We start from the raw sequence: 57,671 nt of genomic DNA, 5'->3' as shown, positions 1-57,671 counted from the left end.
GTCGACGTCCCGGAGCCCGTGCAGCTTCTTCGCCAGCCAGGTGGCGGGGAGCAGCCACAGCAATCTGACCCCGACGACCACGCCGACCACGGCGGCGCCCCAGCCGAGCATCTGCCGGCCGCGCCCCTCGGCCACCCCGAAGACCTGGACGAGTTCCAAACCGATGAGGCCGAAGGCGATGCCGGTGACGAGGGTGTCGACGATCTGCCAGAAGGTCTGTCCCGCGAGGCGCCCCATGACGTCGTCGGCGTCGGCCGCGTGCTCGGCCAGGAAGAGCGCGGTGACCAGGACGGCAAGCACTCCGGAGCCGTGCAGTTCCTCGGCGAGGACGTAGCTCACGAAGGGGACGAGGAGCGTCAGGCCGGTCTGCAGGGTGGCGTCACCGAGGAGGCCGATCAGCTTGTGGGACAGCCAGCCGAGCGCCAGCCCCACGATCACGGCGACCACGGCGGAGAGCACGAACTCGCCGAGCGCCTCGGGCCAGGAGAAGGCACCGCTGACGGCGGCGGCGACCGCCACGTGGTAGAGCACGATCGCGGTCACGTCGTTGAAGAGGCCCTCGCCCTCCAGGATCGACACGAGCCGGCGGGGCAGTCCGAGCGAGCCCGCGACGGCGGTCGCGGCGACCGGGTCCGGAGGTGCGACGAGGGCGCCGAGCACGAACGCCGCGGCCAGTGGGAGGCCGGGCACCAGCGCGTGCGCCACCGTGCCGACGGCGGCCGTGGTGACGAAGACCAGGGCCACCGCGAGCAGGAAGATGGGCCGCTTGTTGGCTGCGAACTGTCGCCAGGAGGTCCGCTGCACCGAGGCGTACAACAGGGGCGGCAGCACCAGCGGGAGGATGAGCTCGGGCGGGATCTCGACGTTCGGCACGAACGGCAGGAAGGCCAGCACGATCCCGACGAGGGTCATCAGGACGGGCGCGGGAAGCCCCAGCCGGTCGCCGAGGGGCACGGTGAGCAGGGCACCGAGGAGCAGCAGGAAGAGCAGGGCCAATTGATCCACGGCCCCACCCTGCCACGTACGTCCGTTTTGGGACTGAAGGCCCCGTTTTTAAAGCTTTCTGCGCATCGCCCGGTGCGGCATGCCCGCGTCGGGGAACTCGGGGCCGTACGCCTCGTAGCCGAGGCGCTCGTAGAAGCCCGTCGCCTGTGTCTGTGCGTGCAGGTCGACCGCGGCCAGGCCCCGGTCGCGCGCCGCGTCCTCGATCGCCCGGACCACGGCGGCGCCCACCCCGAGGCCTCGTGCCGCCTTGGTGACCGCGAGCCGGCCGAGGGAGCCGACCGAGGCGTCGGCGCCGGTCTTGCCGACCGCGTCCGCCCCGTACAGCAGGCGCCCGGTGCCGAGCGGAAGCCCGTCCGTGCGGACGGCGAGGACGTGCACCGCCGTGGCGTCGTACGGGTCGTACTCCAGCTCCTGTGGAACCCCCTGCTCGATGACGAACACCTCCCGGCGGACCGCGAAGCAGTCCTCCCGATCGGCGTCGCCCACGGCCTCCCGCACGACGTACGCGACGGTCACCGGCTCTCCGCCTCGATCCGGTCCAGGGCCTTCTGCAGGTCCTCGGGGTAGGTGCTGGCGAACTCGACCCAGGAACCGTCACCGGGGTGCTCGAAGCCGAGCCGGACGGCGTGCAGCCACTGCCGGGTCAGACCGAGGCGCTTGGCCATGGTCGGGTCGGCCCCGTAGGTGAGGTCGCCGACGCAGGGGTGGCGGTGCGCAGACATGTGCACCCGGATCTGGTGGGTGCGCCCCGTCTCCAGCTTGATGTCGAGCAGCGAGGCCGCCCGGTACGCCTCGATGAGGTCGTAGTGCGTCACGGAGGGCTTGCCGTCCGCGGTGACCGCCCACTTGTAGTCGTGGTTCGGGTGCCGGCCGATCGGAGCGTCGATGGTGCCGCTCATCGGGTCGGGGTGCCCCTGGACGAGCGCGTGGTAGCGCTTGTCGACCGTGCGCTCCTTGAACTGGCGCTTGAGCGAGGTGTACGCGTACTCCGACTTCGCGACCACCATCAGGCCGGAGGTGCCGACGTCGAGGCGGTGCACGATGCCCTGGCGCTCCGCGGCGCCGGAGGTGGAGATGCGGTAGCCGGCGGCGGCGAGACCGCCGATGACGGTGGTGCCGGTCCAGCCGGGGCTGGGGTGGGCGGCGACGCCGATCGGCTTCGTGATCACGACGATGTCGTCGTCGTCGTGGACGATCTCCATGCCCTCGACGGGCTCGGCGACGATCTGTACCGGCGCCGGCGCGCCCGGCATCTCGACCTCGAGCCATGCGCCACCGCTGACCCGCTCGGACTTGCCGACGACCGAACCGTCGACCTGGACCTTCCCTGCGGCGGCCAGTTCGGCCGCCTTCGTACGGGAGAACCCGAACATGCGGGCGATGGCGGCGTCGACGCGCTCGCCCTCCAGGCCATCGGGAACGGGCAGCGTGCGGATCTCGGGACTCGTGCTCACCCGTCGAGTATGCCTTGTGTCGGAAGCGGTCAGTCCTTGTGGACGGTGCCGTCCGGGTCCAGGCCCCGGAACGAGAGGAGGACGATCAGGATGCCTCCGCAGACGATCGCCGAGTCGGCCAGGTTGAAGACCGCGAAGTGCGCGGGGGCGATGAAGTCCACGACCGCGCCCTCGAAGATCCCCGGCGAACGGAAGATCCGGTCCGTCAGGTTCCCGAGCGCACCACCGAGCAGCAGGCCGAGCGCGATCGCCCAGGGCAGGCTGTAGAGCTTTCGCGCCAGACGGATGATGACCACGATCACGGCGACCGCGATGCAGGTGAAGATGATCGTGAAGGCCTCGCCCATGCCGAAGGCGGCACCCGGGTTCCGGATGGCGTCGAGCCGCAGCAGGTCACCGACCAGCTGGATCGGCTCGCGGCCCTCCAGCTCGGCGACGACCAGCATCTTGCTGCCGAGGTCGAGCAGGTAGGCCAGCACGGCCACGACGAACAGCGCGACGATCCTCCGCCTGCCCCGGGGCCGCTCCTCGGGAGCGGCCGTGTCGTCGGGGGCCGGCGTGCCGTCGTGGGCCTGCGTCTCGTCGGCGGGGGCCGTCCCGTCGGCCCCTGCTGAATCCGGCGTACCGATGATGCGCTCCGCCTCTGCCACGTGAGTGAGTCCCTAGACCTCGATGTCCGACCGTGCACCGAGGGTACGGCACGGGCGTGCGGGACCGGCAGCGGAGACCGTCAGCCGCGCCGCTCCTGCCGTTGCTTGTCCTGCACGCAGAGCGTGGCCCGCGGGAAGGCCTGCATCCGCGCCTTCCCGATCGGCTTGCCGCACACCTCGCACAGGCCGTACGTGCCCGCGTCGAGCCGCTCCAGGGCGTGCTCGGTCTGCTCCAGCATCTCGCGGGCGTTCGCCGCGAGGGCCAGCTCGTGCTCGCGGGTGATGTTCTTGGTCCCCGTGTCGGCCTGGTCGTCCCCGGCTCCGTCGCCGGAGTCCCACATCAGGCCGGTCAGCTCCTCCTCGGAGTGGGCGAGCTCGCTGCGGAGCCTCAGCACCTCCGCCTGGAGTTCGTTGCGGGCCTCCGCCACCTCCTCCGGCGTCCAGGGTTCCTCTCCGGGACGCACCGCGAGTTCGTCGGCGCCCGCCGGGGCCGCCGCTTCGTCCTCGACGGTCGTGACGCCCCCCGCGGTCTTCTTCGCTGCCACCGACCTGGCTCCTGTCTGCTTCTTCGCGGCGGGCGCCTTCTTGGCGGCCGCCGCCTTCGCCGTCGGCTTCTTCGCCGTGGTCCTCTTCGCCGTGGTCCTCTTCGCCGTGGACGTCCCCGCGGGGGCCTCCGCGCCGGTCTTCCGCGTGTCGCCGTCGCCGTCGCCGGAAGCGCCGCCCGCAGCCTTCCCCGCCGGCTCCCCGGCCGTCTGCGTGGCCTTCTTCCCGACCGCCTTCGTGGCCTTCTTCCTGCCGGCCGCCGGCTTCTTCGCCACCGCCGACTTCTTCCCGGCCACGTCCTTGGCTCCTTCGGCGGCACCGGTGGGGCCGGTGGCCGATGACTTCTTCGCAGCGGTCTTCTTCGCCACCATGTCGCGGCCCCTTCACATTTTGTGATCTTGCTCGCGCACCGTGCTGGGACGATAAATCGGCCCCGGGCCCTCGGCAACGGGGCACGCCGCCGTTCCCGCCCGCCCCGCTCCCCGCGGGACGGGCCCGTCCCGTTCGTACCCGGCTCCCCGGCAGGTCACCCGTCCCGCCGCTCCCCCGGATGGCCGCATCAGAAGTCCGACCGGGTCGGTGTGGCCATTCGGGTCACGGAAAAACCGGTCCGCCGTCCGCCCCGGCGCCCCGTACACTGGGGCCAGCGAAAGGCGTGGACGGGGACGAGTAGCGTCGCAAGCAGCCATGAGCGACCCGGGGACGGTGAGAGCCCGGGGGCGAGCCCGATGTGAAGCATCACCCCGGAGCCGTCGGAAGAAAGCCGCGGTGACAAGCGGTGACTAGAACCGGCTTCGCGACCCCAATGAGGGGGCTCGGGACGATCACGTCCGGGGCCAAGGAGGGTGGTACCGCGGGAGCAGCGCTCTCGTCCCTCCGACGGAAGAGAATCGTCCGCCGGAGGAAGATCGATGTCGCAGTACCGTCAGGTGCCAGCCCAGGTCGACCTGCCCGCGCTTGAGCACGCCGTGCTCGATTTCTGGCGCGAGAGCAAGGTCTTCGCGAAGACCCTGGAACAGTCCGAGGGACGCCCCGAGTGGGTGTTCTACGAGGGCCCGCCCACCGCCAACGGCATGCCCGGTGCCCATCACATCGAGGCCCGGGTCTTCAAGGACGTCTTCCCCCGCTTCCGGACCATGCGCGGCTACCACGTGGCCCGCAAGGCCGGCTGGGACTGCCACGGCCTGCCGGTCGAGCTCGCCGTCGAGAAGGAGCTCGGCTTCTCCGGCAAGAAGGACATCGAGGCCTACGGAATCGCCGAGTTCAACGCCAAGTGCCGCGAGTCCGTGACCCGGCACACCGATGCCTTCGCCGAGCTGACGACCCGGATGGGCTACTGGGTCGACCTCGACGACGCGTACCGGACCATGAACCCCTCGTACATCGAGTCGGTCTGGTGGTCGCTCAAGCAGATCTTCGACAAGGACCTGCTGGTCCAGGACCACCGCGTCGCCCCCTGGTGCCCCCGTTGCGGCACCGGCCTCTCGGACCACGAGCTGGCCCAGGGGTACGAGACGGTCGTCGACCCCTCCGTGTACGTGCGCTTCCCGCTCACCTCCGGCCCGCTCGCCGGCAAGGCGGCCCTGCTGGTCTGGACGACGACCCCCTGGACCCTGGTGTCCAACACGGCGGTGGCCGCCCACCCCGAGGTCACCTACGTGGTCGCCACCGACGGCGACGAGAGGCTGGTCGTCGCCGAACCCCTGCTGGAGAAGGCGCTCGGCGAGGGCTGGGTGACCACCGGCGAGTCCTTCACGGGCAAGGACATGGAGCGCTGGACCTACCGGCGCCCCTTCGAGCTGGTCGACTTCCCCGCGCCGGCGCACTACGTCGTCAACGCCGAGTACGTGACGACCGAGGACGGTACGGGCCTGGTCCACCAGTCCCCCGCCTTCGGCGAGGACGACCTCAAGGTCTGCAAGGCGTACGACCTCCCGGTCGTGAACCCGGTCCGCGCCGACGGCACCTTCGAGGAGGACGTGCCGCTCGTCGGCGGCGTCTTCTTCAAGAAGGCGGACGAGGCGCTCACCGCCGACCTGGACGCGCGCGGGCTGCTCTTCCGGCACATCGCGTACGAGCACAGCTACCCGCACTGCTGGCGCTGCCACACGGCCCTGCTCTACTACGCGCAGCCGTCCTGGTACATCCGCACGACCGCGGTCAAGGAGCGCATGCTCCAGGAGAACGAGAAGACCAACTGGTTCCCCGAGTCGGTCAAGCACGGCCGCTTCGGCGACTGGTTGACGAACAACGTCGACTGGGCGCTCTCCCGGAACCGCTACTGGGGCACTCCGCTGCCGATCTGGCGCTGCGAGGACGACCACCTGACGTGCGTGGGCTCGCGCGCGGAGCTGACCGAACTGACGGGCACGGACCAGTCCGAGCTCGACCCGCACCGCCCCTACATCGACGCGGTCACCTTCCCCTGCCCCACCTGCTCGAAGACCGCCACGCGCGTGCCGGAGGTCATCGACGCCTGGTACGACTCGGGTTCGATGCCGTTCGCGCAGTACGGCTACCCGTACCAGAACAAGGAACTCTTCGAGTCCCGCTACCCGGCGCAGTTCATCTCCGAGGCGATCGACCAGACCCGCGGCTGGTTCTACACGCTGATGGCGGTCGGCACGCTGGTCTTCGACAAGTCCGCGTACGAGAACGTGGTCTGCCTGGGCCACATCCTCGCCGAGGACGGCCGGAAGATGTCCAAGCACCTGGGCAACATCCTCCAGCCGATCCCGCTCATGGACCAGCACGGCGCCGACGCGGTCCGCTGGTTCATGGCGGCCGGCGGCTCGCCGTGGGCGGCCCGCCGGGTGGGTCACGGCACGATCCAGGAGGTCGTCCGCAAGACGCTGCTGACGTACTGGAACACGGTGGCCTTCCAGGCCCTGTACGCCCGCACGTCGGCCTGGTCCCCCTCCGCCGCCGACCCGACCCCCGCCGAGCGCACGGTCCTCGACCGTTGGCTCCTCTCCGAACTCCACACCCTGGTGGCCGAGGTCACCGAGGCGATGGAGTCGTACGACACCCAGCGGGCCGGCAAGCTCCTCTCGTCCTTCGTCGACGACCTGTCGAACTGGTACGTGCGCCGGTCGCGCCGCCGCTTCTGGCAGGGCGACAAGGCCGCCCTGCGGACCCTCCACGACGTCATCGAGACGGTGACCCGTCTGATGGCCCCGCTGACCCCGTTCATCACGGAGCGGGTCTGGCAGGACCTCGTGGCGCCGGTGACGCCGGACGCCCCGGAGTCCGTGCACCTCGCCACCTGGCCGGAGGCCGACACCGGCCAGATCGACAAGACGCTCTCGGAGCAGATGCTGCTGGTCCGCCGCCTGGTGGAGCTGGGGCGGGCGACGCGGGCGGAGTCCGGCGTGAAGACGCGTCAGCCGCTGTCCCGCGCCCTCGTGGCGGCGACGGGCTTCTCCGCCCTCTCCCCCGAGCTCCGGGCCCAGATCACCGAGGAGCTGAACGTCTCCTCGGTGGCGTCCCTGTCGGAGGTCGGCGGGTCGCTCGTCGACACGACGGCGAAGGCGAACTTCCGCGCCCTCGGCAAGCGCTTCGGCAAGGGCGTCCAGGACGTGGCCAAGGCGGTCGCGGCGGCGGACGCGGCGGCACTGTCGCTGGCTCTGCGGGACGGAGAGGCACTCCTCTCGGTGAACGGCGAGGAGATCACCGTCACCCCGGAGGAGATCATCATCACGGAGACCCCCCGCGAGGGCTGGTCGGTGGCCTCCGACGCGGGCGCGACGGTCGCGCTCGACCTGGAGATCACTCCGGAGCTGCGGCGCGCGGGGCTCGCCCGTGACGCGATCCGGCTGATCCAGGAGGCCCGCAAGAACAGCGGCCTGGACGTCGCCGACCGCATCGCCCTGCGCTGGCAGGCGGACTCCCCGGAGACGGTGGAGGCCCTGACGGCCCACGCGGGCCTGATCGCGGACGAGGTCTTGGCGACGGACTACGCCCCGGGCGAGGCCGACGCCACCTACGGCTCCCCCTTCACGGACGAGTCCCTGACCCTCACGTTCCGCCTCCGCAAGGCCTGAGCACTGCGTCGAAGGGCCCGGCTCCCCCGAGGAAGGGGGCCGGGCCCTTCGGCGTTCGCCCTCCCGGTTTCCCGGAGCTTGCCGCGAGCGGCTGCTCCGCAGGACCGGGGCGGACGGGTCCGCCGGCGGGGCGCTTCCCCCGGGGGGAGGGAACCGCGGGCCGGGCAGGCCGAAGGGCCGGCCCCCCGGGGAGGGGGACCGGCCCTTCAGACTGCCGTCGGCTACGCGCTCAGCACGCGTGCGAGCCGCGTCAGTTGTCGTCCTCGTCGATCAGGAAGCCCCGCATCGGCGCCGGCGCCTGCTGCATCGGCTGGGGCGCCTGGGGACGGACCGGAGCCATCGGCTGGGTCATCGCCGGGGACATCTGCTGCTGGCCACCGTAGGAGGGTGCACCGCCCATCGACGGCGCGCCGCCCATGCCGCTGCTGCCGCCGTAGGACGGGGCGCTCGCACTCGCCGAGGCCATCGACGGGGCCGGCGGCAGCGAAGCCGTGGCCGGGGTGCGCGGCGGGGCCAGCGAGTCGTCCGCCTGGGTCTCCAGCTGACGCAGCTGCGACTCCAGGTAGGACTTCAGACGCGTGCGGTACTCGCGCTCGAAGCCGCGCAGGTCCTCGACCTTGCGCTCCAGCGTCGCGCGGGCGGACTCGAGGGAGCCCATGGCGACGCGGTGCTTCTCCTGGGCGTCCCGCTCAAGGGCGTCCGCCTTGGCGCGGGCGTCCCGCTCCAAGCCCTCGGCACGGGAGCGCGCCTCGCCGACGATCTTGTTGGCCTCGGAACGCGCCTCGGCGATCGCCTGGTCGGCGGTCTGCTGGGCGAGCGAGAGGACACGCGCGGCGCTGTCGCCGCCGGGGCCCTGGGCGGGCTGCTGCATCTGCTGCTGCGGGTGCCCCATCGGGCCACCCTGCATCGGACCGCCCTGCATGGGGCCACCCTGCATCGGACCGCCCTGCATGGGGCCACCCTGCATCGGGCCACCCTGCATCGGGCCACCCTGCATGGGGCCGCCCTGCATCGGACCGCCCTGCATCGGACCGCCCTGCATCGGACCGCCCTGCATGGGGCCACCCTGCATCGGACCGCCCTGCATGGGGCCACCCTGCATGGGGCCGGCCGGAAGCTGCGGGGCGCCGGAGGGCAGCTGCGGCGGGCCCATCTGCGGCGGCTGCTGCTGGACCGGCGGTCCGGATATGGCCGCGGGCACGGGTGCGCCGGGACCCCCGGGCCCCCCAGGACCCGCCTGGCCCCCTGGGCCTCCCGGTCCGCCGGGACGGTCCTGCGGCTCCGGAGGCTTGCGCATGCCCTGCTGCTGATTCTGCGCGGCGGCACGCGTCGCAGCGGCCAGCTTGGCGCGCAGGTCCTCGTTCTCGCGGAGCAGGCGGGTCAGCTCGGCCTCGACCTCATCGAGGAAGGCATCAACCTCGTCCTCGTCATAACCTTCTCGGAGGCGGACCGTCGTGAACTGCTTGTTCCGCACGTCCTCGGGGGTCAGCGGCATCTCTTCTTCACCTCTACGTAGTCGTCGGCAGTCGGCAAGACCGTATCGTCCACATTCACCTCGTGAAGTTGCTCACGATAGAGATCAAGATGTAGACGATGATCATCAGAACGAAGAAGGACAGGTCGAGTGCCACGCCCCCGAGACGCAACGGCGGGATGAGCCGCCGTAGAAGCTTGAGCGGTGGATCGGTGACAGTGTAGGTGGCCTCAAGGACGACCACCATCGCCTTACCGGGTTGCCATGAACGGGCGAACTGGAAGACGTAGTCCATGACAAGCCGGACGACGAGGAGGACCAGGAAGCACATCAGCACGATGTAGACCACTTGTAGTGCGACGCCCATCCCGCGCTTCCCTCTCCCCTGGCTTCTGTGCTCTCGCTTGTCCGGCCGCCTCGCGACCGGTCCGTCCGGTTCTTGTGTTCTCAGCTCTGGTTGAAGAATCCGCCCTCTGCGATCCGGGCCTTGTCCTCCGCCGTGACATCGACGTTAGCAGGCGACAACAGGAACACCTTCTGCGTCACTCGCTCAATGCTGCCATGGAGCCCGAAGACGAGTCCGGCGGCAAAGTCGACAAGTCGCTTCGCGTCCGTGTCGTCCATCTCCGTGAGGTTCATGATCACCGGAGTGCCCTCGCGGAAGTGTTCCCCGATGGTACGGGCCTCGTTGTAGGTCCGGGGATGCAGCGTGGTGATGCGGTAGGGCTCCCGCTCGGACACGACCTTGGGCATGATCACCGGTGCGCTCTTCTCCAGGCTCGGGCGTTCGGGTGTGATGGACGCCACGGGGGCAATTCGGGCCGGACGACCGCTTTCGGCGAGTACGGGGACGGAATGGGCGACCGGCTCACGAGGGGCCGGCGGTTGCGCCACCCGCACCGGCTCCTCCCGCTCCACCTGGCGCGGGGGGGTGTGACGTCGGTCGCGCTCGGGCTCCGGCTCCAGCTCGGGTTCGAAGTCGTCGTCGGGGTCGAAGCCCCGGCCGTCGTACCCATCGTCCTCCACGAGGCCGAGGTAGACCGCCATCTTGCGCATCGCGCCGGCCATTCTCTGAGTCCTCCGCTCTGTGGTGGATCGGCCTTGTCACCAAGTGCCGGCGATCCACGGGGCACTCCGCCGTTCTGCGGAATGACCATATTTTCTGCTGTGGTCCGACTTGCTTCGCGACGTTACCCGAGCTTCGGGCGGACGCCGAGCACCGCCGTACCGACGCGTACGTGTGTCGCCCCGGCCGCGACGGCCTCTTCGAGGTCCGCGCTCATCCCTGCTGACACCATGTTCGCAGCCGGACGGGTCGCGCGCAGGGCAGTCGACAAATCCATCAGGCGGTCGAAGGCTGCCCGTTGCCGGCCGGCGTACCGCCCCGCCAGCGGGGCGACGGTCATCAGCCCGGCCAGCCGGAGACCGGGGGCCTGGTCCACGGCGTGCGCCAACTCCTCGACCCCGTCCGGCGCGATGCCTCCGCGGTCGCCCCGCTCGCCGGACTCGGCGTCGAGCGCGACCTGGATCAGACAGCCGAGCTCGCGCCCCGCCCTCTCCGCAGCCCCAGAGAGGGCGGAGACGAGCTTCAAGCGGTCGACAGACTGCACCACATCGGCATAACCCACCACGGATCTGACCTTGTTGGTCTGCAGCTGGCCGACGAAGTGCCAGGTCAGGTCGAGGTCGGCGCAGGCCGCCGCCTTGGGGGCGGCGTCCTGGTCCCGGTTCTCCGCGACGTGGCGCACCCCGAGCTCGTGCAGGAGTCTGACGTCGCTCGCAGGGTAGGTCTTGGTGACCACGATCAGGGTCACCTCGTCACGGCCGCGACCGGCAGCGGCGCACGCGGCAGCGATGCGCTCTTCCACCCGGGCGAGGTTCGCGGCGAGTTCCGACTTGCGGTCCGTCATGTCTCTTCTCAGTCCAACCAGACATATCCCGCGAGTCGCCCCGTGGTGCGATCGCGGCGGTACGAGTAGTGGTCGCGCGATTCCAGGGTGCAGACACCGGCGTCCTCGACGTCCCGGACACCGAGCCGCTCCAACTGTGCACGCACTCCGGCACCGACGTCGACGGCGGGAGTGCCCCACGAGGTCTCGGCGCGGGCCGCCGGTTCCACGGCGGCGACCTCGGCGCGCATCGCCTCCGGCACCTCGTAGCACCGGCCGCACACGGACGGGCCGGTGCGGGCGACGATCCGGGCGGGTTCGGCACCGAGCCGCACCATCGCCCCGACCGCGGCGGGGACGACTCCGGCGACCATTCCGGGGCGCCCGGCGTGGGCCGCGGCGGCGACCCCGGCGACGGGATCGGCCAGCAGGACGGGGACGCAGTCGGCAGTGAGGACGGCGAGACCGAGGCCGCTCCGGGCGGTGACGACCGCGTCGACCGACGGGACCGCCGCATCTCCCCACGGTCCGTCGACCACGGCGACACCTGCACCGTGCACCTGGTTCATCCAGACCACCCGCGCCGGGTCGAGCCCGAGGGCTCCGGCCGCAGCCGCCCGGTTGGCGAGCACGGCCGCGGGCGCGTCCCCGACCGCTCCACCCAGGTTGAGCTCCTCGTACGGAACGGCGCTCACCCCGCCCCACCGGTCGGTGAAGGCGAAGTGGGCGCCGTTCGCGTCGAAGCGCTGCCCTATCACTTCAGGAAATCCGGAACGTCCAGTTCCTCAGCCTGGCTGTCCGCGTACGGACGGGCCGGCGGAACCGCCGGCGGGGTCGGCGGCAGCGGGGCCTCGTTGACCACCGGGGTGGGCTCGACCGGCGCCGGGGCCGGCTCCTCGCGCGGGGCGACGGTGCCGAGACCGCCCAGCGGGCGGGGGGTCTCGGTGACGCGGGGTGCCGGGGCCGGCTCCTCGCGCTTGGCGGAGACCGAGCCGATGATGTTGTCGCGGCGGGCCGGCGGCTGGCCGCCGTCGAAACCGGCCGCGATGACCGTGACCCGCACCTCGTCACCGAGCGCGTCGTCGATGACCGCGCCGAAGATGATGTTGGCCTCGGGGTGGGCGGCCTCGCTGACCAGTTGCGCGGCCTCGTTGATCTCGAAGAGTCCGAGGTCGCTGCCGCCGGAGATGGAGAGCAGGACGCCGCGGGCGCCGTCGATGGACGCCTCCAGGAGCGGCGAGGAGATCGCCATCTCGGCGGCGGCCACCGCACGGTCGTCGCCGCGGGCGGAGCCGATGCCCATGAGCGCGGAACCGGCCTCGGACATGACCGACTTGACGTCGGCGAAGTCGAGGTTGATGAGGCCCGGGGTGGTGATCAGGTCGGTGATGCCCTGGACACCGCTGAGGAGCACCTGGTCGGCCGACTTGAAGGCGTCGAGCACGGAGACCTGGCGGTCCGAGATCGAGAGCAGTCGGTCGTTGGGGATGACGATGAGGGTGTCGACCTCTTCACGGAGCTCGGCGATGCCGTCCTCCGCCTGGTTGGCGCGACGGCGGCCCTCGAAGGTGAACGGTCGGGTGACCACACCGATCGTCAGGGCGCCGAGCGAGCGCGCGATGTTGGCGACGACGGGGGCTCCGCCGGTGCCGGTGCCGCCGCCTTCGCCGGCGGTGACGAAGACCATGTCGGCCCCCTTGAGGACCTCCTCGATCTCCTCGCGGTGGTCCTCTGCCGCCTTGCGGCCGACTGCCGGGTTGGCCCCGGCCCCGAGGCCACGGGTCAGTTCACGGCCGACGTCAAGCTTGACGTCGGCATCGCTCATCAACAGCGCCTGCGCGTCGGTGTTGATGGCGATGAACTCGACGCCCTTGAGACCGACCTCGATCATTCGGTTGATGGCATTGACACCACCGCCGCCGACACCGATGACCTTGATGACTGCGAGGTAGTTCTGCGGTGCTGCCACGTCGAAGGCCTCTCGCCTCGAGTTACGTGTCGTCGCCGCGCGGTTGGCCGCGCGACTCCGACGGATGCCGATTGGGACGGTCCAAAACGCCGACCCGAACCCTAACGTTGAAGTTTAGGGTTACTAGTGTCGCTGTTCGCTGGACTCTTCCGAACAGGACACTAAGTCGACAAGCGGCGCGCGTTCAACGAACACGCCGAACCTCCCGTTTTTCTTTTCACCCTATGTGATCACCCGTAGCGCTGGCCAACCAGGGTGCTGGCCAGCGACGATGCCCGTCAACCCTCGGAGGAGGCAGGGGCCGTGGGGGCACTTACATCGAAGTGTCCCGCTTTGGGGGTCGCCTTCATGAGGGCGACCAGCACCCGGGCCTTGGTCTGACCGTGCTCGCCACTGCCCCAGAAGACCGTTCGCCCTCCGGCCAGTTCCAGCGTGACGGAGTCGTACGAAGTGACGCGCACGACACGGGTGTCCCGGACGATCTCCGTCGGAATCTCCCCCCGGACGCGGACCGCCTCCCGGAGCAGCCGGTCCGCGTCGAAGCGGCGCAGGCTCGGCGAAGAGGCACCGTCGAGGGCGAGGCGGGGAACCCCACGGGGAGCGGTGTCGACCGTGGCGAACTGCATGCCGGTCGCGTCCACTTCGATGAACTTTCCGCCCTTTTCCACTAGGAGGACGGGCTTCCGTTCCGTCACCTTCAGACCGATTCCGTGCGGCCATGAGCGGATCACCTCAATCGTCTCGATCCGCGGCATTTCCTTCCGGAGCCGGGCCTCGATCGCATCGGTGTCGACGGAGACGAGCGGGGCGCCCATCGGAACGGCGGCGACGGTTTCGACCTCGGCCGGAGCGAGGACCCGCGTGCCAGAAGTCTTCACACGTTCCACACGAAACCAGGTCGATCCGTAGAGCGCCCAGACCCCACCGGCCACGAGCACGACGAGGCCGAACAGCAGGAGGAGCAGGCGTGGAGCGGGCACTCGGAATTGTGAATTCCGGGTGCCCGTGCCGGACGACCGGCCCGACGTTCCCTTCGACTTGCTGGTGCCGCGCTTCTCCGCGGTCGTCGGTCCGGCTGCCACCCGCCGCCTCCTGCCCTCAGTGCCCCGCTACGCCTGCCGGCGGGCGGCGATCGCCTCGTACACCATGCCGACGAGCAGCTCGTCGGCATCCCGGCGGCCGAACTCGGCGGCGGCGCGGGACATTTCGTACAAACGGTGCGGATCGGCCAGTACGGGCAGGACGTTGCCCTGCACCCACTGCGGCGTCAGCTCCGCGTCGTCGACGAGGAGTCCACCACCGGCCTTCACCACCGGCTGGGCGTTCAGCCGCTGTTCGCCGTTGCCGATGGGCAGCGGAACGTACGCGGCGGGCAGTCCGACGGCGGAGAGCTCCGCAACGGTCATCGCGCCCGCACGACAGAGCATCATGTCGGCCGCGGCGTACGCGAGGTCCATCCGGTCCACGTACGGTACCGGTACGTACGGCGGCATACCGGGCATGTTGTCGACGCGGGGCACTTCGTTCTTCGGGCCGACCGCGTGCAGGATCTGGATGCCGGAGCGCTGGAGCACCGGGGCGACCTGCTGGACGACCTCGTTGAGCCGCCGGGCGCCCTGCGACCCGCCGGAGACCAGCAGCGTCGGCAGGTTCGGGTCGAGGCCGAAGGCGGCGCGCGCCTCGGGGCGGACCCGCGCCCGGTCGAGGGTCGCGATGGTGTGCCGCAGCGGGATGCCGATGTAGCGGGCGTTCCGGAGCTTGCTGTCCGGGGTGGCGACGGCGACCCCGGCCGCGTACCGCGAACCGATCTTGTTGGCCAGGCCGGGGCGGGCATTGGCCTCGTGGACCACGATCGGCACCCCGAGGCGCTTGGCCGCCAGATAGCCGGGCAGGGCCACGTAACCGCCGAAGCCGACCACGCAATCCGCCTTGGTGCGCTCCAGGACCTGCTCGGCCGCCTTGATCGTGCCGCGCAGCCGTCCGGGGACGGTGATCAGCTCGGGCGTGGGCTTGCGCGGCAGCGGCACGGCGGGGATGAGCGCCAGCTCATAGCCCCGCTCGGGCACGAGTCGGGTCTCCAGGCCCTTCTCCGTGCCGAGCGCCGTGATCCCCACGCTGGGGTCCTGCCTGCGCAGGGCGTCCGCGAGGGCGAGCGCGGGCTCGATGTGGCCGGCGGTCCCCCCACCGGCGAGTACGACATGCACCGAAATTCACCGCTCTCCGGACGGGCGCTTCTTGACGCGCCGTCGCATCGACTTCCATCTCTTCCCGGTCCGCTTGCCCCAGCCGGGACCGCGCATCGCCAGGGCCGCTTTCGCGGCGGGCTCCTGTCGCGCGAAGGCGATGAGGAGCCCGACGGCGAACATGGTCGGCAGCAGGGCCGACCCTCCGTAGGAGAACAGCGGCAGGGGGACACCGGCGATCGGCAGCAGACCGAGCACCGCACCGATGTTGATCACGGCCTGCGCCGTGATCCAGGTGGTCACCCCTCCCGCGGCGAACCTCACGAAGGGGTCCTCCGTGCCTCCGGCCACGCGGATACCCGCATAGCCTAGAGCCGCGAACAGGGCGAGTACCGACAGTGTCCCCGCGAGGCCCAGTTCCTCACCGGTGACCGCGAAGATGAAGTCGGTGTGCGCTTCGGGCAGTTGACCCCATTTCTCCACGCTCGCACCGAGTCCGGAACCGAACCATCCGCCCGAGGCCAGAGCATAGATTCCGTGCGCGGCCTGGAGACAGGGAGCCCCCTCGCCACCGGGATCGGTGGCGCCGATGCATTCGAAGCGCCTCATCCGGTTCGCGCTCGTCTTGATCAGCAGCGCACCGATCGCACCGGCCACCGCGAGCACGCCGACGAAGAGCCGGGTGGGCGCCCCGGCCGTCCACAACAGGCCGAAGAGGATGGCCGCAAGGATGATCGAGGTGCCCATGTCACCCCCGAGCATGATGAGACCGAGCAGCATGAAGGCTCCCGGGACCAGGGGCACCAGCATGTGCTTCCACTGGGTCAGGAGCCGCATGTCCTGCTTGCGGGCGAGCAGGTCGGCCCCCCACAGGATCAGCGCCAGTTTGCCGAACTCGCTGGGCTGGAGCTGGAAGGGGCCGCCGAGCGAGATCCAGTTCTGGTTGCCGTTGACCGAGTGCCCTATCCCGGGGATCTGCACCAGCACCATGAGGAAGACCGCGCCCACCAGGATCGGATAGGCGAGCGCCCGGTGCAGCTTCACCGGCATGCGCGAGGCGGCCAGCAGCAGCCCGGTGCCGAGCAGGGCCGCGAAGAACTGCTTCCGGAAGAAGTAGGAGGGCACCAACTCGTAGCGGAGGGCCGTGATCATCGAGGCGGAGTAGACCATCACCAGACCGAGCGTGGTGATGAGCAGCCCCGCGCCGATGATCACGTAGTACGCCGTGAGCGGTCGGTCCCAGGCCTTGCGGGCCCGCTCGTGCAGCTGCCGCACACCACTGCCCAGGGGACGCCTCGGCGGCGCGGGAGCGCGCCCTCCGCCGCGTACGGCGGAAGGCCGGCGTGTCCCGGCGGTCTTGCTCGGCATGGTCGCTGTCCCCTCCAGTCGTGCCCGGTCCGGCCGGACCCCCGCTGGTCGGGTCAGGCGTCCCCGGTGGCGGCGAGGGCGCGGACGGCGTCCGCGAAGGCCTCGCCCCTCTTGTTGTAGTTGGTGAACATGTCCATCGAGGCGCAGGCGGGGGCGAGCAGGACCGTGTCCCCGGGGCGGGCGAGCCGGGCCGCCTCGCGGACCGCATCGGACATCGCCCCAGTGTCGGTCCGGTCGAGGTCCACCACCGGGACCTCCGGGGCGTGTCGCGCCAGGGCTTCGCGGATCAGCGCACGGTCCGCCCCGATCAGGACGGCCCCGCGCAAGTGCTTCGCCGACTTCTGGACGAGCTCGTCGAAGGTCGCCCCCTTGGCGAGGCCGCCGGCGATCCAGACGATCGGCTCATAGGCGGCCAACGAGGCTTCGGCGGCGTGGGTGTTGGTGGCCTTGGAGTCGTCGACGTACGTGACGCCCTCGACCTCCTCGACGAGTTCGATGCGGTGCGGGTCGGGCCGGAAGGCCTTGAGCCCGTCCCGCACCGCCGTGGCCTCGACGCCGAAGGCACGTGCGAGGGCGGCCGCGGCGAGGGCATTGGCGATGTTGTGCGGGGCCGGGGGCTGGACGTCGGCGACTTCGGCCAGCTCCTGGGCGTTCTTCTGCCGGTTTTCCACGAAGGCCCGGTCGACGAGGATGCCCTCGACGACGCCGAGCTGGGAGGGGCCGGGGGTGCCGAGGGTGAAGCCGATGGCCCGGCACCCCTCCTCGACGTCGGCCTCGCGCACCAGGTCCTCGGTCACCGCGTCGGCGACGTTGTAGACGCAGGCGATCCGGTTGCCCTCGTAGACACGGCCCTTGTCGGCGGCGTACGCCTCCATGGAGCCGTGCCAGTCGAGGTGGTCGGGCGCCAGGTTGAGCACGGCGGCCGAGTGGGCGCGGACGGACGGGGCCCAGTGCAGCTGGTAGCTGGAGAGCTCCACGGCGAGCACGTCGTACGCGTCCCCGCCGAGGACGGCGTCGAGCAGCGAGACGCCGATGTTCCCGACGGCGGCGGTCCGCAGACCGGCAGCCTCCAGGATCGACGCGAGCATCCGCACGGTCGTGGTCTTGCCGTTGGTGCCGGTGACCGCGAGCCAGGGGGCCGCCCCGGGGCCGCGGAGGCGCCAGGCGAGCTCGACGTCGCCCCAGATCTCCACGCCCGCCTCGGCGGCGGCTGCGAAGAGGGGCTTGTCGGGCCGCCAGCCGGGCGTGGTGACGATCAGCTCGGTACCGGTCGGCAGGGTCGCACCGTCGCCGAGGCGGACGGTGATGCCCGCCCGTCGCCCGCCCTCGCCCCCGCCGGAGGCGCTGCGCGCGGCGGCCCACTCCTCCAGCTCGGCGGCCTGCGCCCGGGAGCGCTCGTCGTCGCCGTCGTTGACGACGGTCACGAGTGCGCCGAGGTCGTACAGGACCCGGGCGGCCGGGATGCCGGACACCCCGAGCCCCGCGACGGTGACCTTCTTGCCGTTCCAGTCGAGCTGTTCTGTCACTTCTCCGATGCCCATCCCGCGTAGAAGAGGCCCAGGCCCACGATCACGCACATGCCCTGGATGATCCAGAACCGGACGACGACCAGGACCTCGGACCACCCCTTGAGTTCGAAGTGGTGCTGGAGGGGGGCCATCCGGAAGACGCGCTTGCCGGTCATCTTGAACGAGCCGACCTGGATGATCACGGACATCGTGATCAGGACGAACAGGCCGCCGAGCAGGGCCAGCAGGAGCTCCGTGCGGGAGCAGATGGCGAGGCCGGCGAGGGCGCCGCCGAGGGCGAGCGAGCCGGTGTCGCCCATGAAGATCTTGGCGGGCGAGGTGTTCCACCAGAGGAAGCCGAAGCAGGCGCCCATCAGCGCGGAGGCGACGACCGCGAGGTCGAGCGGGTCGCGGACCTCGAAGCAGGCGTTGGGGTTGGTCAGGGTCAACGCGTTGGCGCAGGACTCCTGGAACTGCCAGAGCCCGATGAAGGTGTACGCGCCGAAGACCATCACCGAGGCCCCGGTGGCCAGACCGTCCAGGCCGTCCGTCAGGTTCACGCCGTTGGACATGGCCAGGATCATGAAGAGCGCCCAGACCACGAAGAGCACCGGGCCGATGGCCCAGCCGAAGTCCGTGATGAAGGAGAGCTTCGTGGAGGCCGGGGTGAGGCCGCGCGCGTCTGCGAACTGCAGGGAGAGCACGGCGAAGGCGATGCCGACGATCAGCTGACCGGCCATCTTCGCCTTGGCCCGCAGACCGAGCGACCGCTGCTTGACGATCTTGATGTAGTCGTCGAGGAAGCCGACCAGTCCCATGCCCGCCATGAGGAACAGCACCAGGACGCCCGAGTAGGTCGGGTCCTCGCCGGTGATGACCTTGGCCAGGGCGTACGCGATGAGCGTGGCCAGGATGAAGGAGATGCCACCCATGGTGGGCGTGCCCTTCTTCCCGGCGTGGCCGCGCGGGCCGTCGTCCCGGATGAACTGCCCGTACCCCTTGCGAGCAAGGAGCTTGATCAGCAGCGGCGTGCCGATCAGGGTCAGGAAGAGCCCGATGGCCCCCGCGAAGAGGATCTGCCTCATCGGCCGGTGACCTCGCCCTCGGTGTCGAGGAGCGCCAGCGCGACCTGTTCGAGACCGACCGACCTGGAAGCCTTCACAAGGACGACGTCCCCCGGGCGCAGCTCACTGCGCAACAGGTCGACAGCCGCCTGCGCGTCGGACACGTGCACCGACTCCTCACCCCACGAACCCTCGTTATATGCGCCCAGTTGCAGCCAGGACGCTTCCCTGCCCCCGACCGCGACGAGCTTGCTGACGTTGAGTCGGACGGCAAGCCGCCCGACCGCGTCGTGCTCGACGAGCGATGCGTCACCGAGCTCGGCCATCTTGCCGAGCACCGCCCACGTACGAGCCCCCCGGGCCCGTGCGGCCCGCCCCATGGCCGCGAGCGCGCGCAGGGCGGCCCGCATGGACTCGGGATTCGCGTTGTAGGCGTCGTTGACGATCGTCACGCCGTCCGAACGCTCGGTGACCTCCATGCGCCAGCGCGACAGGGTACCTGCCTCGGAGAGCGCGGTGGCGATCTCTTCGACGGGCATGCCCAACTCGTGCGCGACGGCGGCCGCTGCGAGCGCGTTCGACACGTGGTGCTCACCGTACAGGCGCAAGGTCACGTCACTGCACCCGGTGGGTGTGTGAAGCCTGAAAGAAGGCTGTCCGTTCTCTGTGAGGTGGACGTTCTCGGCACGTACGGCCGCTTCGTCCGCTTCGCCGAACAGGGTCACGCGGGCCTTGGTGCGGCTCGCCATCGCGCGGACGAGCGGATCGTCGGCGTTGAGGACCGCGACGCCCCCCTCCTCGGCGGACGGCAGGGCCTCGACGAGCTCGCCCTTCGCCTCGGCGATCTGCTCCCGGCCGCCGAACTCGCCGATGTGGGCGCTGCCCACGTTGAGGACGAGGCCGATGCGCGGCGGGGTGAGGCCGGTGAGGTAGCGGATGTGCCCGATGCCGCGGGCGCCCATCTCCAGGACCAGGTGCCGGGTCTCGTCGCTCGCGCGGAGCGCCGTGAGCGGCAGACCGATCTCGTTGTTGAGCGAGCCGGGGGTCCACACCGTGGGTGCGTGCCGTTCGAGGACCTGGGCGATCAGGTCCTTGGTGGAGGTCTTGCCGGCCGAACCGGTGAGGGCGACGACATCGGTGCCGAGCCGTTCGACGACCGCGCGGGCGAGGGCGCCCAACGCGGCCTGGACGTCGTCCACGACGACCGCGGGAACGCCGACGGGGCGGGTGGCCAGCACGGCCGCCGCACCCGCCGCGACGGCGCGTTCCGCGTAGTCGTGGCCGTCGACGTGCTCACCGGCGAAGGCCGCGAAGAGGCTGCCGGCCCGCACTTCGCGGGAGTCGATGACGACGGGCCCGGTGATCCGGGTGGCCGGATCCGGTATGTCGTGTGCCTGCCCGCCGACGATTTCGGCGATCTCGGCGAGGGAGAGGGCGATCACTGCTTCATCCCTGACTGTTCTCGTGGCTGTCTTCGCCCTGGTTGTCCCGGGCGTTCTGTTCGAGGATCGCTGTGCGCAGGACCTCGCGGTCGTCGAAGGGACGGACGACCCCGGCGGTTTCCTGCCCCTGCTCGTGGCCCTTGCCCGCGACCAGGACGGTGTCGCCGGGCCTGGCCCGGGCGACGGCCGCGGCGACGGCCGCGGCCCGGTCCGGTTCGACCAGGACGTCGCCGCGCTCTCCCGCGGGCACCTCGGCGGCACCGGCGAGCATGGTGCTGAGGATCGCGAGGGGGTCCTCGGAGCGGGGGTTGTCGGAGGTCAGGACGGCGGTGTCGGCGAGCCGGGCCGCGGCGGCGCCCATCGGCCCGCGCTTGGTGGTGTCCCGGTCGCCGCCGCAGCCGATGACGACGTGGAGACGCCCCTCGGTGACCTCGCGCAGGGAACGCAGGACCGATTCGACGGCATCGGTCTTGTGGGCGTAGTCGACGACCGCGAGGTACGGCTGTCCGGCGTCGACGCGCTCCAGACGGCCCGGCACGCCGGGAACGGCGGCAATGCCCTCGGCGGCGGCCTTCGGGTCCAGGCCCGCGGCGGCGAGGGCGGCGATCGCGGCGAGGGTGTTGGCGACGTTGAAGGGGCCGGGCAGCGGAGCGGTCGCGGGAAGCCGCTCGCCCTCCGGTCCGACGGCGGTGAACGTCGAGTCGTGGGAGCCGAGGACGAGGTCCTCGGCGCGCCAGTCGGCTTCCGTGCGGCCCTCGGCCGAGAAGGTGACGACCGGGACGGTCGCCTCCGCGACGAGCCTGCGGCCGTACGCGTCGTCGAGGTTGACCACTCCCAGGCGGCTGCGCTCGGGCGTGAAGAGCGAGGCCTTGGCCCGGAAGTAGTCCTCCATGTCGGAGTGGAACTCCATGTGCTCCGGGCTGAGGTTGTTGAAGACCGCGACGTCGAAGACGCAGCCGTCGACCCGGCCCAGCACCAGGGCGTGGCTGGAGACCTCCATGGCGACGGCCCGGACGCCCCGCTCGCGCATGACCGCGAAGAGGGCCTGGAGGTCGGTCGCTTCGGGGGTGGTGCGCTCGGACTTGATCCGCTCGTCACCGATCCGCATCTCGACGGTGCCGATGAGGCCGGTCCCGTGGCGGGAGCCACCCAGGCCCTCCCGTCGCCCGCCACCACCCTCGCTCGACAGCGCTGCGCGCAGGCCCTCCCGTCGCCCGCCACCACCCTCGCTCGACAGCGCTGCGCGCAGGCCCCCTTCTACGAGGTACGCGGTGGTGGTCTTGCCGGAGGTGCCGGTGATGCCGATCTGGAGGAGGTCCTCGCCGGGGCGTCCGTAGACCTCGGCGGCGAGTTCGCCCATCCGGCCCCGCGGGTCCTCCACGACGAGGACCGGCAGACCGGTCGCGGCGGCGCGGTCGGCGCCCGTCGGATCGGTGAGGATCGCGACGGCACCGAGGCCGGCGGCCTGGGCGACGAAGTCGGCACCGTGGGTGCGGGCGCCGGGCAGGGCCGCGTACACGTCCCCGGGGCGCACGGCGCGCGAGTCGTGCGTGATGCCGGAGACCTCGGCGGTCCCGGGGGCGTCGATCCCGAGCTGCGCGGCCAGGTCGCCCAGGGGTGTCGGGCGTCCCTGCTCCGGCCGGGGCGGGGTGGTTCGGTACTGATCAGCGTGTGGCACGGCGGTGAGCGTACCGGGCGCAACGGGTGCGGGGCTAAATGAGCCGGGGGCGTCGCCGGAGTTCGATTTCCGGTTTCCGGAACGGGGGGTGATCGTCGTCACTGTGGTGCTCCCGGGGTGTCACGGGGTGGAGGCGGAGAAGACCGGCAGCCGGGCCGGCTGCTTGCCGGTCGGTGCCACGTGCAGGGTCTTGAGGGCGAATTCCATGACCTTCTTGTAGATGGGGCCGCAGATCTGACCCCCGAAGTAGCTGCCCTTGGTGGGGTTCTGGATGGCGCAGTAGACGGTGATGCGGGGGTCGTCGGCGGGGGCGAAGCCCGCGAAGGAGGCGGTGTACCCCTTGTAGCGGCCGAGTTCGGGGTCGACGCGGTTGGCGGTGCCGGTCTTGCCCGCGACGCGGTACCCGGGGATCGCGGCCTTGTTGCCGGTGCCCTCTTCGTCGTCGACGACCGACTCCAGCATCTGCGCGAGGGTCTTGGCCGTCTTCTCGCTGATGACCCGGGACTCCTCGGGCTCGGGCGCGGCGGAAAAGCGACCGTCCGGCCCCTTGGTGCCGCGGATGAGGGTCGGCTCGATCCGTACGCCGCCGTTGGCGATGGTCGAGTACACGGAGGCGGCCTGCATGGCGTTGATGGAGAGGCCCTGGCCGAAGGGGATCGTGTACTGCTGCGAGGTGGACCAGTCCCGGGGTTTGGCGAGGATGCCCTGGGTCTCCCCGGGGTAGCCCAGGCCGGTGGGGCGACCGATGCCGAACTTGCGCAGGTAGGAGTAGAGGACCTCGTTGGACTCGGGCTGGTCGGCGCCGAGTCGGCCGGTGGCGAGGATGGTGCCGATGTTGCTGGACTTGGCGAGGACGCCGTTGAGGGTCAGCTGCCAGGTGCGGTGGTCGACGTCGTCCTTGAAGAGCCGGTCACCGCGGTGGAGCCGGTTGGGGACGGTGACGTGGGTGTCCGGGGCGGCCTTGCCCTCCTCCAGGACGGCGGCCATGGACATGACCTTGCTGGTGGAGCCGGGCTCGTAGGCGTCCTGGAGGGCGGCGTTGCCCATGGCGGCGGCGTTGGCGGCGGAGAGGTCGTTGGGGTCGAAGCCGGGGGCGTTGGCCATGGCGAGGACCTCGCCGGTCCTGGTGTCCTGGACGATGACGTAGCCGCGGTCGGCCTTGGACTTCTTGACCTGCTCGGTGATGGCCTGCTGGGCGGCCCACTGGATGTCCCGGTCGATGGTCAGCTCGATGTCGGAGCCGGGGACCGCGGGGGTGCCCTGGGAACCCGCGGTGGGCACCTGGCGGCCGCCGGACTGGGTGAAGCGGATCTTGCCGTCCTTGCCGGCGAGCTCTGCGTCGAGCATGGATTCGAGACCGCCGGCGCCGCGCTCCTCGGCGTTGACGTAACCCAGTATTCCGGCGGCGAGCTCGCCGTTGGGGTAGACGCGCTTGGTGCTGGGCTCGCTGAGGACGCCGCCGAGGAGGTTGACCCCGTTGCCGTCGGCGCCCGCGGCCTTCTGCCCGTAGACCCTCTTGAGGTCCTTGATCTGGTTCCAGACCTGCGGGGTCTGCTTGCGGGCGAGGAGGGTGTAGCGGGACTTCGGGGTGCGGAGCTTCTTCGCGAGCTCGGCGGGCTGCTTGCCGAGGATCGGGGCGAGGAGCGCGGCCGCCTGCTCGGGCGCGTCGGCGACCTTGGCCTCCTCAACGGTGAAGAGCTTGGGGTCGGCGGTGATGTCGTAGGCGTCGACGCTGGAGGCGAGCGCGATGCCGTTGCGGTCGGTGATCTCACCGCGCTCGGCGGAGAGCGTGTACTCCTGGAAGCGGTACCTGTCCGCCTTGGCGGCGTACGCACTGGCGTCGACGGCCTGGACCTGGAGCAGCCGGACCACGAAGACCAGCATGACGAGGGTCAGCCCGAAGGAGATCAGCCGCAGCCGGGGCCGGGGGCTACCGAGCCGGAGGGGCCGGGGCTGGCGGGCGGGGGGCCGGGGGGCCGGGCGCTTCGCGGCCGGGCGGCGCGCCGGGCGGGCCCCGGGCGTGCGCGCCCCGGCCGCGGGGCGGGGCCGCGCGGGCCGGGCGGGGCCGGGGACGCGACGGCGGGGTGGCTCCTTGGAGGGCACGGGTCGGTCACCTGCCGGAAGTCGTCGGGTCGGTCGCGGGCGGGTTCGCGGACGGCGTCGCGGGGGTGGGCCCGGAGTCCGGCGGGGCCGTGCCGGTGGCTGCGGACCCGTTGCCCGCGGTCGGCGTCGAGGGGTCGGCGGGGTCGGACGGCTGGGCCTTCGGGTCCGCCGTGGGGGTCGGGCTCGGCTTGGGGGCGACCGCGACGGAGGGCTCGCCGAGCACCTTGCCGTCCGGCCCCAGGAAGGCGGGGCTGCCGCCGGGGACCATGCCGAGCTCGCGGGCCCGGCGCTCCAGGGCGTCGGGGGCCGAGCGGTCGTCCACGTCCCGTTGGAGCGCCTGCTGCTCGTCGGTGAGCTCGGTGGTCTCGTGCTTGAGCTCGTTCAGCTTGAAGGAGCCCTGGTTGAGGGCCGAGTTCAGCAGGAGCAGGGTGATCAGGCCACCGCCGAGCAGCACCACGACGAGCAGGACGAAGGGGGTGCGGGCGGCTGAGCTGGGCCCGGACGGCATGAGCCGTCCGAGCCGCGCGGCCCTCCCTTTGAGGGGCCCCTTCGCCGTGCTCACCGAAGGTCTTCCCGGATGCGTTCGGCCCCCCGGAGCCGGGCCGGGGCGGCACGTCGGTTCTCGGCGACCTCTTCCTCGGTGGGCAGCTCGGCGCCCCGGGTGAGGAGCTTCAGGCGGGGCTGGTACTTCTCCGGGACGACCGGCAGGCCGGGCGGTGCGGTGGTCGCCGCACCGGCTGCGAAGACCTGCTTGACGATGCGGTCCTCCAGGGACTGGTACGAGAGGACGACGACCCGCCCGCCGACGTTGATCGCCTTCACGGCTGCCGGGATCGCCTTCTCGACGCTGTCCAGCTCGCGGTTGACCTCGATGCGCAGGGCCTGGAAGGTGCGCTTGGCCGGGTTGCCGCCGGTGCGCTTGGCGGCCTGCGGGAGGGCGTCGCGGATGAGTTCGACGAGTCGGGCGCTGTTGGTGAAGGGCTCCTTCTCGCGCTCGCGCACGATCGCCGAGACGATCCGCTTCGCCTGCTTCTCCTCGCCGTACGCGCGCAGGATCCGGACCAGTTCGCCCGCCGGGTAGGTGTTGAGGACCTCGGCGGCGCTGATGCCGGCCGTCTGGTCCATCCGCATGTCGAGCGGGGCGTCCTGGGCGTAGGCGAAGCCGCGGTCGGCCTCGTCCAGTTGCATGGAGGAGACGCCCAGGTCGAACAGGACGCCGTCCACCGAGGGAATGCCGAGCCGGTCGAGGACCTCGGGCAGCTCGTCGTACACCGCGTGGACGAGGGTGGCCCGGTCTCCGTACGGGGCGAGCCGCTCGCCGGAGAGCCGCAGGGCCTCCTTGTCGCGGTCGAGGGCGACGAGCCGCACCCCGGGGAACCGTTGGAGCAGGGCCTCGCTGTGCCCGCCCAGGCCCAGGGTGCAGTCGACCACGACCGCGCCGGGGCGCTCGACGGCGGGGGCCAACATGTCCAGGCACCGCTGGAGCATCACCGGGACGTGTCGGTCGTTGCTCAATGCGCCCTCTCAGATCCGGCGCGGAGGCACGTACCGCGCGAGGAGGCCGAGCCGTAGGTACCGCCGCACACACGGGGGGAGAAACCGCGGGAAATCGCTCGTTGTCTCCGTGAACTCCGCGTCACTTTAGTCCACGGGACCCGCCGGTCAATCAACTGACTGGCGCGTCGCCCGGCCGTGACGAGCCGGTCGGACGTTACGGACGGCTCACCCGTTCGGGGGCGGGATCGCCCGCCCTGTGGGGTGGCTCACACCGCGGTCCGTTGACGTCCTTATGTCCCGTCTCACGGCGGGCCCGCACGGGGTGTGCCCCTTAACGTCGGAACCATGTCGACCTCCGCGCACCCCTCCAGCGACGCCCCGAGCACCGGCTCCACGGTCACCGACCGTCTCGTCGGGGCCAACGCACGCTACGCGTCCGACTTCGCCGATCCCGGAATGGACGCGCGGCCCGTCCTGCGCGTCGCCGTGGTCGCGTGCATGGACGCCCGTCTCGACCTGCACGCGGCCCTCGGCCTCGAACTGGGCGACTGTCACACCATCCGCAACGCGGGCGGCGTCGTCACCGACGACGTGATCCGCTCCCTCACCATCAGTCAGCGGGCCCTCGGCACGCGCAGCGTGATGCTGGTGCACCACACGAACTGCGGCCTCGAATCGCTCACCGAGGACTTCCGGCACGAACTGGAGGACGAGGTCGGCCAGCGACCGGCCTGGGCGGTCGAGGCCTTCCGCGACGTCGACCAGGACGTCCGGCAGTCCATGCAACGGGTGCGGACCTCGCCCTTCCTGCTGCACACCGACGACGTCCGGGGCTTCGTCTTCGACGTGACGACGGGCCTCCTGCGCGAGATCGACCCGACGTAAACCTCCAAAGCATCGTTTTTCCCTCCCGATTGTCCATGGGCGAGTGACACGACCCGGCCACGGCAACAAGAATGCTTCGGACGACAGTTCCGAAAGGCCGAGGAGGGCCGGGGTGACGACCTATGACGATCGAGCGAGCCTTGCAGATCTGACCACCACTGTGGAGCGTGTCCGCAGGGCGGTGGAGGGTGTGATCGAGGGCAAGCCCGAGGTCGTACGGCTTTCGCTGACCGTGCTGCTCGCCGAGGGGCACCTCCTCATCGAGGACGTCCCCGGCGTCGGCAAGACCATGCTGGCCAAGACCCTGGCCCGGTCCATCGACTGCTCGGTGCGCCGCATCCAGTTCACCCCCGACCTGCTGCCCTCGGACGTCACCGGCGTGTCGATCTTCGACCAGCAGCAGCGGGACTTCGAGTTCAAGCCGGGCGCGATCTTCGCCCAGATCGTGATCGGCGACGAGATCAACCGCGCCTCGCCGAAGACCCAGTCGGCGCTGCTGGAGTCGATGGAGGAGCGTCAGGTCACGGTCGACGGCCAGACGTACGAGCTGCCCAGCCCGTTCATGGTCGTCGCCACCCAGAACCCGGTCGAGATGGAGGGCACCTACCCGCTGCCCGAAGCCCAGCGCGACCGCTTCATGGCCCGGGTCTCCATCGGCTACCCGAGCCCCGAGGCCGAACTCCAGATGCTCGACGTGCACGGCTCGGTCTCCCCGCTGGGCGACCTCCAGCCGGTCGCGCACGCCCATGACGTCCTGAAGCTGATCGAGGCGGTGCGCGGGATCCACGTCGCCGACTCCGTCCGCCGGTACGCGGTCGACATCGTCGCCGCCACCCGCACCCATGCCGACCTGCGGCTCGGCGCCTCCCCCCGGGCCACGCTCCACCTGTTGCGGGCCGCCAAGGCATCCGCGGCGCTCAGCGGTCGCGAGTACGTGCTGCCCGACGACCTCCAAGCACTCGCCGCGCCCGTCCTGGCCCACCGGCTGTTGCCGACCGCCCAGGCGCAGCTGAACCGCCGCACCGTCGAGCAGGTCGTCCAGGACATCCTGCAGCGCACCCCCGTACCGTCGACGGCCCCGCCCGCCGCCCCGCTCTACGGCCAGCAGCCCGGCGCCCGGCAGCTGTGATGACCACCGCCACCGCGCCGGACGACCAGCGGGGCGCCGACGAGGGCCGGGGCGGTGTGCGGGCCGCCCTGGGCGGCCTCACCACCCGCGGCCGTTCCTTCCTCGCGGCCGGGGTGGCCGCCGCCGTCTGCGCGTACGTCCTCGGTCAGGCCGACCTGCTGCGCGTCGGCCTGCTGCTCGCGTCCCTCCCGCTGATCTGCGTCCTGGTGCTGCACCGGACCCGGTACCGGGTCGCGGCCTCCCGCCGGCTCACCCCCCAGCGGGTGAAGGCCGGGACCGAGGCGCGGGTCCAGCTCCGGGTGGAGAACGTCTCCAAACTCCCCACCGGCCTGCTGATGCTCCAGGACCACGTGCCGTACATGTTGGGGCCCCGCCCCCGCTTCGTCCTCGACCGGGTCGAGGCCGGCGGGAAGCGCGAGGTGTCCTACCGGGTCCGGTCCGATCTGCGCGGACGGTTCCCCCTCGGTCCCCTCCAACTGCGTCTCAGCGACCCCTTCGGGATGTGCGAGCTGACCCGCTCCTTCAGCGCGTACGACACCCTCACCGTCGTGCCCCGGACCGAGGCCCTGCCGCCGGTGAAGCTCTTCGGCGAGGCCTCCGGGTACGGCGACGGGCAGCAGCGCTCCCTCGCGCTCGCCGGCGACGACGACGTCATCCCCCGCGCCTATCGCCACGGCGACGACCTGCGCCGGGTCCACTGGCGCTCCACCGCCCGCTACGGCGAGCTGATGGTCCGCCGCGAGGAGTTCCCCCAGCGGGCCCGTTGCACCGTCCTGCTCGACACCCGCCGGATCGGCTTCGAGGGCGCGGGGCCCGACTCCGCCTTCGAGTGGGCGGTCTCCGGTGCCGCCTCCGTCCTCCTCCACATGCTGGAGCGGGGCTTCGCGGTGCGGCTGCTCACCGACACCGGCAGTGCCGTCCCGGGCGAGGGCTCCGACGGGTTCGCCGGATCGCTGCAGGACTCGGCCGACACCGCCGGTCTGATCATGGACACCCTCGCGGTGGTCGAGCACTCCGAGGGGGCCGGGCTCTCCCGCGCCTCCGACGTGCTGCGCGGCGGCGCCGACCAACTCCTCATCGCCTTCCTCGGGGACCTCGACGAGGAACAGACGGCCCTCGCCGCCCGGATGCGCGGACGGGCCGGCGCGGCCGTCGCCTTCGTCCTGGACTCCGGTGCCTGGCTCACCGCCGGCTCGGTCACCGGCTCGGTGGAGGAGCGGGTGCGGGACCTGCAGGAGGCCGGCTGGACGGCAGTGGCCGTGCCCCCCGGGGCCCGGCTCACGGACCTGTGGCAGCAGGCGGCCGGGCTCCGGCCCGGTTCCGTCGCCGCCGAGACGCACGGAGGACGGTCATGAGCGGCCCCGCACGGTTGACGCTTGCTTCGTGGGGCGCCACCCTGATGGCCGCCGGGGCGCTGCTCCCGCTCGTGAAACCGGCGACCTGGATCTTCACCGCGGCCCTGGTGCTCGCCCTGGTGAGCGGGGTGGGCACGCTGGCCCGGCGGGTGCCGTTGGCCCGGCCGTTGACCCTGCTCGCCCAGATCGCCGTGGCGCTCCTCTCGCTGACCGTGTTCTTCGCACGGGAACAGGCGGTCCTCTGGTTCCTCCCGGGCCCCCGGGTCCTCGACCACGCGGCCGAACTGTTCCGGGCGGGTGCCGAGGACGTCGGCCGGTACGCGATCCCCGCGCCCGACACCGAGGGCATCCGGCTGATGCTGATCGGCGGCGTCGTCGCGATCGGCCTCCTGGTGGACGCCCTCGCGGTGACCTTCCGCAAGGCGGCCCCGGCCGGACTGCCGCTGCTGGCCCTGTACTCGGTGGCCGCCGGCCTCTCCGGCGGCGGGGCCGGCTGGCTCTGGTTCCTCCTCGCGGCCTCCGGCTATCTGCTGCTGCTCCTCGCCGAAGGACGGGAAAGGCTCTCCCAGTGGGGGCGGGTCTTCGGCGCCGCACACCGCTCCGGCCGGCCGGGCTCCGGCATCGCCGAGGGCCCCGCCCTCGCACCGGCCCGCACCGGTCGGCGGATCGGCGCGGTCGCCATGGGCATCGCCCTGGTGGTGCCGCTGGCGCTGCCCGGTCTCTCCGGCGGCCTCTTCGGCGGCAACGGCGGAGGGGGCGGAGGCCTCGGCAAGGGGGGCACGATCTCCGCGGTGAACCCGCTGGTCTCCCTGCAGAACAACCTGCGCCAGCCGGAGGACCGGGAGGTCCTGCGCTACCGGACCAACGCCCGGGACACCGGCAACCTGTATCTGCGGCTGGTCGCCCTCGACCAGTTCGACGGCATCTCGTGGAAGTCCTCGGTGCGCCCGATCGAGGACCTGCCCGAGCAGCTGCCCTGGCCGGACGGGCTCGCCCAGGACGTCCAGGTCACCGAAGTGACCAGCAACTTCGTCGCCTCGGAGGCGTACGAGCAGAAGTGGCTGCCCATGCCGTACCCGGCCGGCCGGGTCGACATCGACGGACGCTGGCGGTACGAGCCGGCCGGCCGGATGCTCGTCGGCGACGACAGGCAGACCACCAAGGGCGCCCGCTACCAGGTCACCAGCCTGGACGTGCAGCCGACGGCGGAGCAGCTGGCCGGTGCCGGGGCCGCTCCGGAGAAGCTGCGCCGCGAGTACACCAGGGTTCCCCCCTCGCTCCCGTCCGACGTGAAGCAGACGGCCCTGACGGTCACCGAAGGGGCCCGCAACGACTACGAGCGGGCGGTGAGGCTCCAGGACTGGTTCGCCCGGGAGGGGGGCTTCCGCTACGACGTCGAAGTGGTGTCCGGCACCGGCGTGCAGGCGATCTCCCGGTTCCTGAAGGACAAGGAGGGCTTCTGCGTCCACTTCTCCTTCTCCATGGCGGCGATGGCCCGCTCGCTCGGCATCCCCGCCCGGGTGGCCGTGGGCTTCATGCCGGGCACGACGCAGACGGACGGCTCGGTGTCCGTCGGCATCCGGGACGCCCACGCCTGGCCCGAGCTCTACTTCGAGGGGGCCGGGTGGACCCGGTTCGAGCCGACCCCCTCACGGGGTTCCACCCCCACGTACGCCCGGGAGAACACCCCCTCCGGAACGGCCACCGGTCCCGCCCAACCGCAGCAGAGCGCTTCGGCGCAGCCGGCCGCCGCGCCCAGTGCCTCGGACGGCTGCACTCCGCAGTTGCGCCGGTTGGGGGACTGCGGCCCGGACGAGGCGGTCGCCGAGGCCTCCTCGGACGATGCGGGCCCGGGCCTCGGGACGGTGCTGCTCTCCCTCGCCGTGCTGCTCCTCCTCGTCCTCCCGCTCCTCCCGCTGCTCTGGCGGACCCGGGTGCGGGCCGCCCGGCTCGGCCCGGGCGGGACGCGCGGGGCCGGAGGGACCGCGGCGCGGACGCTCGCGGTGTGGCAGGAGGTGAACGACACCGCCTGGGACCACGGCATCGAACCGGACGAATCCTTGACCCCGAGGAAGGCGGCGGACCGGATCGTCCGGCTCGGTGAGCTGCGGGGCGAGCCCGCCGAAGCGGTGCACCGGGTGGCACGGGCGGTGGAGGAGGTGCTGTACGCGCCCCGACCGCAACCGGTGGCCGGCCTGGCCGAGGAGGCGGGGCGGGTCCGTGCGGGGTTCCGCGCGGGAGCTGACCGGCGCACCCGGCTCCGGGCCCGGTTCGCTCCCCGTTCGGCCGTTCGTGTGCGCTGGGCGGCCTCGTACCGCTGGTCCGCCGCGAAGACCGCGGGGACGGCCCGGCGCGCCGCTCTGGTGGCCCGGTTCCAGCGCCGGCCCCGGGCGGCCGGCTGACGGAACCGTCTCGGGGTCCTCGTCCGGCGAGGACCCCGCAGCCCCGGCCCGTCGTTCCCCGGCTGCTCCGTGGCCCCGGCCCGGCACTCCGCCGGAAGGGCCGTCGAGCGGGCCGCAAGGGTCCGGGGCGGTCCGCCCCGGGGTTCACGTCCGCCGGGCGGAACGCGAGCCGATCGGACGCACCGGAGCGTTCGGGGGCATCGGCCAGGAGGTGCCGGAAGCGACCGAGCCCCGCGGAACAGCACACCGGAGTGTGCCCGTCCGTGGGGCTCGGTCGATGTCCGAGGGGGCGGGGCTGCCGCTCAGGAGGCCGTCAGTGGCCGCCACCCTGCTGCTCGTCGCGGCGGCGCTGCCACCGCTCTTCGATCCGGTTCATCATGGAGCGTCGCTGTCGGGGCTGACGGCCGTCGGCCGCCTTTCCCCCCTTGGTCTGCTGCTCGCCCGGCTTCGGCGCCTTGCGCCATCCGGTGACCGCCAGGACCGCGCAGCCCAGCATGACGAGGAAACCCACCACGCTGATCCAGATCTGCTGTGCGACCATTCCGGCCATGAGGAGCGCGATACCCACCAGGAAGCCGGCGACTGCCTGGTAAACCCGTCGCCGGGTGTACGTACGCAGTCCGCTTCCCTCGAGCGCTGTCGCGAACTTGGGGTCTTCGGCGTACAGCGCTCGCTCCATCTGCTCGAGCATTCGCTGCTCGTGCTCCGAGAGCGGCACGGAGTCCTCCTAGTCGTCGGTCGCGGGGGCGACCGGTTTGCGGCCCTTTCAGGATAGGCAGGGAATCGCCCCCGTGAAACCCGCCCTCACTGCCGAATAGCCAATCCGGGCCGCCATGCGGATCGGTTGCTGAGGCGTTGATTCCCCAGCCCCTTGCCCGTCATGCCGGATGATGTCCTCCGATCATACGGGGCGAAGCGGCTCATCGGGCGGCCTGTGGCCTACTCCATGGAGCGTCGCGGCCCGCACCGCCGAACGGGTGGCGGTTTCGGTCAGCTCCGCTTCTCGCCGAGAACGTGCAGCTGGGTGGCGATGGCGTGGAAGGAAGGCAGCTCGGCCGCAACCGCCTCCAGCTTGAGGAGGGCCTCGGCGGCGCCGGGCTCGGTGTCGACCAGGACGCCGGGAACCAGGTCGGCGAAGACCCGGACGCCGTGCACGGCACCGACGTCCAGTCCGGCCTTCTCGGACAGCTCGGCGAGCTGCTCGGCGGTGAAGCGCCGGGGCACGGGGTCGCCCTCGCCCCAGCGGCCCGCCGGGTCACCGAGGGCGTGCCGGGCCTCGGTGAAGTGACCGGCGAGGGCACGGGCCAGGACGGCGCCGCCGACCCCAGCGGCGAGCAGGCTGAGGCTGCCCGCGGGGCGGAGCGCGGCGACCGCGTTCCGCACGCCCTCGGCGGGGTCGTCGACGTACTCCAGGACCCCGTGGCAGAGGACCGCGTCGTACTCCTCCCGCCCGACGACGTCGAAGAGGCCGCGGATGTCGCCCTGGACGCCGGTGACGAGGTCGGCCACGCCGGCTTCGGCGGCGCGGCGCTCCAGCGCGAAGAGCGCATTGGGGCTGGGGTCGACGACGGTGACCCGATGACCGAGGCGGGCCACCGGCACCGCGAAGTTCCCCGAACCGCCGCCCGTGTCGAGGACGTCGAGGCTGCCCTTCCCGGTGGCCTCGACCCGGCGGTCCAGGGCGTCTTTGAGCACGTCCCAGACGACGGCGGTGCGCAGGGAGGCGCGCGACGGGCGCGACGAGGCCTCTCGACCGAAGACAGGGGAAGGGTCCGGCACGGCTGTTGACTCCTCGGTGACGGGTACGGACGCTCCCCACCCTATGGCCTCGCTCCCGCCTTTCGGATCATCCGTCGCCCCCGTCCCCTCCGGGCCGGCCGGGCAGCACCGCGGGGAGGGCGAGCAGCCGCTCGACCAGGTGCAGGAAGTGTGCGGCGTCCCTGAGCAGGTCGTCGGCCTCGCGCCGGGTGGCCGCACTGCTGACCCCTGCCTCGGCGAGGGCCCTGCGGGGTGCACCGGCCGCGAAGAGGGCACTCCACTCGGCGAGCTCGGGCGCCAGCTCGGCGAGGAGCTCCCATGCGCTCCGTATCCGCTGCCGGCGACGGTGCCGGGTGTCGGGCCTGCCCCGGGCGGCGAGCACGGCGGCTGCGGCGCGGAGGGCGGCGAGGTGGGCCGTGGCGTACCGCTCGTGGGGGCGGTCGAGGGCGGCGGCCTCGGCGAGTCCGGCACGGGACGCGGCGAGCAGGTCGAGGGCGGCGGGCGGGGCGGCGGAGCGGCGCGGGACGGGATGGACGTCGGACGCGGGTCCGGGCTGCGCGGGGGCCATGCCGAGCCTCCTGTTCGTCGTGCGACGGCGTGGTGGCCGTCTGTGCCCATCGTGCAGGCGCCCACTGACACTCCGGCTGACCTGGTGTTTTGGCGGATCGACTACCGAGCGGTAACTTTTAGACTGACCAGTCAGTCTAAAGATGGGGAAGTGGGGGGTGGATCCGTTGGGAGCGGAAGCCGGGAAGCAACCGCACGGTGCCGCCGTCGTCGCGGACGGATTCGGACTGAAGGGACCGCGCGGTTGGGTGTTCCGCGACGTCTCCTTCCGGGCCGGGGCCGGCTCTCTCGTGGCCGTCGAGGGCCCCTCCGGCTCGGGCCGCACCTGCCTGTTGCTCGCGCTCACCGGCCGGATGCGGGCGAAGGAGGGACGCGCCGAGATCGGCGGCTTCCCGCTGCCCCGGAAGATGGCCGCCGTGCGCCGGATCAGCGCGCTGGGCCAGGTGCCGGGCGTCAGCGAGCTCGACCCCGCCCTCACGGTCGGCGAGCACCTGCACGAGCGGGCCCTCCTCCAGCGCCGCTACGACGGTTCCGTGCGGGCGTTCCTGCAGCGCCCCGCCGAACGGGCGGCGGCGGCCCGGGCCCGGATCGAGGAGGCCCTGGAGGCCGCCGGCCTCGACCTCGACGCCCTGCCGAAGGGCACCCGGACCTCCGTGCGGGACCTGGAGCGGCTGGAGGCGCTGCGGCTCACGATCGCCCTCGCCCTGATCGGTCGTCCCCGGCTGCTCGCCGTGGACGACACGGACCTGAAGCTCTCGGACGCGGAGCGCACGGAGGTCTGGGCGCTGCTCCGCTCGGTGGCCGGGGCCGGGACGACGGTCCTCGCCGTGTGTGCCGAGGCTCCCGCCGACGCCCTGCGCGTCACCACCGTGGCCGGGTCCGCGCGGAACACCGCGGAAGCGGAGTCCGCGCAGGAGGTCGCGGAAGCGGAGTCGGCGGGAGGCACCGCCGGGGGCACCCGGACCGCGGGGGGCGCTGCGGACGCCGGGCGCCCCGCGCCGACGGCACCCCCCGCGCCCGCCGAGGAGACCGGTGGCACCCGGCCCGCACGGGGGAACGGCACCGACGGGGCCGCACCCTCGCCGGCCGGCGAGGAACACGACGACGACACCGAGGAGGGGGCGGCCGATGCGCTCGCCGAAACTGGCCGCGCTTGAGCTGAAGCGCTTCGGCAGGGGAAAGCTGCCGAGCGCCGCGCTCATCGCGATCCTGCTGCTGCCGCTGCTCTACGGCGCCCTGTACCTGTGCTCGTTCTGGGATCCGTACAGCAGGCTCGACAAGATCCCCGTCGCCCTCGTCAACGAGGACCGGGGCACCACCGCCGGGGGCAAGGAGCTCCACGCCGGTGACGACATCACCGAGGGGCTCCTGGAGAGCAAGACCTTCGAGTGGCACCGGGTCAGCGACGCCGAGGCGCGGGCCGGCGTGGAGAACGGGACGTACTACCTGTCCCTGACCATGCCCGGTGACTTCAGCAGCCGCATCGCCTCGAGCTCCGGCGACTCCCCCGAGACCGGTGCGCTGCGGGTCCGGACCAACGACGCCAACAACTACATCGTCGGGCAGATCTCCCGGACGGTCTTCTCCGAGGTGCGCACCGCGGCCTCGACGAAGTCCTCCCGCACCTTCCTCGACAAGATCTTCATCTCCTTCTCCGACATCCACGACGCCACGGAGAAGGCCGCCGAGGGCGCGGCCGACCTCAAGCAGGGCGTCGACAAGGCGAAGAAGGGGTCCAAGAGCCTGTCGGACGGCCTCACGGACGCCAAGACCGGCAGCGGCGACCTGGCCGCCGGCCTGAAGAAGCTCGACAAGGGGGCCAAGGACCTGGAGAGCGGTTCCCGCAAGGTCGCGAACGGCACCCAGTCCCTCGCCGACAAGGTGAACGGCAACGCCGACAAGGTCCGCCCCTACCTGGCGAACAACGGCAAGTCGATCCGCGACACGGCCCGGCTCGTCTCCGACTCGGTCACGGCCGCCCAGAACAACCTGGACGACCTGGTCCGGCGCGCCCCGCTCGTCCGCTCCGCCGCCCACAAGGCCGACGACGACCTCGCCGAGCTCTACCGCTCGGCGTGCACGGACGCCTCCGTCCCCGTCAGCGACCCCGGGTTCTGCGAACTGCTCAAGAAGGCCTCGACCAGCGCGGGCGACGTCGCCACGATCGCCGACGACGTGCACGAGCTCACCAAGGACGACGCCGACGACCTGAAGACCCTGGACACACGGCTGACCACGCTGAAGAAGCAGGCCGACGAGCTGGCGGCCCGCGCCCCGCACCTCGACGAGGACGTCGAGGACGCCATCAAGAAGATCAACGAGCTCAACGCGGGCGCGAAGAAGGTCGCGGAGGGAGCCGACCGGCTCCACACCGGCATCACCGAGGCCAGGACCGGTTCGGTCAACCTGGACACCGGCGTCGGCAAGCTCAAGAAGGGCGCGAGCGACCTGGACGGCGGGCTGTTCAAGCTGGCCGACGGCTCCGGCACCCTCGCCACCGGACTGAAGGACGGCGTCGACCAGATCCCGGACTACGACGAGCAGGAGCGCGACCGCCGCACGGAGGTCATGGCCGATCCGGTGCAGCTGGCCTCCCAGTCCCTGCACAAGGCACCGAACTACGGAACCGGCTTCGCCCCGTACTTCATCCCGCTCTCCCTCTGGGTCGGCGCCATGGTCGCGTACATGATCATCCAGCCGCTGAACCGGCGCGCGCTCGCCGCGGGTGGTTCCGCCTGGCGGATCACACTGGCCGGATGGCTCCCGGTGGCGGCGATCGGCGTCCTCCAGGTCGGGGCCCTGATGTCCGTCCTGCACTGGGGCCTCGGGCTCCAGATGACCCGTGCCGCGGGCACGGTCGGCTTCCTCCTCCTGGTCACCTGCTGCTTCGCCGCGATCATCCAGTGGCTCAACGCCCGCTTCGGCGCGGCGGGCCGGATCCTGGTGCTCGCGTTCCTGATGCTCCAGCTGACCTCGGCGGGCGGCACCTATCCCGTCCAGACCAGCCCGGCCTTCTTCAGCGCCGTCCACCCCTTCCTGCCGATGAGCCACGTGGTCGAGGCGCTGCGCCGACTGATCACGGGCGGCGGGCTGGGGCCGGTCTGGCAGGCCTGCGCGGTCCTGATCGCCTTCACCGCCGGCGCGCTGGCCCTGACGGCCGTCTCCGCGCGCCGGAAACAGGTGTGGACGCTCGACCGACTCCACCCCGAACTGTCGCTCTGAACCTGTGAGAATCGACGCCATGGACAGCAGCAGCACCCGACGCCAGGCCACGCGCGCGAAGCTCTACGAAGCGGCCGTCACCCTCATCGCGGAGCAGGGCTTCTCCGCGACGACGGTGGACGAGATCGCCGAGCGGGCGGGCGTGGCCAAGGGCACGGTCTACTACAACTTCAAGAGCAAGACCGAGCTCTTCGAGGAGCTGCTGCGCCACGGGGTGTCGCTGCTCACCGCCTCACTGCGCTCGGCGGCCGAGGAGACCGCCGAGCACGGCGGGAGCCGGATCGACGCGCTGGACGCGATGATCCGGGCGGGCCTCGTCTTCATCGACCGCTACCCGGCCTTCACCCAGCTGTACGTCGCGGAGCTCTGGCGCACCAACCGGGCGTGGAACTCGACGCTCCTCGTCGTGCGCCAAGAGGCCGTCGCGGTCGTCGAGGGGGTGCTGCGCGAAGGGGTCGAGGGCGGTGAGCTGAGCGAGGAGATCGACGTGCAGCTGACGGCGGCGGCGCTGGTCGGCATGGTGCTGGTGGCGGCCCTCGACTGGCAGGCGTTCCAGAGCGAGCGTTCGCTCGACGACGTGCACGCGGCGCTCTCCCGCCTGCTGCACGGCCGGGTCGGCGGGCGCTGACGCGGAACCCCCGCGGGGAAGGTCGACCCGGCAGGAGCAGAAAGGCCGGTGCGGCGCGGCTCGATCCCCCCGAGCCCCGCCGCACCGGCTTCTTTCCTTCACGCACCCCCGTACCGGCGGGCGCACGCCCCCGTGCCGTGCCCTCGCCACCGGCAGGCGCACGCCCCGTTCCGCAGCCCCGTGCCGGCGGTACCGGAGCCGTGCCCCTTCCGTGGACTCCACTCTCTCCTCCGGACCCCGTCGGGCCCATCCGCACAGCTACTCATCTCGACCCCTAGGTACGGATACTCAGTCCTGGTTACGATCACGGGCGTGTCCGTACTCCCCCTGGTGTTCACCAGCGGCTGGGCGAGCGGGATCAACGCGTACGCGGTGGTCCTGCTGTTCGGCGTCTTCGGCGTGACCGGGCTGGCCGACGACGTGCCCGCCTCCCTGCAGCGCACCGACGTCCTCGTCGCGGCGGGCGTGCTCTTCCTGTGCGAGGCGGTGGCGGACAAGATCCCGTACGTCGACTCGATATGGGACTCCGTCCACACGGTGATCCGGCCGATCGCGGGAGCCGTCGTCGGCGCCCTGCTGGCCGGGCAGAGCGGTTCGCTGCCCGAACTGGCGGCGGGCGCGGTCGGCGGCTCGACGGCACTGCTCAGCCACTTCGTCAAGGCGGGGACGAGGATGGCGGTCAACACCTCGCCCGAGCCCTTCTCGAACGTCGCCCTGAGCCTGGCCGAGGACCTCGGGGTGGCGGCGATCGTCACCTTCGCGATCTTCCACCCGGTGGCGGCTGCGGCCATCGCGGCCGTCCTGCTCCTGATGGGCCTGGCCGTCCTGGTCTTCCTCGCCCAACGGATCCGGCGCTTCCGGCGCCGGAGGTCCCAACGGCGGGAGGAGCGGCGGCTCGCCGCCATGGAGCGGAGCCCCCGCGCCCAAGCCCCGCCCGGCGGGTCGGAACACTTCTGACCCCGCTCGGTCCGCCCCGGCCCGCCTCCCGGTCGGGCCGGTCCCGGCCTGGCCCCGATCCGGTCGGAGGGGCCGGCTAGGCTCGCCCGCATGGCACGGATTGTGGTGATCGGCGCGGGTCTCGGCGCCATGGCGGCGGCGGCCCGACTGGCCGTGGCGGGCCACCGGGTGACGGTGTACGAGCGGGCGGGGACGTACGGCGGTGCGGTCGGCAGGTTCGAGCGGGAGGGCTTCGGCTTCGACACCGGTCCGGGGCTGCTCCACCTGCCCGCCGTCTACCGGGACCTCTTCGTGAAGACCGGCAGGAAGCCCCTGGAGGAGTGCGTCACCCTGACGCAGGTCGACCCGGCGGCGCGTCACGTGTTCGCCGACGGCACCCGCGTCGACCTGCCGAACGCCTCCCGGGCCGGCACGGTCGCCGCGCTGGACGCGGCGCTCGGCGCCGGCACCGGGGCGCGCTGGGGCGACTTCCTGAACCGGGCCCGCGAGGCCTGGGACCGGACCCGGCGCCCGCTCCTGGAGGAGCCGCAGCCGGCGGATCCGGCCCCGCTGGCCCGTGAGCCGTACCCGGCCGCGAAGGCGGGGCTGCTGCGCCGTCCGACGACGACGCTCGCCCAGATCGGTGCGCGGGAGCTGCGCGACCCCCGGCTCGCCGCCCTCCTCGACGCGTACGCGTGGTCGTACGGCTTCGACCCGGCCACCGCCCCGGCCGCAGCCGCCGTCCTGCCGTACATGGAGCAGACCTTCGGCAGCTGGTACGTGGGCGGGGGCATGCGGGCGCTCGCCGACGCGGTGCACGGGCGCTGCCGGGAACGACGGGTGGAGTTCGTCTTCGACGCACCGGCGGAGGAGGTGCTGGAGGAGGGCGGTCGGGCGGCCGGCGTCCGGCTGGCCGGTGGCGGGACCGTCGAGGCCGACCACGTCGTGTGGGGCGCTCCCGTGTCGGCGCTGCACCACGAGCGGGTCATCGGTCGGGAACGGGGCGGCCTGCTGCCGCTCCGGCGGACGGACGGCACCGGCCGGGTGACGGTCTGTCTGGCCCTGCGCGGTGCCCGCGAGGAGGGCGCGGCGCACCGGACCGTCGTGCACGGCGGGGACGGGCGACCGACCGTGACGGTGCTGCGGCCGGACGACCCGGTGCTGCGGCCGGACGCGGACCACGAGTCGGTGACCGTGACCTCGACCGTGCGCACCGACCGGGAACGGGACGCGGAGTCCTTCGCCGACCTGATGGTCGAGGCGGCCGAACAGGCGGTTCCGGGGCTCGCGGGGCGGCTGCTCTGGCGGCGGGTCCGCACCCCTGAGGACGTCCGGCGGGACACCGGTGCGGCCGAGGTGCCGGGACCCGCGCTCGCCGGGGCACACGGCCGGTTGCTCCCGGCCGCCAACGCCTCGCCGTTGCCCGGGCTGTACTTCGCGGGCGGTTGGTCGCATCCGGGCGGCGGGCTCGCCCATGCGGGCATGTCGGGCGCGCTGGTGGCCGGACTCGTCGTGGAGGGAGCGGACTTCCGCGGCTCCCGGTAGGGCGTCGGAGGTCCGGGGGACGCTTCAGTAGCGGTACTGCTGCTGCTCGTCCGGGTGCGGCTCGTAGCCGTGGGGCTGCGGGGGCTGCTGGGGCTGCTCGGTGTCGCGCTGTTGCGGGACCCAGACGCCGCCGGGCGGGGTGTCGTACGTGTAGGAGGGGGCGTAGGGATCGCCGTGGTACGGGTCGTACTGCTGGCTGTCCCCGCCCGGTCCGATGTACGGGTCGGAATACGTGGCGTACTGCTGACCGGTGCCGTCGTAGCCGTAGGTCGGCTGCTGCCCGTAGGAGGAGTGGTCGTACCCGGGCTGCGCGTAGCCGGACTGGTCGTACCCGGACTGGTCGTACCCCGGCTGCGCGTACCCGGACGCATAGGAGTCGTACCCCGGCTCGTAGCCGGGGGTGTCCGCGGTGTGGCCGGGGGCCGGGTCGGTGCCGTAGACGGCGTACTGGCCGGTGTCTTCGGGCATGGGCTCGGGCGCGTAGACCGCGGTCGTCTCGACGTCGGTCTCCGGGTGGCCGCCGTGGGGGGAACCGGGATGCCCGGCTCCGTCCTGGCCCGTGCCGTACCCGGCGTCCGCCGGACCGTAGTCGGCGTCCGCGGTGTCGTACGAGAGCCCGGTGACCTCCAGGGTGGGTCCGGCCGCGGCCGGCGGGCCGGCTTTGCGGCGACGGCTCGCACCCGGGGTTCCGCCGATCGCCCAGCCGGTGGAGAAGCCACGGCGGAAGGAGAGCGTCACATAGGTCTGGCCCACGGCGAAGGCGAGCGCCCCGACGACGATGACCGCGACCGAGGGCAGCAGGACGCCCAGGACCACGCCGAGGAAGCCGCTGAAGGCGAGGAGCCGCCAGCGCAGCCGCGCCTTGTACTGGAGGAGGACTTCTCCCAGCAGCCACAGTGCGACCACGCCGAACGCGATGTAGAGGACCGTCCACCCCATGTCCTGCCGCCCCTCTCCACGGTCACCGCCGCGGGTCGGGGCGGGTACGACCGGTCACGACTGCTGGTGCAGTCCGAGATTCTCGTAGATCTCGAGCGTCGCGGTGGAGCTGTTGAGCGTGATGAAGTGCAGTCCGGGGACTCCCTCGGAGAGCAGGCGTGCGCAAAACTCCGTCGCGAACTCGATACCGATGGAGCGTACAGCGGCCGGATCGTCCTTGACGGCGAGGATGCGCTCTTTCACATCCGCGGGGAAGGCGGCATTGCTCAGTTGGGGCAGCCGGTCGAGGGTCTTCACGTTCACGACGGGCATGACCTCGGGGATGATCGGGGTCTCGCAGCCCGCCTTCACGACGCTGTCGCGGAGCCTCAGGTAGTTCTCCGGGTCGAAGAACATCTGGGTGATCGCGTAGTCGGCGCCCGCGCGGCACTTGTTCACGAAGTGCCGCACGTCCGTGTCCCAGTCGGTGGACCGGGGGTGCATCTCCGGGAAGGCGGCGACGCCGACGCAGAAGTCACCCGACTCCTTGATCAGCTGGACGAGCTCGGCGGCGTACTTCACGCCCTCGGGGTGCTCGATCCACTCCCCCAGCGGATCGCCCGGCGGGTCACCGCGGACGGCGAGCATGTTGCGGATGCCTGCGTCCGCGTACTGCCCCAGGATGTTGCGCAGCTCGGCGACCGAGTGGTCGACGGCCGTGAGGTGGGCGACGGGGGTGAGGGTGGTGTCGGAAGCGATCTTCTGCGTGGCCTTGACGGTGCCGCCGCGGGTGGAGCCGCCGGCGCCGTAGGTGACCGAGACGAAGCTGGGGCCGACCGCCTCGACCCGGCGCATGGCGTTCCAGAGCACCTGCTCGCCCTTCTCGGTCCGGGGCGCGTAGAACTCGAAGGAGTACGACGTGCCGCCGGAGGCGAGGATCTCGCGCACCGTGCGTGCGCGGTCCGATCGGACGGATGCGGTACCAAGGGCCATACCGGCAGATTAGACGGGGTCCAGGGTGGCGTGGAAACCGTGTCCGAGTAATGGACAACTTTTTGGACACCCGCCCGGGCGGTTCCTACGCCTCGGCGCGCTCACGGACGCGCTTGGCGAGGGCGGCCGTTGCGGCTGCCGGATCGGCGGCCTCGGTGATCGCACGGACGACGACGATCCGACGGGCCCCCGCGTCCAGCACCTCGTCGAGGTTGGTCTCGTCGATGCCGCCGATGGCGAACCAGGGCCGGTCCTGCGCCAGGCCCGCCGCGTACCGCACGAGGTCGAGGCCCGGGGCGTACCGTCCGGGCTTGGTGGGGGTGGGCCAGCAGGGGCCGGTGCAGAAGTAGTCCACGCCGGGTTCGGCGACGGCCGCGGCGACCTCGGCCTCGGCGTGGCAGGAACGGCCGATGAGCACCCGGTCGCCGAGGATCGCCCGGGCGGCGGGGACGGGCAGGTCGCCCTGCCCGAGGTGGAGGACGTCGGAACCGATGGCGTGGGCGACGTCGGCCCGGTCGTTCACCGCGAGGAGCTTGCCGTGGCGGCGGGCGGCATCGGCGAAGACGGCGAGGTGGTCCAGCTCCTCGCCGGCTTCCATGCCCTTGTCGCGGAGCTGCACGACGTCCACCCCGGAGGAGAGCACGGCGTCGAGGAAGTCCGGCAGGTCGCCCTGGCGCTTCCGGGCGTCGGTGCACAGGTAGAGCCGGGCGTCGGCGAGCCGGGTGCGGGGCGTGGACATGGGTGGGTTCCCCCGTTCGTGCGCCGGCGCCGCGGCGTCCGACCCGTGCGGGGCGGACGCCGCGAGGCCTGCGGCTGGTGTTCTTCGGTGCGTGGAGGCGCCGGCACGCGCACGCCGGTGCCTCGGCATCGGCGCGCACGTGCCGGCGCACGGGTGCGTGCGCGTCAGACGGCAAGCGCCTGGGCGCGGCGCTTCACCTCCGTACCGCGATTCTCGCTGAGCGCCTGGGCGGGCGTGCCCGGCAGGCTCTCGTCCGGAGTGAAGAGCCACTCCAGCATTTCCTCGTCGGTGAAGCCGTCGTCCCGCAGCAGGGTCAGGGTCCCGGACAAGCCCTTGACGACCTTGTCGCCCTGGATGAAGGCGGCGGGTACTTGCAGGGCGTTGTTCGGTCCGCGGCGCACGGCGATGAGCTGGCCTTCCTTGACCAGCTGCCGCACGCGCGTCACCTCGACATCGAGCATCTCCGCGATGTCGGGCAGGTAGAGCCAGGCGGGGACGAGAGCATCGATCTTTACGTCAATCTCGGTCACGGGACAAGCCTGCCATCCCGGACTGACGGCCGGTAGTCGGGCCCTACCGCGCCGCCGCCTTCAGGGGGACGCCGGGGTCGGCGGCGCGCTCCGGGTCGACGGGCACGGCCGCCTCGATGAGCCGGCGCCCCTGCGCCAGGTCGCGGGGGCGGCCGACCGCGAGGAGGGCCACCGGCACCCCGTCCCGCAGCCAGAGCACGGACCAGGACGGGTCGGCGGGGTCTCCGCGCCACAGCAGTCCGTCGGCGCCCCCGTGGTGTCCCGCGTACTGGACGAAGCGTCCGAACTGCTCGGACCAGAAGTACGGGACCGGGTCGTAGGGCGCGTCGTCGGAGCCGGTGATCGCCGCGGCGACCGTGCGCGGGCCCTGGAGCGCGTTGTCCCAGTGGTGGACGAGGAGGCGCCTTCCGTAACGGGCCGAGGGGAAGGAGGCGCAGTCCCCGACCGCGTACACGTCGGGCAGGGAGGTGCGCAGGCGGTCATCGGCGGTGATGGCGCCGCCCGGGTCGAGGGCGATGCCGGAGCCGGTGAGCCAGTGCGTGGCGGGGCGGGCGCCGATGCCGACCACGACGGCGTCGGCGGGGATCTCCCGGCCGTCGTCCAGGACGACGCGGCCGGGCCGGACGGTGTCCACGCGCGCACGGGTCAGAAGGGCGGCACCGCTCTCCTCGTACCAGGCGGCCATCGGGGTGGCGACCTCGGCGGGCAGGACCCCGGCGAGCGGCCGGTCGGCGGCCTCGACGACGGTGACGGCACAGCCCGCCCCGCGCGCGGCGGTGGCGAATTCGGCGCCGATCCAGCCGGCGCCGACGACCACGACGGAACGACGCTGCTCCAGGACGGGGCCGAGGCGCACGGCGTCGTCGAGGGTGCGCAGCAGGTGGACCCCCGGGACGCCCTCGGTGCCGGGGAGGGTGACGGGGTGGGCGCCGGTGGCGATGACCAGGGTGTCGTAGGCGACGGGTCCGGACTCGGTGTCGATCTGGTGGTCGGCGGCGCGCAGTCCGGTGACGTCGAGGCCGAGGCGGAGTTCGATGCCGAGGTCTTCGAAGTCGACCTCGAAGGCGGAGCCCTCGGCCTTGCCGAGGAGGACCGCCTTGGAGAGCGGGGGTCGGTCGTAGGGCTGGTGGGGTTCGGCCCCGATGAGGGTGACGGGGCCGGTGAAGCCCTGCTCGCGCAGGGCGACGGCGGTCTGGACGCCCGCCATTCCGGCGCCGACGATCACGACGTGCTGCTGGGCCTGCTTCTGCTCGCTCACCCGCCCAGCTTATGCATCTGACGGTTCATCAGAAAAGTGAGGGGGCGGGAGGGCCTGTGGTCCTCCGACGGCGTCGGGCTAGTCTGACGGGCGTAAAGCACTCGCGGGAGCCCGGACGACCGGGCTGAGAGGGAGGCTGGGACGGCCTCCGACCGTACGAACCTGATCCGGGTCATGCCGGCGAAGGGAGGGGCTGGACGCCCATGCGTTCTTCCGATGTCCTCGTGGTCGGGGGCGGCATCATCGGCCTGGTCACGGCCTGGCGTGCCGCGCAGCGCGGACTGCGCACCGCCGTCGTCGACCCCGATCCGGGCGGCGGGGCCGCGCAGGTCGCGGCCGGGATGCTCGCCGCCGTCACCGAACTGCACTACGGCGAGGAGACCCTGCTCGGGCTCAACCTCGCCTCCGCCGCGCGCTACCCCTCGTTCGTCGCCGAGCTGGAGGAGCACACCGGCCACGACGTCGGCTACCGCGCCTGCGGCACCCTCGCCGTCGCGCTCGACGCCGACGACCGCGCCCACCTGCGTGAACTGCACGCCCTCCAGACCCGCTGCGGTCTGGTCTCGGAATGGCTCAGCGGCCGGGACTGCCGCCGCCTGGAGCCGATGCTGGCACCCGGCGTCCGGGGCGGGCTCCGGGTCGACGGCGACCACCAGGTCGACCCGCGCCGGCTGACCGCCGCGCTCCTCCTCGCCTGCGAACGGGCCGGGGTCGCCTTCCACCGCACCCTCGCGGAGCGGCTCGCGGTGGCGCGGGACCGGGCGCGCGGCGCGGTGCTCGCCGGTGGCGGGGAACTGGCGGCCGATCAGGTCGTCCTCGCCGCGGGCAGCCTCAGCGGACGCCTGGCGGGCGTGCCGGAGGAGGCGCTGCCGCCGGTCCGCCCCGTGAAGGGCCAGGTCCTGCGGCTCCGGGTGCCGACCGCGTACGCCCCCTTCCTCTCCCGCACCGTCCGGGCCGTCGTCCGCGGCAGCCACGTCTACCTGGTGCCCCGCGAGAACGGCGAGCTCGTGGTCGGCGCCACCAGCGAGGAACTGGGCTGGGACACGACGGTGACGGCGGGCGGGGTGTACGAGTTGCTGCGCGACGCCCACGAGCTCGTCCCCGGCATCACCGAACTGCCGCTCACCGAGACCCGGGCCGGATTGCGCCCCGGATCCCCGGACAACGCACCGCTGCTCGGCCCCAGCGCCCTGCCGGGCCTCCACCTGGCCACCGGCCACTACCGCAACGGGGTCCTGCTCACGCCCGTCACCGGCGACGCCCTGGCGGAGGTGCTCACCACGGGCGCCCTGCCGGACGAGGCACGCCCCTTCGCCCCCCGCCGTTTCTCTCCCGCACACCAGGAGCAGCCCGCATGAACGTGTCCGTGAACGGAGAAGCCCGCGAACTCGCGGGTCCCCTCTCCCTCGACGCCCTGGTCGCCACCCTGACCACGGCCCCCTCCGGGGTCGCGGCGGCGCTCAACGAGACGGTCGTGCCGCGCGGCGCGTGGGCCACGACGCTCCTCGGCGAGGGCGACCGGGTGGAGGTCCTCACCGCGGTGCAGGGGGGCTGAGCACGATGTCCGACGACGCGTTCGTCCTCGGCGGCACGGAGTTCTCCTCCCGGCTCGTCATGGGCACCGGCGGCGCCCCCAGCCTCGACGTGCTGGAGCGCGCCCTCGTCGCCAGCGGCACGGAACTGACCACCGTCGCCATGCGGCGCCTGGACCCCACGGTCCGGGGCTCGGTCCTCTCCGTCCTGGAGCGGCTCGGCATCCGGGTCCTGCCCAACACCGCGGGCTGCTTCACCGCGGGCGAGGCCGTCCTGACCGCACGGCTCGCCCGGGAGGCTCTCGGCACCGACTGGATCAAGCTGGAGGTGGTCGCCGACGAGCGGACCCTGCTGCCGGACGGCGAGGAGCTCCTCGCCGCGGCCGAGACCCTCGTCGACGACGGCTTCACCGTGCTCCCCTACACCAATGACGACCCGGTCCTCGCCCGGAAGCTGGAGGACGTGGGCTGTGCGGCGATCATGCCGCTCGGCTCGCCGATCGGCTCCGGGCTCGGCATCCGCAACCCGCACAACTTCCAGCTGATCACGGAGCGGGCGGGGGTCCCGGTGATCCTCGACGCCGGGGCGGGCACCGCGTCGGACGCGACGCTCGCGATGGAGCTGGGATGTGCGGCGGTGATGCTCGCGTCGGCGGTGACCCGCGCGCAGGAGCCCGTCCTGATGGCGGGGGCCATGCGGCACGCGGTCGAGGCGGGACGGCTGGCCCACCGTGCGGGACGCATCCCCCGGCGCCACTTCGCCGAGGCCTCGTCCCCCGTGCAGGGCCGCGCCCGTCTGGATCCCGAGCGCCCGGCCTTCTGAACCGCGCACGGCGGACCGGGCCGGCCGCGACCGCCCGGACGCCGACCGCCTGCGGTTCCCGAGGAGGGGGTGCCGCACGGGGCGGCGGGGGCGGGCACTCGTCACAGGTGCGCTGCAGTACCGACGCACCCGCGCGGGCGCCCCGCCCCCGGCTCGTAGACTCGACGTCGTGGACACGACCCTTCAGGACCCCCTCGTCGGGCGGCTGCTCGACGGCCGCTACCGCATCGACGCGCGCATCGCCGTGGGCGGGATGGCCACGGTCTACCGGGCCGTGGACACCCGTCTCGACCGCATCCTCGCGCTCAAGGTGATGCACCCCGCCCTGGCCGCCGACGCCGCCTTCGTCGAACGGTTCATCCGCGAGGCGAAGTCCGTGGCCCGGCTCGCGCACCCGAACGTCGTCGGCGTCTTCGACCAGGGCGCCGAGGGCGCGTACGTCTACCTGGCGATGGAGTACGTCGCCGGCTGCACCCTCCGTGACGTCCTGCGCGAGCGCGGCGCCCTCGCGCCGCGGGCCGCCCTGGACATCCTGGAGCCGGTGCTCGCCGCACTCGGTGCCGCGCACCGGGCCGGCTTCGTGCACCGGGACATGAAGCCGGAGAACGTCCTGATAGGGGATGACGGGCGGGTCAAGGTGGCCGACTTCGGCCTGGTGCGGGCCGTGGGCTCGGCGACCGCCGTCACCGGCCCGGTCCTGGGCACCGTCTCGTACCTCGCACCGGAGCAGATCGAGTACGGCACCGCCGATCCCAGCGCCGACGTGTACGCCTGTGGAGTCGTCCTCTACGAGATGCTGACCGGCGGCAAGCCGCACGGGGGAGAGACCCCGGGGCAGGTCCTCTACCAACAGCTGAACACCGACGTGCCGGCCCCCTCGGCCGTCGTCCCGGGGCTCGCCCCGGCACTGGACGGGCTGGTCGCAGCCGCCACGGCCCGTGCTCCCGAGGCCCGCCCGCAGGATGCGGTGGCCCTGCTCGCCCTGCTCCGGGAGGCCCGCGCCGGGCTCGATGACGAGCAGCTGGACGCACTGCCCCCACAGGCGCGTTCCGGCCCCCGGGACACCGCCGAGGACCGGACCAGCGTGATCGCCCGGCCCGTGCCCACGACGGCGGGCGACACCCCGTCGGTGCTGCACACCAACCGGCTGCCCGCCCCGGAAGCCCCTCCGGCGTCCGGGGCCGCCCGCAGGCTCCCGCCGCGCGGCCCCCTCCTCGTCGTCGCCGTCGTCCTGCTCGTCCTCGGCCTGGGCACCGGCGTCTGGTACATCAGTTCCGGCCAGTTCACCCGCGTGCCGGCCGTCCTGGGCCAGTCCGAGGCCGCCGCGACGAAGCGCCTCACCGACGCCGGTCTGGACGTCGGAACGACGAAGCGCGACTTCAGCGACGTGTACGAGCGGGGCACGGTGATGGCCGTCGACCCGGAGCCCGGCGAGCGCGTCCGGGGCAACAGCACGGTCACCCTCACCCTCTCCCGCGGTCCGAAGGTCGTGAAGGTGCCCAACCTCAGGAACCAACCGCTCGCGGAGGCGAGGCGCATCCTGGAGCAGGAGGGACTGGCTCCCGGAATGGTGACCCGTGCCTTCAGCGACTCCGTCGAGCAGGGCTCCGTGATCAGCACCGATCCCGAGCCCGGCACCGAGCGCAGCCCCGACTCGGCCGTCGCCCTGGTCGTGAGCAAGGGCGCGCCGATCGACGTGCCCGACGTCAGCGGCAAGACCGTCACCGAGGCCACGGCCCTCCTCCAGGGCGAAGGGCTCACCGTCAAGGTCGCCCCGGAGCGGATCAACTCGCCCGAGGCCGCCGGCACCGTCGCCGCCCAGTCCCTCGCCGAGGGCAGTCGGGCCGCCGGGGGCGACGTGATCACCCTGACCGTCTCCAAGGGACCGAAGCTCGTCGCGGTTCCGGACGTCACGGGGAAGACGATCGAGGACGCGCGGACGGCCCTGGAGGAGGAGGGCTTCCAGGTGGAGGTCAAGAAGTCCTTCCCCTACCTGGGCAACACGGTCGCGAGCCAGTCCGTGGAGGGCGGCGGAACGGCTCCCGAAGGATCCACCATCACCATCACGATCAAGGGACTGTAGAAACCCATGCGCAACCCCGTCGGCGGCCACGTCCCCGTGGCCGGTGGCCTCGCCACGACAGGCCTCGGCTACGCCCGCGAGCTCGGCGCCGAGACCGTGCAGGTCTTCGTCGCCAATCCGCGAGGCTGGGCCACTCCGGCGGGCAACCCGGCCCAGGACGAGCGGTTCCGGGAGGAGTGCGGGGCCGGGTCGATCTCGGTCTGGGTGCACGCTCCGTACCTGATCAACTTCGGGTCCCACACCGAGGCGACCGTCGAGAAGTCGGTGGAGTCCCTCCGGCATTCGCTGCGCCGGGGGCGGGCGATCGGCGCGAAGGGCGTGGTGGTGCACACCGGCTCGGCGACCGGCGGCCGGCCGCGCGAGGTGGCCCTCGCACAGGTGAGGGAGCGGATGCTGCCCCTGCTCGACGAACTCACCCACGAGGACGATCCGCACCTGCTGCTGGAGTCGACGGCGGGCCAGGGCTCCTCCCTCTGCTCGCGGACCTGGGACTTCGGGCCGTACTTCGACGCCCTCGACCGCCATCCCAAGCTGGGCGTCTGCCTCGACACCTGTCACGTCTTCGCGGCGGGGCACGACCTGACGGGCCCGAGCGGGGCGACCCGGACCCTGGACCTCCTGGTGGACGCGGTCGGGGAGGGGCGGCTGAAGCTGATCCACGCCAATGACTCGAAGGACGTGGTGGGCGCCCACAAGGACCGGCACGCCAACATCGGATCCGGTCACATCGGCGAGGAGGCGTTCGGGCGGCTGCTCCGGCACCCCGCCACCGATGGCGTGCCGCTGATCATCGAGACCCCGGGCGGCAAGGAGGGGCACGTCGCCGACATCGAGCTCCTGAAGAAACTCCGGGAGCAGCGGGGCTGACCCCCTTCGGGAATACCCCATGGGGGTATACAGTTGTCGTGGTCGACGGCAAGAACCGCCACTCGATGCCGGGGGGGCACACCCATGCAGCACGAAGCGCACGCACCGCACGACCACACCGACCACCAGGCACACCACACGGGACACCACGCCGACACCGGCAAGGCCACCTGGTCCACGGCCGCCCGGGCCACGCTGCACTGCCTCACCGGCTGCGCCATCGGCGAGGTCCTCGGCATGGTCGTCGGCACCGCGCTGGGCTGGGGCGCCGCCCCGACGATGGCGCTCGCGATCGCCCTGGCCTTCGCCTTCGGCTATGCGCTCACCCTGCGCGGCATCCTCTCCGCCGGGATCGCCTTCCGGGCGGCCTTCAAGGTGGCCCTCGCCGCCGACACCCTCTCCATCACGGTCATGGAGATCGTCGACAACGGCATCATGACCCTCTGGCCCGGCGCCATGGACGCACACCTCGACGAGCCGCTCTTCTGGACCGCGCTCGCCCTCTCGCTCGGCGTCGCCTTCGCCCTCACCGTTCCGGTCAACAAGTGGATGATCGGCCGCGGAAAGGGGCACGCAGTGGTGCACCGGTACCACCACTGAGCGTGCGGCGGGACCGACCGGAGCACCGGCGGGCGGTTCGGAGGGCTACAGCTCCGGACCGTCCCCCGGCTCCTCCTGGTAGGAGTAGCGCTGCTCCGTCCAGGGGTCGCCGAGGTTGTGGTAGCCCCGCTCCTCCCAGAAGCCCCTGCGGTCGGCCGCCATGTACTCGACGCCCCGGACCCACTTCGGCCCCTTCCAGGCGTACAGGTGCGGAACGACGAGCCGCAGCGGAAAGCCGTGCTCGGCGGTGAGCAGCTCCCCGTCCTTGTGGGTGGCGAAGATCGCGCCCTCCGCGGCGAAGTCGGCGAGCCGCATGTTGGCGCTGTAGCCGTACTCGGCCCACACCATCACATGGGTGACCTGGGGCGCCGGCGGGGCGAGCTCCAGGACCGTGCGGGCGGGGACACCCCCCCATTCGGCCCCCAGCATGCTGAACTTCGTGACGCAGTGCAGATCGGCCACCACCGTGGAGAACGGCAGGGCCGAGAACTCCTCGTGGTTCCAGCAGCGCTTGTCCCCGTCGGCCGTCGCACCGAAGACCCGGAACTCCCACCGGTCCGGCTTGAACTTGGGAACGGGACCGTAATGGGTGACCGGCCAGCCGCGCTGCAGCCGCTGTCCCGGCGGCAGATCCGGCGGAAAGTCCGGCGAACGATCCGGCTGACCCGCTTCCCGGTGTGCTCCGCTCTCCGGCTGACCCATGCCGTCCATGGTGACAGACGGCGAGCAGTGGTCATAACCAAGCGACCGTCAGGACGCGTCGATTGGGGCAACTCCGACTAAGCCTGCACTTACTGGACGCCCCTCTCAAGGGGGTGCGAGGATGCGATCATCCCGCCCGGTGACGGCGTAGACACGTAGCGTGGAAGGAGCCTCTGCGATGCAGGGCGACCCCGAGGTCCTCGAATTCCTCAATGAGCAGCTGACCGGCGAGCTGACGGCCATCAACCAGTACTGGCTGCACTACCGCATCCAGGACAACAAGGGCTGGACGAAGCTCGCCAAGTACACCCGCGAAGAGTCCATCGACGAGATGAAGCACGCGGACAAGCTGACCGAGCGCATCCTGATGCTCGACGGCCTGCCCAACTACCAGCGGCTCTTCCACGTGCGGGTGGGTCAGACGATCACCGAGATGTTCCAGGCGGACCGCCAGGTCGAGGTGGAGGCGATCGACCGCCTGAAGCGCGGGATCGAGGTCATGCGCGCCAAGGGGGACGTCACCTCGGCGAACCTCTTCGAGGAGATCCTCGCGGACGAGGAACACCACATCGACTACCTGGACACCCAGCTGGAGCTGATCGAGTCACTGGGCGAGGCGCTCTACATCTCGACCCTCATCGAGCAGCCGAGCTAGCCCCGGGACCGCCCGGGGCCATGCGGCTAGGCCGCTTCACCGAGCTCCGCGACCGCTTCCGGCGCCAGGGCCGGAACTCCCCGGTCCAGGAGCTCGCGACGCGGGCAGCTGCCCCGCCCGAGAATGGCTTGAATGCGACGGACACAGGAGCCGCAGTCCGTACCGGCCTTGCAGGCGGAGGCTATCTGGCGGGGAGTGCAGGCGCCCGCGTCCGCATGCTCCTTGACCTGCTTCTCCGTGACACCGAAGCATGAGCAGACGTACACGCGGTTCACCTCCCACCGGGATCCATAAGGCTAACCTAACCTTACCCGGCACCCCCAAGGCCCAAAAGACCCGGATGTGGAGATGGGGCGCGGATCACAACGATCCGCGCCCCATCTCCCTGAGGAGCCGCTCACTGGTTGCGGTACATCTCCGCCACCAGGAATGCCAGGTCGAGCGACTGGCTGCGGTTGAGCCGAGGGTCGCAGGCGGTCTCGTAGCGCTGGTGCAGGTCGTCGACGAAGATCTCGTCGCCGCCACCCACGCACTCGGTGACGTCGTCACCGGTGAGCTCGACGTGGATGCCGCCCGGGTGGGTGCCCAGCGCCTTGTGGACCTCGAAGAAGCCCTTGACCTCGTCGAGCACGTCGTCGAAGCGGCGGGTCTTGTGCCCGGAGGCGGCCTCGAAGGTGTTGCCGTGCATCGGGTCGGTGACCCAGGCGACGACCGCACCGGAGGCGGTGACCTTCTCGACCAGCTCGGGGAGCTTGTCCCGGACCTTGTCGGCGCCCATGCGGACGATGAAGGTCAGCCGGCCCGGCTCGCGGTCCGGGTCGAGGCGGTCGACGTAGGTGAGCGCCTCGTCCACGGAGGTGGTCGGGCCCAGCTTGATCCCGATCGGGTTCGCGATCTGCGAAGCGAACTCGACGTGGGCGTGATCGAGCTGCCGGGTGCGCTCACCGATCCAGACCATGTGGCCGGAGGTGTCGTACAGCTTGCCGGTGCGCGAGTCCGTACGGGTCAGGGCGCCCTCGTAGTCGAGCAGCAGCGCCTCGTGCGAGGCGTAGAACTCGACGGCCTTGAACTCGGCCGGGTCGGTGCCGCAGGCCTTCATGAAGTTCAGGGCGTTGTCGATCTCGCGGGCGAGCGCCTCGTAGCGCTGGCCGGAGGGCGACGACTTGACGAAGTCCTGGTTCCAGGCGTGCACCTGGCGCAGGTCGGCGTAGCCGCCGGTGGTGAAGGCGCGCACCAGGTTGAGCGTGGAGGCGGAGGCGTTGTACATCCGCTTCAGCCGCTCGGGGTCCGGGACGCGGGCCTTCTCGTTGAAGTCGAAGCCGTTGACCGAGTCGCCGCGGTAGGTCGGCAGGGTCACGCCGTCGCGGGTTTCGGTGCCCTTGGAACGGGGCTTCGAGTACTGCCCGGCGATGCGACCGACCTTCACCACGGGCACGGAGGCCGCGTAGGTGAGGACGGCGCTCATCTGGAGCAGCGTCTTGAGCTTGGCCCTGATGTGGTCGGCGGACACGGCGTCGAAGGCCTCGGCGCAGTCGCCGCCCTGGAGCAGGAACGCCTCGCCACGGGCGACGGCTCCCATCCGGGCGCGCAGCTGGTCGCACTCTCCCGCGAAGACGAGCGGGGGATACGACTCGAGGTCCGCGATCACATCGCGCAGAGCCTCGACATCGGGGTACTCGGGCTGCTGCGCCGCGGGCAGGTCTCGCCAGGTCGCCTTGGCGACGGCGTGGGAATCAGCGTTCACGGTCACCTGCACCACATTACGGGGTTCTTCGTCCGTTCCTGTCCCCTGCCCAGTGGCTGAGACGGGTGCCGGACTCGCCCCTGCGCCTTCTCGTGTTACTGAGCGGTGCTAGTCTCGGCCCCGTTTAACAAGAGCAAAGTCGATCACAGGGGTGGGTGTGACCCAGAGGCACCGTAGGGACCGCAAGAAGAAACGGCTCTTGTACGGAGCGGCGGCGGCGGTCGTCGCCACCGCAGCCATCGGCACCATTGCCGTCGCCTCTCCGGGGCTACTCGGCACGGGGGGCAAGGACGCGCCCGGCCGGGATGCTTCCCTTCAGAAACAGTTCGCAAACGCCGCGCGCGAATTCGACGTTCCGCAGAGCGTGCTGATGGCGGTGTCGTACCAGCAGACCCGGTGGGAGTCGCACGACGGCGAGCCGAGCACCACGGGTGCGTACAACGTCATGGGGTTGACGAAGGTCGACCCGGAAGACGTGCAGCAGAAGGTCACCGAAGAGCAGATCGACCACTTCAACGGTTCCGGTCGCCCGGAGATCGAGGAGACCTTCGACCGCGAGGAGGTTCGACGCGCACTGGAGAAGGCGGCCGTCGACACCGACGACCCCAAGCTCCACACCCTGGACAAGGCCGCCGAGCTGATCGACAGCTCCACCGAGACCGTCCAGAACGACACCTCCGAATCCATCCGCGCCGGTGCCGCGCTGCTCGCCGACTACCAGAAGCAGGCGGGCGCCGAGCTCTCCGACGACCCGGGCGACTGGTACCCGGCCGTGGCGCGCTACAGCCAGTCCCCCGAGGAGAAGGGCGCCGAGCTCTTCGCGGAGCGCGTCTTCGAGTCGATCGAGAAGGGCGAGCGGGCGCTCACCCTCGACGGCGAGCACGTCTCCCTGCCGGCCGACCCCTCGGTCGAGCCGGTCAAGCCGGCCAACGTGCCGCTGGCCGCGACCTTCGCGAGCACCACGGAGACCCCGAGCCCCGAGTGCCCCTCGGACCTGAACTGCAACTTCGTTCCGGTCCGCACGGACCCCTCGAACCCCGACAAGCGCAACTACACCCTCGGTGACCGCCCCGGCCAAGGCGTGGACATCCGCCAGATCGTCATCCACGACACCGAAGGCGGATACGACGGTTCGCTCGCCGCGCTGACCGACCCGAACGTCCCCGGCAGCGCGCACTATCTGATCCGCGCCTCGGACGGCCTGGTCACCCAGATGATCGAGAACAAGAACCTGGCGTGGCACGCGGGCAACTGGACCCACAACATGCACGCCATCGGCGTGGAGCACGAGGGCTTCGCCATCAAGGAGGGGAGCTGGTACACCGAGCCCCAGTACCGCTCCTCCGCCGAACTGGTGAAGTTCCTGGCGGACAAGTACGACGTGCCGATCGACCGTGAGCACATCATCGGTCACGACGAGGTGGCGCTCCAGACGGACGGCCGCGTCTCGTCGCTGCACTGGGACGCGGGCCCGTACTGGGACTGGAACCACTACATGTCGCTGCTGGGCGCCCCGCAGGGCGACCAGGGCGCGGGCGGCCTGCTCAGGAAGGGGCAGGTGGTCCGGGTGGTCCCGCCGTTCACCACGGCGAACCAGCCCAAGCTGACCACCGGGGGCACGGCCGTCCCGGCGCGTCCGTCCAACTTCGGCTACCTGTACACGGAGCCCTCGACGAGCGCGACGACACTGAAGGACCCGTACTTCACCTCGGCCTGGTCCGAGGGGTCCAACTACGGCAACAAGGTCCGCGCCGGCGGTCTCTACGTCGTCGCCGAGGCCAGCAACAACTGGACCGCCATCTGGTACGCGGGCCAGATGGGTTGGTTCTACAACCCGGGCGGCCAGTACACCGTGCCCGTGCCGGACGCCACCGTCGTCAAGGCCGCCTCCGGTTCGGCGAAGGTCTTCGGCCGCTCCTTCCCGGAGACCGCCGCGTACACCGCCGCCGGCCTCTCGGCTCCGGGCGACGAGAACGACCCGCTGTCCAAGTTCTCCCTCGGTGAGGGCCAGGCCTACGTGAAGGCCGGTCCTGCGGTGAAGGGCGACGACTGGTTCGGCTCCGCCCAGAAGAACGTCATCGGCTCCACGCTCTTCGTGCCGATCCGCTACCACCACAAGATCGTCTGGGTGAAGCAGAGCGAGGTCACGGAGGCCCCCTCCGTCGCCCCCGTCCGCACGGACAACCGCTACGACCTCCTCGCCCGTGACGGTTCCGGCATCCTCTGGCAGTACCAGGGCACCGGCGACGCTTCCGCTCCGTACCTGACCCGGTACCGGGTCGGCAGCGGGTGGAACGCCTACAACGCCATCACCCCGCTCACCGCCTTCCGTGCCGACGGCGTCGGAAACGCCGTGGCCCGGGACGCCTCCGGCGTGCTCTGGCACTACCAGGGCAGCGGCAACCCGTCGGCGCCGTTCAAGCCGCGCACGAAAGTCGGCGGCGGCTGGCAGGTCTACCGGCAGATCGTCGGCGTGCGCGACGTCAACGGCGACGACGAGCCCGATCTGATCGCCGTCGACTCGTCGGGCTTCCTGTGGTTCTACAAGGGCACCGGGAACACCGCCGCGCCGTTCGAGCCCCGGGTCAAGATCGGATCCAGTTGGAACGTCTACGACGCGATCATCGGCACCGGTGACCTGACGGGTGACGGCAAGCCCGACATCATCGCCCGCGACACCTCCGGCGTCCTCTGGTCGTACAAGGGCACCGGCAGCTCCACCGCTCCCTTCGCCTCCCGCGTCAAGGTCGGCGGCGGCTGGCAGACGTACGACACCATCGTGGGTCCGAGCGACCTGTCCGGTGACGGCAAGGTCGACCTCGTCGGCCGCGACGCCTCCGGCGGCCTCTGGTTCTACAACGGCACCGGCAGCTCCACCACGCCGTTCACGCCCCGCGTCAAGGTCGGTTGGGGCTGGCAGATCTACAACCTGATCTTCTGATCTCGATCGGCAGCCCGCTGTGCCTCGGGGCCGGGTCCACACCGTCCACGGTGTGGACCCGGCCCCGCTTCCGTGCTCCGCTGGGTTACAGTGCTCGCATGTACGCGTCGCAGATCCAGAACTGGTGGTGGACCGCTCATCCGGCGGCCCACTGATCACGCGTACACCGACAGACACGCGAAGGCCGCCCGAGGGGCGGCCTTCTTCGTGCCCGGGCCGTTCCTCTCCTCTCTCCCCGGAAGGAACGACCCCATGGACCTCTCCCGCCTCCTCGACGAGTCCTGCCCTCCCTTCGCCCTGCTGCGCCGACGCACACCGGGCCGCGACCACGACACCGTCGAGGTGCTGATCGGCCGGGTCCACGAGGCCGAACGGCTCGCGGACCTGCCCGTGGGCGCACTGCCGACGCTCGCGCTCGTGCCCTTCCGGCAGATCCGGGAGCGCGGTTTCGACGTGCGGGACGACGGCACGCCGCTCTCCGTGCTGGTCGCCGACGAGGTGCACGAACTGGCGCTCGCCGAAGCCCTGGCCGCACTGCCGACCCACGAAGTACGGGTGGAGGGCGGCGGCTTCGACGTCTCCGACGAGGAGTACGCCGAGACCGTGCGACGGGTCATCGCGGAGGAGATCGGCTCGGGCGAAGGGGCGAACTTCGTGATCCGGCGGACCTACACCGGGGAGATCCCGGGCTTCGGACGGGCCGATGCGCTCGCCCTGTTCCGGCGGTTGCTGGCGGGCGAGCGGGGTGCGTACTGGACCTTCGTGGTGCACACCGGGGAGCGGACGCTCATCGGGGCCAGCCCCGAGGTGCACGTCCGGATGTCGGGCGGCCCCGGCGGGCGCGAAGCGCTCTCCGTCGAGGGTGGTGGTGGGCGACGGGCAGAAGAAAACAGCGGGCGCGAAGCGCTCTCCGTCGAGGGTGGTGGTGGGCGACGGGCAGAAGAAAACAGCGGGCGCGAAGCGCTCTCCGTCGAGGGTGGTGGTGGGCG

General features: G+C 71.7%; 50 protein-coding genes, 3 pseudogenes and 1 riboswitch (1 of these 54 running past the window's edge). Of the genes and pseudogenes, 21 read left to right on the top strand and 32 right to left on the bottom strand.

The window, feature by feature from the left end; all coding sequences use genetic code 11:
- From ACFW22_RS00305 to ACFW22_RS00285, 5 genes are all read right to left on the bottom strand, one after another.
- Positions 1-1,005, bottom strand: partial view of a Na+/H+ antiporter gene (locus ACFW22_RS00305; RefSeq protein ID WP_386396582.1) — the 5' portion only. The gene continues 582 nt to the left of window position 1, outside the view; only the first 1,005 of its 1,587 coding nucleotides appear in the window; the start codon lies at positions 1,003-1,005; the stop codon falls past the left edge of the window.
- Between the two features lie 48 nt (positions 1,006-1,053).
- Positions 1,054-1,521 (bottom strand): GNAT family N-acetyltransferase, encoded by a 468-nt coding sequence (locus tag ACFW22_RS00300; RefSeq protein ID WP_386396579.1) that lies wholly within the window; start codon positions 1,519-1,521, stop codon positions 1,054-1,056.
- Positions 1,518-2,459, bottom strand: a complete 942-nt coding sequence (locus ACFW22_RS00295) for an RluA family pseudouridine synthase (RefSeq protein ID WP_386396576.1) — start codon at positions 2,457-2,459, stop codon at positions 1,518-1,520. The genes ACFW22_RS00300 and ACFW22_RS00295 overlap by 4 nt, the downstream gene beginning before the upstream one ends.
- A gap of 29 nt (positions 2,460-2,488) precedes the next feature.
- Positions 2,489-3,109, bottom strand: coding sequence for a signal peptidase II (gene lspA, locus ACFW22_RS00290; protein WP_386396573.1), 621 nt, complete (start codon positions 3,107-3,109; stop codon positions 2,489-2,491).
- Positions 3,110-3,189: 80 nt separating this feature from the next.
- Positions 3,190-4,023, bottom strand: coding sequence for a TraR/DksA family transcriptional regulator (locus tag ACFW22_RS00285; protein ID WP_386396570.1), 834 nt, complete (start codon positions 4,021-4,023; stop codon positions 3,190-3,192).
- Positions 4,024-4,563: 540 nt separating this feature from the next.
- Between ACFW22_RS00285 and ileS the strand changes: the two genes are divergently transcribed.
- Both ileS and ACFW22_RS00275 read left to right on the top strand, forming a co-directional pair.
- Positions 4,564-7,695 (top strand): isoleucine--tRNA ligase, encoded by a 3,132-nt coding sequence (gene ileS / locus ACFW22_RS00280; protein WP_386396567.1) that lies wholly within the window; start codon positions 4,564-4,566, stop codon positions 7,693-7,695.
- A 238-nt stretch (positions 7,696-7,933) separates the two neighbouring features.
- Positions 7,934-8,665 (top strand): annotated as a pseudogene (locus ACFW22_RS00275) (hypothetical protein); the annotation flags it as partial.
- Positions 8,666-9,058: 393 nt separating this feature from the next.
- On the opposite strand, the pseudogene ACFW22_RS00270 reads toward ACFW22_RS00275, so the two are convergent.
- The 16 genes and pseudogenes from ACFW22_RS00270 to rsmH all read right to left on the bottom strand — a co-directional run.
- Positions 9,059-9,190 (bottom strand): annotated as a pseudogene (locus ACFW22_RS00270) (DivIVA domain-containing protein); the annotation flags it as partial.
- Between the two features lie 55 nt (positions 9,191-9,245).
- Positions 9,246-9,536, bottom strand: coding sequence for a YggT family protein (locus tag ACFW22_RS00265; RefSeq protein WP_386396564.1), 291 nt, complete (start codon positions 9,534-9,536; stop codon positions 9,246-9,248).
- Positions 9,537-9,616: 80 nt separating this feature from the next.
- Positions 9,617-10,237, bottom strand: coding sequence for a cell division protein SepF (locus ACFW22_RS00260; protein WP_384879622.1), 621 nt, complete (start codon positions 10,235-10,237; stop codon positions 9,617-9,619).
- A gap of 122 nt (positions 10,238-10,359) precedes the next feature.
- The gene (locus ACFW22_RS00255) at positions 10,360-11,079 is read right to left on the bottom strand and encodes a YggS family pyridoxal phosphate-dependent enzyme (protein ID WP_386396560.1); all 720 of its coding nucleotides are present in this window, start codon (positions 11,077-11,079) and stop codon (positions 10,360-10,362) included.
- Positions 11,080-11,087: 8 nt separating this feature from the next.
- Positions 11,088-11,816, bottom strand: a complete 729-nt coding sequence (gene pgeF / locus ACFW22_RS00250) for a peptidoglycan editing factor PgeF (RefSeq protein WP_386396558.1) — start codon at positions 11,814-11,816, stop codon at positions 11,088-11,090.
- On the bottom strand, positions 11,813-13,027 hold the full coding sequence (gene ftsZ, locus ACFW22_RS00245; protein ID WP_386396556.1) for a cell division protein FtsZ: 1,215 nt from the start codon (positions 13,025-13,027) through the stop codon (positions 11,813-11,815). Before ftsZ ends, pgeF begins: the two co-directional genes overlap by 4 nt.
- Before the next feature lie 278 nt (positions 13,028-13,305).
- Positions 13,306-14,109, bottom strand: coding sequence for a cell division protein FtsQ/DivIB (locus tag ACFW22_RS00240; RefSeq protein ID WP_386396553.1), 804 nt, complete (start codon positions 14,107-14,109; stop codon positions 13,306-13,308).
- Positions 14,110-14,136: 27 nt separating this feature from the next.
- Positions 14,137-15,231 carry an undecaprenyldiphospho-muramoylpentapeptide beta-N-acetylglucosaminyltransferase gene (gene murG, locus ACFW22_RS00235; RefSeq protein ID WP_386396550.1) on the bottom strand — a complete coding sequence of 365 codons (1,095 nt, stop codon included), beginning with the start codon at positions 15,229-15,231 and terminating at the stop codon, positions 14,137-14,139.
- 6 nt (positions 15,232-15,237) lie between these two features.
- Positions 15,238-16,578 (bottom strand): putative lipid II flippase FtsW, encoded by a 1,341-nt coding sequence (gene ftsW / locus ACFW22_RS00230; protein ID WP_386396547.1) that lies wholly within the window; start codon positions 16,576-16,578, stop codon positions 15,238-15,240.
- Positions 16,579-16,631: 53 nt separating this feature from the next.
- Entirely contained in the window at positions 16,632-18,119 is a 1,488-nt protein-coding gene (gene murD, locus ACFW22_RS00225; protein ID WP_386396544.1) for a UDP-N-acetylmuramoyl-L-alanine--D-glutamate ligase, read from the bottom strand.
- Positions 18,101-19,171 carry a phospho-N-acetylmuramoyl-pentapeptide-transferase gene (gene mraY / locus ACFW22_RS00220; protein ID WP_386396541.1) on the bottom strand — a complete coding sequence of 357 codons (1,071 nt, stop codon included), beginning with the start codon at positions 19,169-19,171 and terminating at the stop codon, positions 18,101-18,103. The genes murD and mraY overlap by 19 nt, the downstream gene beginning before the upstream one ends.
- Entirely contained in the window at positions 19,168-20,592 is a 1,425-nt protein-coding gene (gene murF / locus ACFW22_RS00215) for a UDP-N-acetylmuramoyl-tripeptide--D-alanyl-D-alanine ligase (RefSeq protein WP_386396538.1), read from the bottom strand. The genes mraY and murF overlap by 4 nt, the downstream gene beginning before the upstream one ends.
- 4 nt (positions 20,593-20,596) lie before the next feature.
- Positions 20,597-22,372, bottom strand: a complete 1,776-nt coding sequence (locus ACFW22_RS00210; RefSeq protein ID WP_386396535.1) for a UDP-N-acetylmuramoyl-L-alanyl-D-glutamate--2,6-diaminopimelate ligase — start codon at positions 22,370-22,372, stop codon at positions 20,597-20,599.
- 18 nt (positions 22,373-22,390) lie between these two features.
- Complete coding sequence (locus ACFW22_RS00205; RefSeq protein ID WP_386396533.1) at positions 22,391-24,373, bottom strand: peptidoglycan D,D-transpeptidase FtsI family protein; 1,983 nt, start codon at positions 24,371-24,373, stop codon at positions 22,391-22,393.
- A gap of 7 nt (positions 24,374-24,380) precedes the next feature.
- Positions 24,381-24,935, bottom strand: coding sequence for a hypothetical protein (locus ACFW22_RS00200; RefSeq protein ID WP_386396531.1), 555 nt, complete (start codon positions 24,933-24,935; stop codon positions 24,381-24,383).
- A complete protein-coding gene (gene rsmH / locus ACFW22_RS00195; protein WP_386396529.1) occupies positions 24,932-25,888 on the bottom strand; it encodes a 16S rRNA (cytosine(1402)-N(4))-methyltransferase RsmH in 957 nt (318 codons plus the stop codon). The genes ACFW22_RS00200 and rsmH overlap by 4 nt, the downstream gene beginning before the upstream one ends.
- A gap of 327 nt (positions 25,889-26,215) precedes the next feature.
- Between rsmH and ACFW22_RS00190 the strand changes: the two genes are divergently transcribed.
- The 4 genes from ACFW22_RS00190 (at position 26,216) to ACFW22_RS00175 (ending at position 31,641) form a co-directional block, all read left to right on the top strand.
- On the top strand, positions 26,216-26,755 hold the full coding sequence (locus ACFW22_RS00190; protein ID WP_386396526.1) for a beta-class carbonic anhydrase: 540 nt from the start codon (positions 26,216-26,218) through the stop codon (positions 26,753-26,755).
- Between the two features lie 112 nt (positions 26,756-26,867).
- Complete coding sequence (locus ACFW22_RS00185) at positions 26,868-27,884, top strand: AAA family ATPase (RefSeq protein WP_386396524.1); 1,017 nt, start codon at positions 26,868-26,870, stop codon at positions 27,882-27,884.
- The gene (locus ACFW22_RS00180) at positions 27,884-29,239 is read left to right on the top strand and encodes a DUF58 domain-containing protein (RefSeq protein WP_386396521.1); all 1,356 of its coding nucleotides are present in this window, start codon (positions 27,884-27,886) and stop codon (positions 29,237-29,239) included. Before ACFW22_RS00185 ends, ACFW22_RS00180 begins: the two co-directional genes overlap by 1 nt.
- A complete protein-coding gene (locus tag ACFW22_RS00175) occupies positions 29,236-31,641 on the top strand; it encodes a DUF3488 and DUF4129 domain-containing transglutaminase family protein (protein WP_386396518.1) in 2,406 nt (801 codons plus the stop codon). Before ACFW22_RS00180 ends, ACFW22_RS00175 begins: the two co-directional genes overlap by 4 nt.
- 313 nt (positions 31,642-31,954) lie before the next feature.
- Here ACFW22_RS00175 and ACFW22_RS00170 read toward each other — a convergent pair whose 3' ends face one another.
- The 3 genes from ACFW22_RS00170 to ACFW22_RS00160 all read right to left on the bottom strand — a co-directional run bounded on the left by ACFW22_RS00170 (position 31,955) and on the right by ACFW22_RS00160 (position 33,967).
- Positions 31,955-32,359 carry a DUF3040 domain-containing protein gene (locus ACFW22_RS00170; protein ID WP_386396515.1) on the bottom strand — a complete coding sequence of 135 codons (405 nt, stop codon included), beginning with the start codon at positions 32,357-32,359 and terminating at the stop codon, positions 31,955-31,957.
- Between the two features lie 272 nt (positions 32,360-32,631).
- Positions 32,632-33,420 (bottom strand): methyltransferase, encoded by a 789-nt coding sequence (locus tag ACFW22_RS00165; protein ID WP_386396513.1) that lies wholly within the window; start codon positions 33,418-33,420, stop codon positions 32,632-32,634.
- Between the two features lie 67 nt (positions 33,421-33,487).
- Entirely contained in the window at positions 33,488-33,967 is a 480-nt protein-coding gene (locus ACFW22_RS00160) for an SAV_6107 family HEPN domain-containing protein (protein ID WP_386396510.1), read from the bottom strand.
- A 166-nt stretch (positions 33,968-34,133) separates the two neighbouring features.
- Here ACFW22_RS00160 and ACFW22_RS00155 point away from each other — a divergent pair, with 166 nt between their 5' ends.
- The 5 genes from ACFW22_RS00155 (at position 34,134) to ACFW22_RS00135 (ending at position 40,297) form a co-directional block, all read left to right on the top strand.
- Complete coding sequence (locus tag ACFW22_RS00155; RefSeq protein WP_386397072.1) at positions 34,134-35,123, top strand: ATP-binding cassette domain-containing protein; 990 nt, start codon at positions 34,134-34,136, stop codon at positions 35,121-35,123.
- Positions 35,095-37,188 (top strand): YhgE/Pip family protein, encoded by a 2,094-nt coding sequence (locus tag ACFW22_RS00150; RefSeq protein ID WP_386396508.1) that lies wholly within the window; start codon positions 35,095-35,097, stop codon positions 37,186-37,188. Before ACFW22_RS00155 ends, ACFW22_RS00150 begins: the two co-directional genes overlap by 29 nt.
- Positions 37,189-37,207: 19 nt before the next feature.
- On the top strand, positions 37,208-37,816 hold the full coding sequence (locus ACFW22_RS00145) for a TetR/AcrR family transcriptional regulator (RefSeq protein WP_386396505.1): 609 nt from the start codon (positions 37,208-37,210) through the stop codon (positions 37,814-37,816).
- 312 nt (positions 37,817-38,128) lie between these two features.
- A complete protein-coding gene (locus ACFW22_RS00140; protein ID WP_386396503.1) occupies positions 38,129-38,773 on the top strand; it encodes a DUF4126 domain-containing protein in 645 nt (214 codons plus the stop codon).
- A gap of 90 nt (positions 38,774-38,863) precedes the next feature.
- Complete coding sequence (locus tag ACFW22_RS00135; protein ID WP_386396500.1) at positions 38,864-40,297, top strand: phytoene desaturase family protein; 1,434 nt, start codon at positions 38,864-38,866, stop codon at positions 40,295-40,297.
- 24 nt (positions 40,298-40,321) lie between these two features.
- Here ACFW22_RS00135 and ACFW22_RS00130 read toward each other — a convergent pair whose 3' ends face one another.
- The 5 genes from ACFW22_RS00130 to ACFW22_RS00110 all read right to left on the bottom strand — a co-directional run bounded on the left by ACFW22_RS00130 (position 40,322) and on the right by ACFW22_RS00110 (position 44,735).
- The gene (locus tag ACFW22_RS00130) at positions 40,322-41,236 is read right to left on the bottom strand and encodes a hypothetical protein (protein WP_386396497.1); all 915 of its coding nucleotides are present in this window, start codon (positions 41,234-41,236) and stop codon (positions 40,322-40,324) included.
- 54 nt (positions 41,237-41,290) lie between these two features.
- Positions 41,291-42,208, bottom strand: coding sequence for a methylenetetrahydrofolate reductase [NAD(P)H] (gene metF, locus ACFW22_RS00125; RefSeq protein ID WP_386396495.1), 918 nt, complete (start codon positions 42,206-42,208; stop codon positions 41,291-41,293).
- A gap of 85 nt (positions 42,209-42,293) precedes the next feature.
- Complete coding sequence (thiE, locus tag ACFW22_RS00120) at positions 42,294-42,947, bottom strand: thiamine phosphate synthase (RefSeq protein WP_386396492.1); 654 nt, start codon at positions 42,945-42,947, stop codon at positions 42,294-42,296.
- A gap of 164 nt (positions 42,948-43,111) precedes the next feature.
- Complete coding sequence (locus ACFW22_RS00115; RefSeq protein WP_386396490.1) at positions 43,112-43,477, bottom strand: Rv2175c family DNA-binding protein; 366 nt, start codon at positions 43,475-43,477, stop codon at positions 43,112-43,114.
- Positions 43,478-43,520: 43 nt separating this feature from the next.
- Positions 43,521-44,735 carry an NAD(P)/FAD-dependent oxidoreductase gene (locus ACFW22_RS00110; protein ID WP_386396487.1) on the bottom strand — a complete coding sequence of 405 codons (1,215 nt, stop codon included), beginning with the start codon at positions 44,733-44,735 and terminating at the stop codon, positions 43,521-43,523.
- Between the two features lie 93 nt (positions 44,736-44,828).
- A riboswitch (TPP riboswitch) is annotated at positions 44,829-44,941 on the top strand.
- On the opposite strand from ACFW22_RS00110, the gene thiO reads away from it, so the two are divergent.
- The 6 genes from thiO (at position 44,939) to ACFW22_RS00080 (ending at position 50,640) form a co-directional block, all read left to right on the top strand.
- Complete coding sequence (thiO, locus tag ACFW22_RS00105; protein ID WP_386396485.1) at positions 44,939-46,093, top strand: glycine oxidase ThiO; 1,155 nt, start codon at positions 44,939-44,941, stop codon at positions 46,091-46,093. It overlaps the preceding riboswitch by 3 nt.
- Positions 46,090-46,290 (top strand): sulfur carrier protein ThiS, encoded by a 201-nt coding sequence (gene thiS, locus ACFW22_RS00100; protein ID WP_386396482.1) that lies wholly within the window; start codon positions 46,090-46,092, stop codon positions 46,288-46,290. The genes thiO and thiS overlap by 4 nt, the downstream gene beginning before the upstream one ends.
- Positions 46,291-46,295: 5 nt before the next feature.
- Complete coding sequence (locus ACFW22_RS00095) at positions 46,296-47,090, top strand: thiazole synthase (protein WP_386396479.1); 795 nt, start codon at positions 46,296-46,298, stop codon at positions 47,088-47,090.
- Between the two features lie 169 nt (positions 47,091-47,259).
- Positions 47,260-49,173, top strand: coding sequence for a Stk1 family PASTA domain-containing Ser/Thr kinase (gene pknB / locus ACFW22_RS00090; RefSeq protein WP_386396477.1), 1,914 nt, complete (start codon positions 47,260-47,262; stop codon positions 49,171-49,173).
- Positions 49,174-49,179: 6 nt separating this feature from the next.
- Positions 49,180-50,040, top strand: coding sequence for a deoxyribonuclease IV (locus ACFW22_RS00085; protein ID WP_386396475.1), 861 nt, complete (start codon positions 49,180-49,182; stop codon positions 50,038-50,040).
- 84 nt (positions 50,041-50,124) lie between these two features.
- The gene (locus ACFW22_RS00080) at positions 50,125-50,640 is read left to right on the top strand and encodes a DUF4396 domain-containing protein (RefSeq protein ID WP_386396473.1); all 516 of its coding nucleotides are present in this window, start codon (positions 50,125-50,127) and stop codon (positions 50,638-50,640) included.
- A gap of 45 nt (positions 50,641-50,685) precedes the next feature.
- On the opposite strand, the gene ACFW22_RS00075 is transcribed toward ACFW22_RS00080, so the two are convergent.
- The gene (locus ACFW22_RS00075; protein ID WP_386396471.1) at positions 50,686-51,342 is read right to left on the bottom strand and encodes a sulfite oxidase-like oxidoreductase; all 657 of its coding nucleotides are present in this window, start codon (positions 51,340-51,342) and stop codon (positions 50,686-50,688) included.
- Between the two features lie 178 nt (positions 51,343-51,520).
- Between ACFW22_RS00075 and bfr the strand changes: the two genes are divergently transcribed.
- Positions 51,521-51,997 carry a bacterioferritin gene (bfr, locus tag ACFW22_RS00070; protein ID WP_043223049.1) on the top strand — a complete coding sequence of 159 codons (477 nt, stop codon included), beginning with the start codon at positions 51,521-51,523 and terminating at the stop codon, positions 51,995-51,997.
- A 26-nt stretch (positions 51,998-52,023) separates the two neighbouring features.
- Here the strand turns inward: bfr and ACFW22_RS00065 are convergent, their stop codons facing one another.
- On the bottom strand, positions 52,024-52,272 hold the full coding sequence (locus tag ACFW22_RS00065) for a bacterioferritin-associated ferredoxin (RefSeq protein ID WP_384882758.1): 249 nt from the start codon (positions 52,270-52,272) through the stop codon (positions 52,024-52,026).
- 122 nt (positions 52,273-52,394) lie between these two features.
- A complete protein-coding gene (locus tag ACFW22_RS00060) occupies positions 52,395-53,747 on the bottom strand; it encodes a class II 3-deoxy-7-phosphoheptulonate synthase (protein WP_386396468.1) in 1,353 nt (450 codons plus the stop codon).
- Positions 53,748-53,898: 151 nt separating this feature from the next.
- Here ACFW22_RS00060 and ACFW22_RS00055 point away from each other — a divergent pair, with 151 nt between their 5' ends.
- From ACFW22_RS00055 to ACFW22_RS00045, 3 genes and pseudogenes are all read left to right on the top strand, one after another.
- Entirely contained in the window at positions 53,899-56,682 is a 2,784-nt protein-coding gene (locus ACFW22_RS00055; protein WP_386396466.1) for an N-acetylmuramoyl-L-alanine amidase, read from the top strand.
- 98 nt (positions 56,683-56,780) lie between these two features.
- Positions 56,781-56,837 carry a trp operon leader peptide gene (locus ACFW22_RS00050; protein ID WP_073917353.1) on the top strand — a complete coding sequence of 19 codons (57 nt, stop codon included), beginning with the start codon at positions 56,781-56,783 and terminating at the stop codon, positions 56,835-56,837.
- A gap of 97 nt (positions 56,838-56,934) precedes the next feature.
- Positions 56,935-57,671, top strand: a pseudogene (locus ACFW22_RS00045) (phenazine-specific anthranilate synthase component I); the annotation flags it as partial.

Origin of the sequence: Streptomyces sp. NPDC058872 (assembly GCF_042743065.1) — a bacterium.
Taxonomy (GTDB): Bacteria; Actinomycetota; Actinomycetes; order Streptomycetales; family Streptomycetaceae; genus Streptomyces.
The sequence above is the reverse complement of the archived record's forward strand: the minus strand, read 5'-3'. Positions and strand labels throughout refer to the sequence as shown.

What these genes read in the sequence shown, in the direction of transcription:
- ACFW22_RS00285 (WP_386396570.1), bottom strand. Translation starts at nt 4,023, where the DNA reads ATGGTGGCGAAGAAGACCGCTGCGAAGAAGTCATCGGCCACCGGCCCC.
- ileS (WP_386396567.1), top strand. Translation starts at nt 4,564, where the DNA reads ATGTCGCAGTACCGTCAGGTGCCAGCCCAGGTCGACCTGCCCGCGCTT.
- ACFW22_RS00265 (WP_386396564.1), bottom strand. Translation starts at nt 9,536, where the DNA reads ATGGGCGTCGCACTACAAGTGGTCTACATCGTGCTGATGTGCTTCCTG.
- ACFW22_RS00260 (WP_384879622.1), bottom strand. Translation starts at nt 10,237, where the DNA reads ATGGCCGGCGCGATGCGCAAGATGGCGGTCTACCTCGGCCTCGTGGAG.
- ACFW22_RS00255 (WP_386396560.1), bottom strand. Translation starts at nt 11,079, where the DNA reads ATGACGGACCGCAAGTCGGAACTCGCCGCGAACCTCGCCCGGGTGGAA.
- ftsW (WP_386396547.1), bottom strand. Translation starts at nt 16,578, where the DNA reads ATGCCGAGCAAGACCGCCGGGACACGCCGGCCTTCCGCCGTACGCGGC.
- murD (WP_386396544.1), bottom strand. Translation starts at nt 18,119, where the DNA reads ATGGGCATCGGAGAAGTGACAGAACAGCTCGACTGGAACGGCAAGAAG.
- mraY (WP_386396541.1), bottom strand. Translation starts at nt 19,171, where the DNA reads ATGAGGCAGATCCTCTTCGCGGGGGCCATCGGGCTCTTCCTGACCCTG.
- ACFW22_RS00190 (WP_386396526.1), top strand. Translation starts at nt 26,216, where the DNA reads ATGTCGACCTCCGCGCACCCCTCCAGCGACGCCCCGAGCACCGGCTCC.
- ACFW22_RS00180 (WP_386396521.1), top strand. Translation starts at nt 27,884, where the DNA reads ATGACCACCGCCACCGCGCCGGACGACCAGCGGGGCGCCGACGAGGGC.
- ACFW22_RS00175 (WP_386396518.1), top strand. Translation starts at nt 29,236, where the DNA reads ATGAGCGGCCCCGCACGGTTGACGCTTGCTTCGTGGGGCGCCACCCTG.
- ACFW22_RS00160 (WP_386396510.1), bottom strand. Translation starts at nt 33,967, where the DNA reads ATGGCCCCCGCGCAGCCCGGACCCGCGTCCGACGTCCATCCCGTCCCG.
- ACFW22_RS00150 (WP_386396508.1), top strand. Translation starts at nt 35,095, where the DNA reads ATGCGCTCGCCGAAACTGGCCGCGCTTGAGCTGAAGCGCTTCGGCAGG.
- ACFW22_RS00145 (WP_386396505.1), top strand. Translation starts at nt 37,208, where the DNA reads ATGGACAGCAGCAGCACCCGACGCCAGGCCACGCGCGCGAAGCTCTAC.
- ACFW22_RS00135 (WP_386396500.1), top strand. Translation starts at nt 38,864, where the DNA reads ATGGCACGGATTGTGGTGATCGGCGCGGGTCTCGGCGCCATGGCGGCG.
- ACFW22_RS00130 (WP_386396497.1), bottom strand. Translation starts at nt 41,236, where the DNA reads ATGGGGTGGACGGTCCTCTACATCGCGTTCGGCGTGGTCGCACTGTGG.
- metF (WP_386396495.1), bottom strand. Translation starts at nt 42,208, where the DNA reads ATGGCCCTTGGTACCGCATCCGTCCGATCGGACCGCGCACGCACGGTG.
- thiE (WP_386396492.1), bottom strand. Translation starts at nt 42,947, where the DNA reads ATGTCCACGCCCCGCACCCGGCTCGCCGACGCCCGGCTCTACCTGTGC.
- thiO (WP_386396485.1), top strand. Translation starts at nt 44,939, where the DNA reads ATGCGTTCTTCCGATGTCCTCGTGGTCGGGGGCGGCATCATCGGCCTG.
- thiS (WP_386396482.1), top strand. Translation starts at nt 46,090, where the DNA reads ATGAACGTGTCCGTGAACGGAGAAGCCCGCGAACTCGCGGGTCCCCTC.
- ACFW22_RS00095 (WP_386396479.1), top strand. Translation starts at nt 46,296, where the DNA reads ATGTCCGACGACGCGTTCGTCCTCGGCGGCACGGAGTTCTCCTCCCGG.
- ACFW22_RS00085 (WP_386396475.1), top strand. Translation starts at nt 49,180, where the DNA reads ATGCGCAACCCCGTCGGCGGCCACGTCCCCGTGGCCGGTGGCCTCGCC.
- ACFW22_RS00080 (WP_386396473.1), top strand. Translation starts at nt 50,125, where the DNA reads ATGCAGCACGAAGCGCACGCACCGCACGACCACACCGACCACCAGGCA.
- ACFW22_RS00075 (WP_386396471.1), bottom strand. Translation starts at nt 51,342, where the DNA reads ATGGGTCAGCCGGAGAGCGGAGCACACCGGGAAGCGGGTCAGCCGGAT.
- bfr (WP_043223049.1), top strand. Translation starts at nt 51,521, where the DNA reads ATGCAGGGCGACCCCGAGGTCCTCGAATTCCTCAATGAGCAGCTGACC.